Genomic DNA, 55711 nt, shown 5'->3' on the forward strand with positions numbered 1-55711 from the left:
GTGCGCGGCCAGCCAGGCCGCGGCCGCAGCGGCGTCTGCGTGGACGTCGCGCCAGGCGGCCGACAGCCCGGCCGCGTCCACGCTGCGCCCGTCCAGCAGCTGGTGCCAGACGAAGCCGCGCACGTCGCTGGCCGCGTCCGACGGCGCGGCCAGCACCGCCGGCCAGTCGCGCAGCAGCGGTCCGATCGCCGCGCGCTGGCCGGCCGCGCGCAGCAGCCGCAACAGCTGCTGGCCGGCCTGGGCATTGAGCTTGGGATGGGCGCCCAGCACGCGCTCGCCCTCGACCAGCGCCTCGATCGGCGCCTGGGCGTCGTCCAGCGGCTGCGGCGCGCCGCCGGGCGGCAGCAGCGTGCGCAGCGGCAGGCCGTGCACCCGCACGTCGGCGGCCACCGGGCTGCCGGCGTCCTCGCCGCGCAGCTCGTTGAACTGCCACTGGCGGGCCAGCAGCCACAGCGGATCGGCCAACGGCGCCTGCAGGCCGAGGCCGATGTCGTCGGCCACCGGCAAGGGCTCCAGCCGCGACCAGCTGGTGACCGACGGGCGGGCCTGCAGCGCCTCGGCGCCGAGGGCGGTGATGCGGGCGGCGGCGGCGGACAGTCGGGTGCTCATGGTCGGGACTCCGGTGTCATTCGGTGGCCACGAGCTTGCCCGCGGCCATCGTCATCGCGCTCAGCGGGCTGTGCTGGCCCCAGGCGCCACGCAGCTGCTGCAGGTTGCGGCCCAGCAGGCCGGCCAGGTCGACCGAGGGCACGTCGGCCGGCAGGTTCTGCGGCAGCATCAGCGCCGGCAACAGCGTGCCCAGGCCCTGCAGGTCCTGCGGCCGGACCGCGCGCAGCCGCGCCAGGGCCAGGCTCTCGTCGACCACGGCCAGCAGCTCGTCGAGCGTCCAGTGCTCGGCCTTCGGGTCGGCCGGCACGGCCAGCAGCAGGGTCTGCGGCGCGCGGGCGCCCGGGGCGTCGAAGTGGAAGGACAGGCCGGTGGTCTGCTGGGCCGCGGGCAGGGTCTCGCTCCATTCGTCGATGAACAGGCCGCTGAGCCGCGTCTGCTCGCCGACGCCGTCGAGCGCGGCCGGCGCATGGGCGACGACCGCCAGCACGCCGCGCAGGTCATCGCCATCGGCCGGCGGCAGCGCCCCCCAGCGCCGCACCGGCGCACGGCCGGGCGCGCCCATCTGGATCAGCTTGAAATCCGTGGCCAGGGGCTCGATGCCCTGGGCCTCGGCGGCGCACAGCGCGTCCGACAGCCGCGACAGCGGCTCGTGCACGCAGGCCAGCTGCGGCAGCCAGCCGGCGATGGCCCAGTCGTCGCCGTCCAGCAGCGTGGCGCGGCGGGCCAGCGCGGCATCGACCTCGGCCGCGGCATCACCCAGCACGAAGCGCGGCAGCAGCGGGAAGTCGCGGCCGAGGATGGCGCGCGTGCGGGCGACCAGGGCCCGCACCTGCACCGCCACCGGGGCGTCGGCGGCCGGCCACGGCGCCTCGGCCAGGCGGGCGCGGATCTCGGCGGCCAGCGTGCGGGCCCGCGCCGCGGCCGCCGGCAGCGTGTCGGCACCGGGGCCGCCCGCCGCGGCCTGGGGATCGGCCGCCGCACCGCCGTCGGTGGCATCGATGCGCGCACCGGCGGCCTGCGCATCCCCGCCGGCGCGCGTGGCCGTCGCGCTGCGCCAGCCCAGCGCCGCGGCCTGGTCGAGCGCGGTGCGCACGGCCGCGTACAGCGCCCGGGTGCCGGCCGCCCGCGGATCGAGTGCGGCCAGCAGGTCCTCGTCGGCCGGCAAGGCGGCCTGCGCGGCATCGAGCGCGGCCAGCGCCTGATCGGCCGCGGCATCGGCGAGGGCGACCCGGCCACGCAGCTCGCCCACGTCGGCGCCGGCCTGCTCGCCGTCGCGCTGGCGGGCGGCGGCCTCGACGTCGTCGCGCACCAGCACCAGGTCCTGGCGGTGCAGCGCCCGGGCCTGGGCCAGCAGCCGGTGCAGCAGCCAGCACTGGGATTCCAGCGACAGCAGACCCCGGCTGCCGGCCGGCGCATCGGCCGGCGGTTCGCCGTCGAGCACGATGGCCATCGCGTCGGCGGCCGCACCGAAGCGCTCGCGGGCCCGGGCCGACAGGCACACCGCCAGGCGCTCCTGCAGCGCGCTCTGGCCGCCCTGGGTCTGCGGCTCGGCGCCCAGCACCAGCGACAGCGGCGACAGGCCGAGCGCGCTCACCGGCAACTGCAGCCGCTCGTCGCGCGGCTGCCAGCGCCACTGGGGGCGGCCGTCATAGGGCTGGGCCAGCGGCACCCGCTCGATCAGCCGGGCGCTGAAGAGAAAGCGCTCCGGATCGCCGAGCTGACGCGCCAGCCAGGCATTGAGCCCGGGCTCGACCCGCGCGGCCAGATCGTCCAGGTCGGCCCAGGGCCCGGCATCGTCATCGCCCAGCACCACGGCCACGCGCTGGGTGTAGCCGCGGTCGGCGCGCGGCGTGCGCACGATGCGCGGCTCGGGCGGGCGCTGCTGCTGGTCCAGCGTGGCCAGGGCCGCCGCGCTGGCCTCGGGATCGCCGCCGACCAGCTGGTGCACGCTCTCGGCCAGCAGCAGGTCGGAGACGGCGTCGAACAGGTCGGCCAGGTCATCGAGCACGCCGCGGATCGTGCCGCGCTCGGCCGCGCCGAGCCCGGGCAGCGTCAGAGCGGTGGCGGCATCGGTGCGCACGGCCTGCAGCATCGCCAGCGCGTCGACCACGTCGCGGGCGGCGATGGCCTCGGCCGCGGCGGCCGCGGTGTCCGCCCCGTCGGCCGGACGCAGCGGCCAGCGCTGGCGGAACTCCAGCACCCACTGCGCCAGGCCGCGTTCGCGCAGGGCCTGTTCGAAGCGGTAGCCCAGCAGGGCGGCCAGGGACTGGCCGCCGGCCACGCCCTCCAGCAGGGCCTGGGCGGCCTGCACGCGGTGCGAGCGCAGGTCCAGCTCGAAGGCACCGCCGGCTTGCTCGCGGTTGGCCAGATGGCCGCTGCGCAGCACGGCCGCGGTGGTGGCCTGACGCAGCGAGGGCGCGTGCAGATGGCCCAGGCTGTCGGCGGCGCGGTCCGCCGGATCGGCGCCATCGGGCCGCAGGTCCTCCAGCACACCCCAGGCGCCCAGGTGCAGGCCCTGCGGCGTGCGCTCGCGCAGGGCGTCCAGCCGCCGCGTGGCCAGCGAGGTGATCCAGGCATCGAGCCGCCAGGCGGCCACGTCCAGCGTGGTGCGCAGCGCGTGGTCCAGCTCGCCGGCACGACAGCCCTGCAGATGGCGCAGGCTCTGCTGGAAGGTGGCGATGTTGGCCAGCGCCGCCGGCCAGGTCGTCCGGTCACGGCCGAGCTGAGCGGCCAGCGCATCGCCGACGCTGCGGTCCCCGGTGGTGCCGTGCAGCTGCAGGCCCAGCACCGCCCCGGCATGGGACAGGGTGATCTGGTCGCCGACGGACGTCACGGGATCGACGCCGATGTACTCGGCCACCCGGGAGGCCCGCACGGCCTCGGCCACCCCGGCCGGCAGCCGGGCCACCTGCGTCAGGTGGTCGGCCAGCAGGGACAGGCCGCTGTCGAGGAGCTCATGGTCGGCGGCGCACAGCAGCAGCGCCTCCAGCAGGCTGTGGCTGGTGCGGATGTGCTGCTGCAGCGCCGCGCGCAGACCCGTGCGGCCCTCGCCGAGCCGCTGCAGCAGCGCGCCGATGTAGTCCGGCACCAGCATGGCCTGCGGCGGCAGCTCGCGCCGGCCGTCGGCCGGATCGCGCTGCACCCAGGCCACCGCGTCCAGCGGATGCGAGACCGGCCGCACCACGCACTGCGCGATCAGCGGCATCGCCTGCGGCCAGTGGCGCAGCAGTGCGGCCACCACCAGGCCGCTGAGCAGGCTCTGCGAGCGGGCCAGCTCCTGCAGCTGCGCGTCGTTGGCGACCTGGGCCGGCCCGGCCACCGGCACATGGCGCTTGGCCACCGACCAGGGCTGCATGGCCAGCAGCGGGTGCAGATCCTCGGCCGAGGCGGCCTGCAGGCGCGGCACGCGCGGCACCGCCGCCTGCCAGAAGCCGCGCAGCGTCTCCAGCACATCGTGCAGACCCCGCTCCAGCGCCGAGCCGGCCTGCGGCACGTAGCCGCGTGCGCACACCGGCAGGATGCCGTAGGGCTGATCGCCGACCCGCAGCACCGACAGCGGCCCGCCCGGACGCAGATGGCGCACCGCATGCACCCGCAGCCGGGCCAGCGTGGCGTCGTCGATCAGGCGCGGCGTGCCCTCGCCCTCGCCGGCCGGATTCCAGAAGTCGCGCAGCGTGCCGCCGAGCGTCGCCCGCCACAGCGCGTTGATCATGTGGGCCGAGGTCGCGCCCTCGCGCAGCGTGCCGCCGGGCAGCACACGCGCATCCAGACCGGCCGCCGGGTCCGCGGCCTGCGGCAGGCCCAGCAGGTGGTGCAGGCGCGCACCGGCCCCGTCGAGCTCCGGCGCGACACCGGCCTCGCGACCGACGGCCAGACCGGGCTGGCCGTCCGCCGCGGCCGCCGCGGCGGTCGTGGCCGCCTGCAGCGCCGCATCGGCGGCCACCGGATCGAGTGCGGCCAGCACGTCGCTGGCATCGGCCGCATGGCCGGCGCGGGCGCTGCCGGTGTTGTTCGTCGGCGTGCCCTGCGGCATGAAGGCCAGGCCCTGGCCATGGGCCTGGTGGTGCAGCAGATCGGCCAGGCGCTCACCGGCCTGCTGCGCAGACAAGGTCCAGTCCACGCCCAGCACGACCAGGCGGTCGAAGCCATCGGCCAGCCGGGCGCCGGCCGCCAGATCCTGGGCGGTGACGGTGATGGCCATGCCGGCGGCCTCGGCTGCGGGATAGTCGACCAGCCAGGCCCGCTCGTCGGCGAAGGGGTCCCAGGCCGCCGCATCCGGCGCAGCGGCCGCCGCCGCGTCATGGGCCAGCGGATCGAAGGCCGGCGACAGCGGCAGCTCGTCGGCCACCGGCAGGCCCCACTTGCGCAACACCTCGCGCCCGCCCTGCCAGCCGACGACGACGAAGCGTTCGGGCAGCGCCGCGGCCACCTGCTGCGTGGCGCCGGGGGCCGAGCGGGGCACGGCCGCCGCATCGAAGGTCGGCGCCAGCGGCCGCGGACCGCCGAGCTGCGCCAGGTTGGTCGGCTGCACCCGGCGCACCAGCCAGGCCGCGCGCATCGGCCCGTGGCGGCGCGCCAGCGGTGCCCAGGCGGCGGCCGCGTCGTCCGGCGCGTCGAAGCGCTGCGTCCAGTAGGCCTGCACCGCCTGCCACTCGGCGTCGGTCAGGCCCGGGTCATGCTGGACGGCGTGCAGCGCATCGGGGTAGATGCGCAGCATCAGCCGCGTCATCTCGCGGTCGTAGCGCGTCTGCAGGTTGACCGGCAGCAGCGCCACCGGCTGCGCGGCCGACAGCGACTGCAGCAGCACCGCCGGATCGCGCAGGCCCCTGAGTTCGTCGCCCAGGTGACGCAGCTGCTTGAGCGTGTCGCGCTGTTCGGCCAGCAGGCCGCGGGCCTGCGCACGGGCCTGCTCGACCGCCTGCTGCGCGCGGTCCAGACCGACGGCCGCCGCGCCGCCGCGCCGCAGGGCATCGAGCCGGGCCTCGGCCTGCTGCAGCGCGTGCCGGGCCTGACGCTCACGCTCGCGCAGTGCGGCCAGCGTGTGCCGGCCCTGCCCGAAGGCGCTCAGATCGAGGTGGAGCTGGGGCATGGGGACTCCCGGAAACGGTGGACCGTGCGACGGCCGCACGGCGGAACGGTGCCCAGGCCTGGGCGGAACAGCGGTGGCCGCTGGCGTGCATCGACGCCCGCCGGCCTCCTGGCGCGGACGCGTCTCACGGCGCGGCCGGCGCCAGGTCGGGCCCTTCCCAGTAGGCGCGGAACGGCAGTTGCAGCAGCTTGTGCGCGATCTCGGCCGCGGTCGGCGTCGGGCTGAGCGCGGCCAGATCGGCGAAGGGCTGCTGCGCCGGATCGGTGACGGCCGCCAGCGCCGCCATGCCGACGAAGCCGCCCGGCGCCACCGGCAACTGGCTCCAGGACACGGCCTGCCAGGGGTTGAAACCGGCGCCACGCAGGGCCTGGAAATCGGCGTCCGGCGCCGCACCGGCGGCCAGCCGCGTCAGCTGCGCGCGCGCCCAGTCCAGGCTGACCCGGGTCCTGGGGCCGATCAACGGTGCGGCGCTCTGGCCCGGCAGCACCGGTGGCGCCACGTCGACGTCGAAGCCGAAGCGCGGCTCGCCCATCGGCTCCTCGATGACGAAGCACCAGTCGGCGATCTCGCCGCGGGGGATGTCGAAGCCGAAGAACTGCAGGTCCGGCGGCAAGGGGCCGCCGAAGACCGGGTGGCGCTGGTCGAGCACCGGATCGGGCGCGGCCTTGAGCCGGCTGCGCCGGCCCGGCAGCACCTCGCGCCGCCAGGCATAGACCAGGGCGTTCGGATAACGCCGCAGCAACTGGCCCCGCACCAGCAGCACCACCCGGTCCGGATCGCCGGTGTTCGGGTCCGAGGCCCGATGCCCGAGCGGCTCGCGCCGCCACAGGTGGAGGGGGTCGATGTCGGGCACGGCCGCGGCACGGCCGTCGGCGCCCAGGTGGCGGCGGCCCCAGAAGCGCTGGATCGGCGTGCCGCGCTGGTCGGTCGGAAAGCCGCGCCACAGCAGCTCGCGGTTCATCTCGCTGTTGGCACCGACCATGAAGGCGTCGATGTAGGCCTGGTTGACCTGCACCAGCATCACCAGGTCCTGCGGCAGCTGGCCGATGCCGGGCATGAAGGCCTCGGGATCCAGCCGGGCCAGCGCCTGGTACATCGGCTCGGCGATGCGCGGGTAGGCCATCACCCGGTCGGCCAGCGCCGGCACCACGTAGCGCAGCGCGGCCCAGCCCTGGCGCGTGGCCGGCAGGCGGGCACTGACACCGGCACTGACACCGGCACTGATGCCGGCACTCACCCCACCGGCCCCGGCCGCGCTCCGGCCGGCCGGCGGCAGCGCCTGGTCGGCGATGCGCAGCTGGGCGCGCAGGCGGGCGCCCAGCACCTGCTCGGGCCGGGTGCGGGCGCGCAGTGCGGCGGCCGCGCGCTGCAGCGGGAAATCCACCGGCTGCACCGTGAGCCGCGCCTCCCGCAGCGGATCGCGCAGCAGCTCGCGCAGGCCGCGGGTGGCGGTGGCGAAGTCACGCAGCACCGTGCGCTGGCGCAGGGCCGGCGGCACGGTGATGCTGGCCACGGCCGCATCGGGCGGCTGGGTGGCGTCGTCGCGCCAGACCAGCGTGGCGTCCAGCGTCAGCTGCGCCGGCGGGCGCCGGCCCTGCAGGTCGATCACGCCCGGCGGCAGGCTGGCCAGCAGGCCGACGTTGCCGAAGCCGCGGGCGGTGCCGGTGGCGACCTGGCCCAGCGTGGCGCCGGACAGCGCCCGCACCACGCCGGCCGGTGCGCGCTGCGGTGCCTGTCCCGGCTGCAGGCGCAGCAGCGGGCGGTCGATGCGCAAGGTGCCGCTGCGCGCATCGAGGCCCAGCGCGCTGACCTGCAGCAGCCCGCCCTGACGCGGCGCCTCGACCAGCAGGGCCTCGACGCCCAGCCGCCCCTGACGCTCGATCTGCACGGTCAGCTCGCCGAGCTCGGCGGCCGTCAGCCCCGGCGCCTCGGCGGCCAGCCGGCCCAGGCGCTCGACATGGCGGTCGGCGATCACGCCACCGCGCTGCGCGGCGCGGATCGGCGGCGGCGCGAGCGCCCGGCCGGTGAAACGCTCGCGCGTGGCCCGGCCGGCCGCCATCAGCGCCCGCACCTGGCCGACGGTGACGCCGCCGCGGCCATCGGCGCCCGTGGCGGCACCGCCGTCCACACCACCGCCCACATCGCCGCCCACATCGCCGCCCACATCGCCGTCCGCCCCCAGCTCGTCCGGCAGGCCCAGCGCACGCAGCTGCCGCGACGTCAGCCGCTGGGCGTCGGACAGCCGGGCCGGCAGGTCCAGGCCGTCGAACAGCGCGGTGTCCAGGATGCCGTCGGCCAGCGGCGGGCTCAGCGCGAAGGCGGCCGGGCGCTCGCCGGCCCGGGCCATGGTCTGCAGCCAATGGCCGGCCAGCGTGGCCAGCCCGCCGCGCTGGCCGCTGTGGCGGGCGGCCAGGCGCAGACCGCGGCGCAGCGGTGTCACCGCGCGCCGCAGGCCGGCATCGAGCAGGGCCGCCGGCAGGCTGCTGCGGTCGAGCACCCCGCCGAGCGAGGCGGTGCGCCCGTCGATGCGGCGAATCACGCGGCCAGCCTCGTCGATGGCCTCGATGCGCGGCAGGGCCGGCGCCATCAGCTGCAGCAGCCGCTCCGGGGGCTGCGGATCGAAGTGCTTGCGCTGCAGCGCCTGCTGGGCCTCGATCGCCAGACGGGTCAGGTTCAGCAGGCGCTCGGCCTGCTGAACCTCGCCGATCTGGGCCCAGCAGGCGTCGGCATAGTCCTCCTGGTTGCGGCGCACGACCTCGGCGCCGAGGCCTGCCGCGCCGCGGTGGGCCGGCGACAGGTTCAGCCCCGCCAGCCACCAGGCGGGCTGCTCGGCGCGCTGCACGGCATGGGTGCGCGCATGCCAGGCGCCGTACAGCGGCGGCTTGACCTCCAGCCGCGCCTCGGGCGGGCCGGCGTCGGGCGCGGCCGGATCGCGCACACGCTGCGCCGGCGTGTTGACGATGGCCTGCAGGCTGCGCGCATGGGGCTCGGCCGCCTGCGCCGCGGCCTGCCAGCCCAGCGGCACCAGGGCGCCGGCCATCGTCGCGGCCTGGGCCGGCTCGCCGCCATCGAGCCGCGGATCGACGGCCAGCGGCGCGGTGCCGGCCGCCGCCAGCTGCGCGGCGATCGCGGCATCGCCGCGCCAGGCCGCGGGCGTGCGCAGCCGGCGCGCCAGCGATTCGAAGTCGCCCTGGGGGCCGGTGGAGAAGGTCCAGTGGTGGTAGACCGGCAGCACCACGTCACCGGCCGGCTGCGGCGTCCAGGCCGGCGCCAGCGTCTGCATCGCCGGGCCCAGGCCATCGCCGGCGAGACCCAGCCCGCGCAGCCGGCCGGGCTCGAAGGCCGGCACCACGCAGGCCAGGTAATCGGTGTCGGGCCGCAACCGGCGCGGGCAGACCAGACGCGAGACATGGCTGCGCGGATCGCCCTGCAGATCCGCCTGCAGGCCCTCGCGATCGGCCGCACCGTGCGCGCTGAGCACCTGCGCGTGGGCCCAGCTCCAGGACTCGGTCAGCGGCGGCAGTTCGGTCGCGGCATCGGCGGCGGCGATGCGGATCTGCGGCAGCGGCGCACCCGCGCGCGGCCGCGGCAGACCGACCTTGGCCTGCTCCAGCACCAGCAGCACCAGCCAGGGCCGCAGGCGGTCGTCGGCGTCGGCCCGCGCCGGCGTCAGCAGCCACGGATAGTCGGGCGGATCGAACTCGATCATCGCCAGGTAGTTGGGCTCGAACTGGGTCGTGCCCGGGCGCGGATCGGTGCGCACGATCAGCTGGCTGTCGATCGCCAGCACATCGCCCGGGCCCTGCAGGCGCACGGCCACCGGCGCCAGGGGTTCGGCGGCGTGGGCCGGGTCCAGGCGCACGCCGACGGTGGCCGTGGCGTGGGCGGGCAGCGCGCCCATCGTGTCGGGCCCGGCCAGCGTGGCGGCGAGGCCGCGCCGTACCCAGGGCAGGAACTGGAACTGGATGGCCATGGTGTGGACTCCCGGAGACGACGGTGAGGCCTCAGAACGCGGTCTCGAACTGCTCGACGACCAGCCGGCCGTCGGCCGCGTCCAGCGCGTGGAACCAGGACGGGCCGGCCCGGCCGCCGAGCGCACCGGCCACCAGCGTGCCGCGGCCGGGATCGAGCGCGGCCAGCGGTGGCGGCTGCACCCGCAGCGGCGCCGCATCCTCGGGCCGCAGGCCCCGGGGCCGCCGCAGCGGCGAGCGGCCGGCGGCCCCGGCGTCCAGCACCCGGTCGAGCTGGGCGCGGCTGCGCAGCCCGGCCAGGGCCAGCAGGCTGCCGTCCTCGCGCGGGGTCGACAGATTGACCTCCTCGTAGAGGAAATCGCCGCCGACGGCCGCGCCGAAGCCGTACTGGCGCTGGCCGCATTCGACGCCGGAGGCGAAGCGGTCGAAGGACGGCCGCGACAGGCGCTCATCGGCCGTCTGGTGCAGGAACTGCGCGGCGGCGAAGCTGTCGTCGAGCACGCGGTCGGGCAGCCGCGCCGCCTCGCCGAACAGCACCCGCTCGATGGCGATCTGGCGCGGCCCGGCGATCGCGTCGGAGCCGATCTTGTCCAGCGCCTTGCCCAGCGGCAGGCGCTTCTGCGTGAACTGCAGCACCGCGTCCGGATGGGCGATCAGGCCGGCCGCCTCACCGGCCGGCGGCTTGGCGAAGGTGGCCCCGGCCAGGCCCGAGGCCGCGAGCTGGGCCGACCAGTTGGCCGGGTTCTCCAGCTCGGGCCGCAACGCGTCGATCAGGCGCACGGTGCGCACCGGCGTGGCCGGCTCGTCGCCCCAGGCCTCGTCGACGTGGAAGCTGAAATCCGGCAGCGGCCAGGGCGTGTGGATGCGGGCCCGGCCCACCAGATGCCAGCGCCCCGGGCCGGCCAGCAGGCCGTAGATGTCGACACTGGCGAAATCGAGGCCGAACACCTCGACACCGGCCCAGACGTGGATGTCGACCTCGAAGCGGAAGGTCGGCACCATCTCGACCAGCGCGTTGAAGCCCAGGCCGCCATCGAAGCTGGCGATGCCCACATCGCCCCAGACGTGCAGCTCGGCGCCGGCCTGCACGGTGGCCGAGGTGACGGCGAAATAGCCGTCGAAGCTGACGCCCACGATGCCGATCGAGAACGCGCAGCCCACGCGCTGGAAGGGGCTGGGCAGGCCCGGCGGCAGATCGGTGTAGCGCGGGTGGAAGCCACCGGCGCTGATCAGGAAGGTGGGCTGGTCGCCGAAGCGCGCCCGGAAGGCGAACTGCCCGTGCAGGCCGATGAACAGCACGCGCGAATCGCGCAGCACGCCGTCGAACCAGATCTGCAGCGGGCTGAACACCACGCCACCGGCGAAGTCGACCTGCAGCCGCAGGATGGCCAGACCGCTGTCGACCAGCGGCGGCAGCTGCACGATGACCTGGCCGACGAAGACCACCTGCGTCGGCTCGATCAGCAGGCCGACGCGGGCGGTGACCAGGCTGGGCGTGCCCCAGCCCAGCTCCAGCATCGGCCCGATGACGAAGCCGCCGGCCTTGAACGGGAAGATCACCCGCAGCTGGTTGAACAGCTGCGGCGCGTTGGCCACCGGGTCCTGCGGGAACAGGAAGCTGTCGAGCGCGCCGCTGGCCAGGCCCTGCGACAGCACGTCGCGGTCGACCGTGTGCTGCACGCCGACCAGCCCGCCCAGCCCCGTCAGCGTGAAGCCGAAGCCGAGCTGGATCGGCGGCAGATTCGCCGCGATGATCAGCAGCAGCGACCAGCCCTGCGGGTGGTGCGTGTTCAGCAGCGCGATGGCCTTGATGCCGATCTGCATCAGCTTCAGGTCCAGGACACCGCCGTACTCGCCGCGATCGGGATCGAACAGCAGGAAGCCGCCGCCCTTGAGCACGCCGGCATCGATGGCCAGGCCGGCGCCCGACGGCGGCTTGAGCGCCCAGCGCACGTCCGGATCCCCCGCCAGCAGGTGCTCCAGCTTCAGCAGCGTGCCCAGGCGCTCGACCGAGCCCTGGAAGGGCCCGAGCTTCAGCGCGAAGGAGCCCGAGAGCTCGACCTCCATCCGGTCGAGGCCGTCGAGGGTGCGCAACTCGACGGTCAGGAAGGGGATCTGCAGCGGCGAGCCGGGGATCGGCTCCAGCGGCACGGTGGCACGCAGGCCGGTGCCGTCCTTGATGCGCAGGCCGCCGGCGGTGTCGGCCCGCAGGCCGAAGCTCAGGCCGACGGTGATCTCGTCGCCCAGCACGGCGCCCAGCAGCGGGTCGTCGCCGAGGCGCAGCACCAGGCGGCTGTCGCGCAGGTCGAAGTCGAGGGCCGGCTGCAGGTCGTCGAGCACGATGGCGCCGCTGAGCTCGCCGATCTCGAAGCGGGTGCCGTCGGCCGGGCCCAGCACCAGCGGCTGCGCCGTGCTGCGGCGGCCGAAGCGCAGGCCGAGCTGGAGCGCGCCGTCGAACACGGGCTGCGGCAGGCTGGCCGGCAGCGGATCGAGCGCCGGCAGTGCCAGCGTGACCGTCACCTCGCTGCGGGCGCCCAGGCCGATGCGGAACTCGCCGTCGCCCAGCGCGCGTTCATCGCGCAGATCGCCGCGCAGCCGGGCATGGACCCGGGGCGGGACGGCCGCGCCGTCGTAGCCCAGCTGCAGCGTCAGGCTGCGGCTGCCGTCGTCGGCGCGCGCCAGCGTGAACTCGCGCGACAGCTGGCTGGCGGGCAGCGGGATCGGCGCGCGGCTGGCCCGTGGCCCCCGGGCCGCGGCCCGCCGCAGCGCCGCCCCGGGTGCGGCCGGCAGGCCGGCGCCGGCCGTCGCACGGCCATGGCCGCGGTCGATCACCGTGCCGACGATGATCAGCGCCAGCCCGAGCAGCGCCTGGCGCTCGACCACGGTGGCATCGGCCAGCGCCGCATCGGGCGCCTGGCCGCAGACGATGCGCACCAGCCGGGCGGCCGGCCGGGCGGTCGACGGGGCATCGGCATCGCCGGACAGGATCAGCAGCAGCTTGGCCAGCGCGTAGGCCGAAGGGGGCTGGCCGCTGTCGGCATGCAGCAGGCGGTCGATCTGCCGCACGACCTTGACCAGATCGCCGAGCTCGGCCTGGCCGGCCTGCAGATGGCCCAGCACCTCGCCCAGCGTGCGCAGGGCGGCCAGCGTCTCGCCGGTGATCAGCGTGGCCATGGCCAGCGACTGCGCGACCGGGTTGGACGCCCGCAGCGCGGCCGGATCGACGGTGGCCTCGGTCAGCTCCAGCCCGAGTCCGAGACGGGCCCTCAGCGCCAGCGCCAGCGCCTCCATCGACGGCACGCCCGGCAGGGCCGGTGCGGCGGGCAACTGCGCCTGGAGATGCGTCAGCGCCGCGTCGAACCAGCGGAACGCGCGCAGGAAGACCTGATCCGCATTGCCTGCCATGCCGTACTCCTGTCAGGTTGGGTACCGGGGCATCCGGCCAGCCTGTGGATGTCCGGAACAGGCGCACTGTAGACAGGCCCGCGCGTGCGCGTCATCCATCGGCGGAGCGACGCCGCGCGGCGGCTGCGGCATCCCGTCACACCCTTGGGCTACACTCGCGACCGCTTCAGGTGCCCTGGACGGACCGCGCAACGATGCGGGGCCCGACGGGGTGAAACGGGAAGCCGGTGTGAATCCGGCGCTGCCCCCGCAACGGTAAGCGAGTGAAACGACGCGCATCGGCGCGACGGCCCCTGCGCCGTCCGCTGCAGCCACTGGGCCCCGGCCCGGGAAGGCGGATGCGATGTCGGCGCAGGTCCAGCAGGGCCCGGCGCCCCTCGCCGAGCCCGGAGACCGGCCTGTGAGCGCAAGCGGCAAGCCGTTGCGGTGGGTGACGGGATGTGCATGTCCGTGTCCGTCGTCTCCGTGTCCTGATCCCCGCTGTCCGCGCGCCAGCGCACCGCCCGCGGCCCTGCCCTCCCGTGTCGACGCTCCGTCGGCACCGGGTGCCGGTCCCCCGCGGAGGATTCCCGACGACGCCACCGCCATGCGCTCCCGTCCCTGCGGCAGCAGCGGGCCATCGGTCCCCATGTCCAGTCAGCGCCCATGAGCGGCGCAAGGATGCCCGATGCACATCGAACCCGGTCTCGTCGTCGGCGGCAAAGCCGCCATCGGTCTCGTCACGGCCAGCGCCAGCCTGGCCTGGGCGCTGTGGCGCGCGCGCCAGGATGCGCAACGCCAGGGCAGCCTGTCGCTGCTGCTGCGCACCCTGGTGGCCGCCGCCGCCGTGTTCTGCTTCTTCGAGGTGCTGCCGCACCATCCGGTGGGCGTCTCCGAGGTGCACCTGATCCTGGGCAGCTCGCTGCTGCTGGTGCTGGGCGTGGCACCGGCCGCGCTCGGCCTGGCCGGCGGGCTGCTGGTGCAGGGCCTGTTCTTCGCGCCGGCCGATCTGCCGCAGTACGGCATGAACGTGACCACGCTGCTGGCACCGCTGGCGCTGACGCACGCGCTGGCCGAACGCCTGATCCCGCGCCAGACGGCCTATGTCGATCTGGGCTATGCCCAGACCCTGCGCCTGTCGCTGGCCTACCAGGGCGGCATCGTGGCCTGGGTGGCCTTCTGGGCCCTGGTCGGCCGCGGCGTGTCGGCCGACAACCTGGTGCAGATCGCCAGCTTCGGCAGCGCCTACATGAGCGTGGTGCTGCTGGAGCCGCTGGCCGATCTGGGCCTGCTGGCGCTGGCCAAGAGCGCACGCCGCCTGCGCGGCTCGTCGCTGGTCGAGCCGCGTCTCTACCACGCCGCCTGAGGCCACCATGCCGCTGCAGAAGATCCCCGCCACCATCGTCACCGGCTTTCTCGGTGCCGGCAAGACCACGCTGCTGCGCCACCTGCTGACCCATGCGGGCGGCCGGCGCATCGCCGTCATCGTCAACGAGTTCGGCGCGCTCGGCATCGATGGCGAGCTGCTGCGCGGCTGCGGCATCGGCTGTGACGAGCAGGGCACGCCCGACGGCCGGCTCTACGAGCTGGCCAACGGCTGCCTGTGCTGCACGGTGCAGGAGGAGTTCGCGCCGGTGATGGCGCTGCTGGCCGAGCGCCGCGAGCAGATCGATCACCTGGTGATCGAGACCTCGGGCCTGGCCCTGCCCAAGCCGCTGGTGCAGGCCTTCCAGTGGCCGACGCTGCGCACCGCCTTCACCGTCGACGCGGTGATCACGGTGGTCGATGCGCCGGCCGTGGCCGAGGGCCGCTTCGCCGACGATCCGGCGGCCGTCGACGCCCAGCGCCGGGCCGATGACAACCTCGATCATGAGTCGCCGCTGGCCGAGCTCTACGAGGACCAGCTGGCCACCGCCGACCTGATCGTGCTGAACAAGACCGACGCCCTGGACGCGGACGCGCTGCAGGCCGTGGCCGCGGCCGTGCGCGCCGAGGCCCCGGCCGGCGTCAAGCTGCTGCAGGCCAGCCACGGCCGCCTGGCGCCCGAGCTGCTGCTGGGCCTGGGCCGCGGCGTCGAGGACCTGATCGACCAGCGCCGCACCCACCACGACGACGAGGACGACCACGACCATGACGAGTTCGACTCGGTCGTGCTGACGCCCGAGGTCAGCGACCGCGAGGTGCTGCTGCGCGCGCTGCAGCAGCTGGTGGCCACGCACGACATCTACCGCGTCAAGGGCTTCGTCGCGCTGCCCGGCGCGGCGATGCGTCTGGTGGTGCAGGGGGCGGGCCCGCGCTTCGACAGCCAGTTCGACCGCCGCTGGCGGGCCGACGAGACGCCGGCCACGCAGCTGGTGGCCATCGGCGCCGATCTGGACGCGGCCGCGCTGAACCACGCGCTGCAGCAGCTGCTGGCCCAGGCCGCGGCCTGAGGCCGGCCCGCCCGGCCCCCGCGCCCCGCGCCCGCCGATGCACCTGCTGACCACCCGCAGCGCCGGCCTGCTCGACGACGAGGGCCAGGGCGTGGTGCGCCTGGACCAGACGCCGGGCGACATCGTGGTGCTGAGCGCGGCCGACACGCGGCTGGCCCTGCTGGCCGCCGCCGCGGCCGCCCGCCCGGCCGATGCGCCCAGCGTGCGCCTGGCCAGCCTGCGCGCGCTGCGCCAGCCGGCCTCGGTCGACTTCCATGTCGACGACGTGCTGCAGCATGCCCGCGCCGTGGTGATCGACCACCTGGGCAGCCTGGAGCAATGGGCCTACCTGCTGGAATGCGTGCAATCGCTGGCGCGCCGCCGCGGCCTGTGGCTGGCGATGTTCGCCGGCGACTTCGTCGAGGAGCCACAGCTGCTGCGGCGCAGCACCGCATCGGCCGAGGATTGCCGTTATCTGTGGCACTGCCTGCGCGACGGCGGGCCCCAGCAGGCCGCGCAGTTCTTCGCGCTGATCGAGCATGCCGCCTTCGGCCGCGGCCCGCGCCCGGCCGATCCGCTGCCGCTGCCGTCCGCCGTCGCCCATCAAGCGATGGACGCATCCGCCTGGCCGGCGCTGCCGCCCGACGCCCCGGTGGCCCTGCTGCTGTTCTACCGTGCCCATCTGCAGGCTGGCAACACGGCCGCCTTCGACCAGATGATGGCCACGCTGGCCGCGCACGGCCTGCGCCCGCTGGCCATCGCGGTCGACTCGCTGAAGAACCCCGCCTCGCTGGCACAGGTGCAGCGCACGGCCGCCGAGCAGCGCGTGGACATCGTGCTGAACGCCACCGCCTTCGCGCTGTCGCAGCCGGCCGCCACGACCACCGACGCCGACGCACCGCAGGCCGATGCCGCGCTGCGCCTGGCCGGCGACGCGATGGTGCTGCAACTGATCACCGCCGGCTGCACCGCCGCCCAGTGGCAGGATGACCCGCACGGCCTGAGCCCGCGCGATCTGGCGATGCAGATCGTGCTGCCCGAGGTCGACGGCCGGGTGGCCACGCGGGCGATCAGCTTCAAGGGCCTGGCCTGGCGCTGCGAGCGCACCCAGATCGACGTCGTGCGCTACCAGGCCGATGCGCGCGGCATGGCCTTCGTCGCCGAGCTGGCGCGGCGCTGGTGCCGGCTGCGCCGGCTGCCGGTGGCCGAGCGCCGCATCGCGCTGGTGCTGGCCAACTACCCGAATCAGGATGCCCGGCTGGCCAACGGCGTCGGGCTGGACACGCCGGCCTCGGTCTGCGCCATCCTGCAGGCGCTGCGCGCGGCCGGCCATGCGCTGGGTGATCTGCCGTCCGACAGCGCCGCGCTGATGGACGCCCTGACGCAGGGCGTGACCAACGAGCTCGACGCCAACGACGCCCGGCCCGCCGCGCAGAGCCTGGCGATGGCCGACTACCTGCGCGGCTTCGCCCGCCTGCCGGCCGCGTTGCAGCAGGCGGTGATCGCGCGCTGGGGCCCGCCCGAGCGCGATCCGATGCTGCGCGACGGCCGCTTCATGGTGCCGGGCCTGCGCCTGGGCCGCGTCTTCGTCGGCATCCAGCCGGCCCGCGCGCATGGCCAGGATCTGCTGGCCAGCTACCACGATGCCGAGCTGGCGCCGCCGCATGCCTATCTGGCCAGTTATCTGTGGCTGCGCGAGGTGTGGTCGGCCGATGCGCTGGTGCACGTGGGCAAGCACGGCAACCTGGAATGGCTGCCGGGCAAGAGCGTGGCGCTGGGCGAGCACTGCTGGCCCGATGCCATCCTGGGCCCGCTGCCCCACCTCTACCCCTTCATCGTCAACGATCCGGGCGAGGGCTGCCAGGCCAAGCGCCGCACCCAGGCCGTCATCATCGACCACCTGATGCCGCCGCTGACGCGCGCCGAGACCTACGGCCCGCTGCTGCAGCTCGAACGCACGATGGACGAGTACTACGAGGCACTGGCGCTCGATCCGCCGCGCGCGCAGCGCCTGCGCGGCCAGCTGCTCGACCAGGTGCTGCGCGACGGTCTGCACCGCGAGCTGGGCCTGGCCGCCCCGGCCGATGACGCCGCCCGCGCCGGCCTGCTGCAGCGGCTGGACGCCTACCTCTGCGAGATCAAGGAATCGCAGATCCGCGATGGCCTGCACGTGTTCGGCCAGTCGCCGCAGGGCGGGCTGCGCCGCGACACGCTGCGCGCGCTGCTGCGCTTCGACCGCGGTGCGCGCCCGGGCGACCGCAGCCTGCTGCGCGCGCTCGCCGACGACCTGGGCCTGGGCGCCACGCAGGGCGCGCCGCGGACGGCGGACACCCCCGCCTTCGATCCGCTGTCCCCCGACTGGGGCCGACCCTGGGACGGCCCGCGCCCGGCCCTGCTGCAGGCCGTCAGCGCCGAGCCCTGGCGCCATGCCGGCCACACCCGCGACCGGCTGGAGCAGCTGGCCGCGCAGCTGATCGCCGATGCGCTGGCCACACCCGACACCCCGGCCCCCGACGCCCCCGCACCCGACCCGCTGCTGCCGATGCTGCTGCCGCGCACCCACGCCGTGCTGGCCACGCTGCGCAGCGATCTGGCGCCGCGGCTGGACGCCTGCGGCGCGGCCGAGATGGCGGGCCTGCTGCAGGGCCTGAGCGGCCGCTTCGTCGCGCCCGGCCCCAGCGGCGCGCCCTCGCGCGGACGGCCCGACGTGCTGCCCACCGGCCGCAACTTCTACGCCGTCGACACCCGCGCCGTGCCCACGCCCACCGCCTGGGCCACCGGTCTGGCCGCCGCCGAGCGCCTGATCGAACGCCATCTGCAGGACCACGGCCGCATGCCCGACGCGGTCGGCCTGTCGGTCTGGGGCACCAGCACCATGCGCTCGGGCGGCGAGGACATCGCCCAGGCCCTGGCCCTGCTGGGCGTGCGCCCGCGCTGGGCCGACGGCAGCGGCCGCGTCGTCGATGTCGAGCTGCTGCCGATGGACGTGCAGGGCCGCGCGCGGGTCGACGTCACGCTGCGCGTCTCGGGCTTCTTCCGCGATGCCTTCCCGGGCCTGATCGACCTGTTCGACACCGCCGTGCGTGCGGTGGCCGCCGTCCCGGTCGAGGACGAGGACGACGACGTCAACCCGGTGCGCGTGCGCGTGCAGCGCGAGGCCGCGGACGCACGCGCCCGTGGCCTCGATGCCGCCGAGGCCGAGCGTCAGGCGGCCTGGCGCATCTTCGGCCCGCGGCCGGGCGGCTACGGCGCCGGCCTGCAGGCGGTGCTGGGCAGCCGCCAGTGGCGCGACCGCGCCGACCTGGCCGAGGCCTGGCTGCGCGACGGCGCCTGGGCCTACGGCCAGGACGCCCACGGCCGCAGCGCCCGCGCCAGCCTGGAGCGCCGCATGGCCACGCTCGACGCGGTGGCGCACAACCAGGACAACCGCGAGCACGACATCCTCGACTCCGACGCCTACCACCAGTTCCTGGGCGGCATGGCGGTGGCCGTCGAGCAGATGGCGGGCCGGCCCGCCGCGCTGTACCACGGTGACCTGAGCGTGCCCGGCGCCCCACGCGTGCGCCCGCTGCGCGAGGAGATCGCCCGCGTCGTGCGGGCCCGCGCCGTCAACCCGAAATGGCTCGAGGGCATGCGCCGCCACGGCCACAAGGGCGCGTTCGAGATCGCGGCCACGGTCGACTTCCTGTTCGCCTTCTCGGCCACCACCGGCCAGGTCGACGACCACCAGTACGCGCTGGTGGCCGAGGCCTGTCTGCACGACGACGTGACCCGCGACTTCATCACCCGCCACAACCCGCAGGCCCTGCGCGGCATCGCCGAGCGCCTGCTGGAGGCCATGCAGCGCGGCCTGTGGGCCGAGCCCGGCACACACCGCGAGCGCATCGCCGAACACCTGCTGCGGCTCGAAGACCAGCTCGAGGATCCGACATGAACGCCGCCTTCCCCTTCACCGCGCTGGTCGGCCAGCCGCTGCTGCAGCGCGCGCTGCTGCTGACGGCCATCGATCCGGCCATCGGCGGCGTGCTGGTCAGCGGGCCGCGCGGCACGGCCAAGTCGACTGCCGCACGGGCGCTGGCCGCGCTGCGGCCGGGCACGCCCTTCGTCAACCTGCCGCTGGCCGCCAGCCTGGAGCAGCTGGTCGGCACGCTCGACCTGGAAGACGCGCTGCGCGAGCAGCGCGTGCGCCTGCGCCCCGGCCTGCTGGCGCGCGCCGATGGCGGCGTGCTCTATGTGGACGAGGTCAACCTGCTGCCCGACAGCCTGATCGACGCGATGCTGGATGCCGCGGCCAGCGGCGTGCACACGGTCGAGCGCGACGGGCTGTCGCAGCGCCAGGCCTCGCGCTTCGTGCTGGTGGGCACGATGAACCCCGAGGAAGGCGAGCTGCGGCCGCAGCTGCTGGACCGCTTCGGCCTGATGGTGACGCTGGACAACCCGCGCGATGCGGCCACGCGCGAGGCCATCGTGCGCGCCCGGCTGGCCTTCGATGCCGACCCGGCCGCCTTCGTCCACGCCCATGCCGAGGCCGGCCAGCGGCTGGCGGACGCGCTGACGCGGGCCCGTGCGCGGCTGGCCGCGCTGGACTGGTCGACCGAGGTCATCGCCTGCGCGGCCCGGCGGGCCATGGCCGCCGCGGTGGACGGCGTGCGCGCGGATCTGGTGATGCTGCGTGCCGCCCGCGCGCTGGCCGCACTGGACGAGGCCCCGGCCGTGCGGCCGGCCCATGTCGACGCCGTGGCCGAGCTGGCCCTGGCCCACCGGCGCGCCGCCGATCCCGCCGCCGCGGCGGCCTCCGGCCCGCAACAAACCTCGGCCCAGGCCCCGGTCCCGACCCCGCCGCGCCCCTGGGATGCCGGCCCGCCCGACACGACGCCCCAGCCCCCGTCACGCACCGCCCCGCCCGGTGGCGCATCCGCGGCCGACCGCGCGGGCGCAGCCCACACGCACGGCGCGGCCCCGGACGCCCACGGCGCCAGCCCGGCCACCGGGCCGGAGGGCCTTGGCGGTGAAGGTGACGGTGACGGTGAAGGTGACGGTGCCAGCGGCCAGGACGGCGACCGCGACTGGGGCGCCCTGCCCGCCCGGCCGGCCGGCCTCACGCGCAGCGCGCGCCCGGAGCCGCCGCCCCCAAAAGCCTGAGCCACTGCCGCACGGCCGCCCCTGGGGGCACGGCCCTGCAGCAGTGGCTGGCCGCCCACGATGCGCCGTCCACGGCGCCCGCCGACACCGCGGCCCATGGCCCGGCGATCGACTGGATCCGCACCCTGCACGCCAAGGGCCGCGGCCCGCTGCGCGCCGCCCATCTGCGCCACCGCGCACCGGCCGCACGGCCGGCGCGGCTGCACCTGCTGCTGATCGACCATTCCGGCTCGATGCAGCGCCAGGGCCGGCTGGCGCTGGCCAAGGGCTGTGCCGAGCGCCTGCTGGCCCAGGCCGTGCGCCAGGGCGACGAGGCCGGCGTGCTGGCCTTCGGTGGCCGCGCGGCGGTCTGGCTGCAGGCACCGGGCCGCGCCCGGCGCGCGATGGCCGTGCGCCTGCGCACGCTCGGCAGCGGTGGCGGCACGCCGCTGGCCCAGGCCCTGCAGGTGGCCGAGACCACGCTGCAGCGCCGTCGGCGCCAGGGCGCACCCGTCGAGGCCTGGCTGTGGCTGCTGACCGACGGCCGCGCGCTGCACACCCCGCCGCGGCCGCGCGGCATCGACCAGCTGGTGCTGGTCGACCATGACGACCCGCTGGCGCCGGCCGGCCGCGGCCCGCAGTGGGCCCGGCTGTGGCAGGCCAGCTGGCTGCGCGCGCGGGCCCTGGCCTGAGACCGCAGCCCTACCGCGCCCCCTGCGCATCCGAACGCCGGACCCTGATGTCACCGACCACCGAGCTGCTGATCTGCACCACCTGCCGCGAGCCTGACGCCCCGCGTGAGGGGCCGACGGCCGGCCAGGCCCTGTTCGACCGCCTGCAGGCCGGCCTCGCCGCGGACGCGCCCGTGCGCCTGCGCGGCATCGCCTGCCTGGCCGCCTGCGACCGCTCCTGCACGATGGCACTGCAGGCCGCGGGCAAGACCACCTACGTCTTCGGCGCGCTGACGCCCGATGCGGCCTGCGCCGAGGCCGTGCTGACGGTGGCGCTCGAACATGCGCAGCGCGCCGACGGCACGCTGGTCTGGGCCGCCCGGCCGCAGCGCCTGCGCCGCGGCGTGGTCGCCCGCCTGCCGGGCCTGCCGGCCGCACCCGTGACGGCCGCGGCAGCCGACGGGCACGCTGCGTCCGCTGCACCCGCTGCACCCGGTACGCCCGGCGCCACCGTCTGAGCATCGGCCCCCACCCACGTCCCGGCCTGCGATGAACCCACCTCCGCCGTCCCCCGGCCTCAGCCTCTGGCTGGCCCCGCACCGGCCGCTGTTCCTGGCGGCCGGGCTGTGGGCGCTGCTGGCGATGCTGGCCTGGCAGCAGTGGGGCGCCCACCTGGGCCCGGCCTGGGCGGCGGCGCTGCCGCCGCGCCTGGGCACACCCGGGCTGTGGCATGCGCACGAGATGGTGTTCGGCTTCGGTGGCGCGTCGGTGGCCGCCTATTTCCTGACCGCCGTCACCAGCTGGACCGACCGGCCGCCGCTGCAGGGCCGGGCGCTGGCCGCGTTGCTGGCCGTCTGGCTGGCCGCCCGCGCGGTGATGCTGCAGGCCCATGCGCTGCCGCCGGCGCTGGTGCTGGCGCCCGGCGCGATCTACTTCGCCGCCGTCGCCGGCCGGCTGCTGCGCGACATCGCCCAGGCCCGCGCCTGGGCCAAGCTGGGCTTTCCGGCCCTGGTGCTGGCGATGGGCGCCGTCGACGCGGCCCTGGTCTGGACCGCGCTGTCCGGGCAGACGGGCCTGGCCGACCGCCTGGCCCTGGCCGGCGTGCTGCTGTTCGCGCTCAAGGTGGCCTATGTCGCCGGGGCCATGATCCCGGCCTTCACCGCCAATGCGCTGCGCCAGCGCGGGGCCGATACCGATACCGCGCCGCCGGTCGACCGCCCCGGCCTGCGGCGCGCCGGTCTGGCACTGCAGATCGCGGCCCTGGCCTGCGTCGCGCTGGCCGACCGGCCCGGGCTCGACGGCCCGCTGCTGCTGGCCGCCGCCGCCGTGCAGGCGCTGCGCCTGTGCGGCTGGCGCAGTCTGGCCATCCGCGGCCAGGGCCTGCTGGTGATGATGCACCTGACCTTCGGCCTGCTGGTCCTCGGCCTGGCCGCCGTCGGCCTCGGCCGCCTGTGGCCGGCCAGCTGGCCGCTGCGCGATGCGCTGCACCTGCTGAGCATCGGCGCGATGGGCGGCATGGTGCTGTCGGTGGCCTCGCGGGCCGCCGCGCGGCGCGTCGGCGGTGCGCTGCAGGCCGGGCGCGCGCTGCCGACGGCCCACGCGCTGGTCTGCGCCGCGGCCGTGCTGCGCGCCGGCGCCAGCCAGGCCGCGCTCCCGCTGGCCGACCCCTACAGCCTGGCCGCCGCGCTGTGGTGCGGGGCCTGGCTGCTCTTCCTGATCGTCTTCGTGCCGACCACCGTCGGCCCGGTGCTGCGCCCCGTCTTCAGCGGCAGCAAGGCCTGATCCCCCCGGAACCCGATCCCCCCGCGAGCCCCCGTGCCCCACGTCTACGAAACCGATGGCGCCGCCATCTACCGCCAGTCCTTCGCCACTATCCGTGCCGAGGCCGATCTCGCCCGCTTCGATGCCGACGAGGAGCCGGTGGTCGTGCGCATGATCCACGCCTGCGGCCTGGTCGGCCTGGAGCGACAGGTGCGCATGACGCCCGGCATGGCCGCCCGCGCCCGCGCCGCGCTGGCCGCCGGCGCGCCCATCCTGTGCGATGCGCGCATGGTCAGCGAGGGCATCACCCGCGCCCGCCTGCCGGCGCACAACGAGATCGTCTGCACCCTGCACGACCCCGACGTGCCGGCCCTGGCCGCGCGCCTGGGCACCACCCGCTCGGCCGCCGCGCTCGAACTCTGGCGCCCCTGGCTGGCGGGTGCGGTGGTGGCCATCGGCAATGCGCCGACGGCGCTGTTCCACCTGCTGAACCGGCTGGAGGACCCGGCCTGGCCGCGGCCGGCGGCCATCATCGGCTGCCCGGTGGGCTTCATCGGTGCGGCCGAATCCAAGGCCGCGCTGATGGCCGCGCCGCCCTGCCCCGCCCTGGTGGTCGACGGCCGCCTCGGCGGCTCGGCCATCACGGTGGCCGCCCTCAACGCCCTGTGCAGCCGCAGCGAGTGAGACCATGGCCAAGGTGATCTGTGCGGGCCTCGGCCCCGGCGACCCCGACCTGATGAGCGTGCGCACCGCCCGTGTGCTGGCCGATGCCCGCTGCGTCGCCTACTTCCGCAAGGCCGGGCGGCCGGGCCAGGCCCGGCGCATCGTCGAGGGCCTGCTGCACCCGCAGGTGCAGGAGCTGGCGATGGAGTACCCGGTGACCACCGAGCTGCCGGTCGACAGCCCCGACTACAACCATCAACTCGCCCGTTTCTACGACGACTGGGCCGAGCGCCTGGCCGCGCAGCCCGGCGAGGTGGTGGTGCTGTGCGAGGGCGACCCGTTCTTCTACGGCTCCTTCATGCACCTGTACCTGCGCCTGCGCGGCCGCGTGGCGCTGGAGGTGATCCCCGGCATCCCCGGCATGGCCGGCTGCTGGCATGCCACCGACGAGCCCATCACCTGGGGCGACGACGTGATGTCGGTGCTGCCCGGCACGCTCGGCGAGGACGAGCTGACGGACCACATGCGGCGCGCCGACGCGCTGGTGGTGATGAAGATCGGCCGCAACCTGCCCAAGGTGCGGCGCGCGCTCGAACGCGCCGGCCGGCTGGACGCGGCCTGGCTGGTCGAGCGCGGCACCATGCCCGGCGAGCGCGTGCTGCGCCTGGCCGAGGCCGCGCCCGATGACTGCCCCTACTTCGCCATCGTGCTGGTGCACGGCCATGGCCGGCGGCCGGAGATCGGGCGATGAGCGGCGCCGGCCAGATCGTGGTCGCCGGCCTGGGCCCGGGCGACGAGGCGATGCTGACGCCCGAAGTGCGGGCCGCCCTCGACACCGCCACCGACCTCATCGGCTACATCCCCTATGTGCGCCGCGTGCCGCCGCGCCCGGGCCTGCGCCTGCACGCCAGCGACAACCGGGTCGAGCTCGACCGCGCCCGCCACGCGCTGGCGCTGGCGGCCGCGGGCGCGCGGGTGGTCATCGTCTCGTCCGGCGATCCGGGCGTGTTCGCGATGGCCTCGGCGCTGTTCGAGGCACTGGAGGCCGCGCCCGAACACCAAGGGCTGGACATCCGCGTGCTGCCCGGCATCACCGCCATGCTGGCGGCCGCCGCCCGCGCCGGGGCGCCACTGGGCCACGATTTCTGCGCGATCAACCTGTCGGACAACCTCAAGCCCTGGTCGCTGATCGAGACCCGGTTGCGCGCCGCCGTGGCCGGCGACTTCGCGATGGCCTTCTACAACCCGCGCTCGGCCAGCCGGCCCGAAGGCTTCGGCCGCGTGCTGGACCTGCTGCGCACGCTGTGCGAGCCCACGCGCCTGCTGGTCTTCGCCCGCGCCGTCAGCACGCCGGACGAGCATCTTCAGGTGCTGACGCTGGCCGAGGCCAGGCCCGAGATGGCCGACATGCGCACCGTGGTGCTGGTGGGCAACGCGGCCACGCGCCGCGTCGGCCGCTGGGTCTACACGCCGCGCAGCGCCTGATTCCGCACGTCAGCGCATTCCGCCATGCCCCTGCTGCAGCCAGGCCATCACCTCGGCCACCGTCTCCACCCGCGGGCGCGGCGGCACGGCCGGGCGGTCGATCAGGATGACGGGCAGACCGAGGAGGCGCGCCGCGTCCAGCTTGGCCCGCGCGCCCTCGCCGCCGGCATTCTTGGACACGAGGACATCGATCGCATGGGCACGCAGCAGGGCCAGATCGCCGTCGAGCGTGAACGGGCCGCGGGCGATGACGGCCGTGGCATCGGGCAATGGCAGCGGCGCCGTCGGCGCATCGACCAGCCGCAGCAGCCAGTGGTGGCCCGGCACGGCCGCGAAGGCCGCCAGATGCTGGCGGCCGATGGCCAGGAAGACACGGCGGGGCGCGGCCGGCAGCGCCACCGCGGCCGCCGCCAGATCGGGCACGTGGCGCCAGTCGTCGCCGGGGCCCGCGGCCCAGGGCGCGCGTTCGAGCGCCAGCAGCGGCACGCCGGCCGCCGCACAGGCCGCCACCGCATGGCCGCTCATCTGCGCGGCGAAGGGGTGCGTGGCATCGACCACATGGCTGATGCGCTCGGCCCGCAGCCAGTCCACCAGGCCGGCCACACCGCCGAAGCCGCCACAGCGCAGCGGCAGCGGCTGGGCCAGCGGCTGCGCCGTGCGCCCGGCATACGAGTACACGCCGGCCACCCCGGCCGCGGCCAGCGCCACCGCCAGCCGGCCGGCCTCGGTCGTGCCCCCCAACAACAGCACCCGCGTCATGTCTGAACCCTGGCTTTCCATCATCGGCATCGGCGAGGACGGCCTGTCCGGCCTCAGCACGGCCGCCCGTGCGGCCCTCGATCAGGCGCACATTGTCATCGGTGGCCCGCGCCATCTGGCCCTGGCGGACGTCGGCGCGCGTGGCCAACCCTGGCCGCAGCCCTTCGACATCGCGCCGGTGCTGGCGCGGCGAGGCCAGCGCGTGGCCGTGCTGGCCTCGGGCGATCCGTTCTGGCACGGCGCCGGCGGCAGCCTGACGGCCCACCTGAGGGCCGGCGAATGGCAGGCCTACCCGGTGGCCGGCTGCGCCTCGCTGGCCGCGGCCCACCTGGGCTGGCGGCTGGAGGACACGGCCTGCCTGGGCCTGCATGCCGCCCCGTTCGAGCGTTTGCTGCCGGTGCTGCGGCCCGGCGCCCGCGCCCTGTGCCTGCTGGCCAGCGGCGCGCAGGCGTCCGCCCTGGCGGCCTGGCTGCAGGCGCACGGCTGGGGCGACAGCCGCATCTGGCTGATGGAGGCGCTGGGCGGCGCGCGCCAGCGGGTGCGCGAGACCACCGCCGCCCTCGGCGCCACGACCGATGCACTCGCCGGTGCCGCATCGCCGGCCCTGCTGGCGATCGAGGCGGCCGGCGGCCCGGTCCTGCCCACGGTGCCCGGCCTGCCCGACGCGCTCTATGCCCACGACGGCCAGATCACCAAGGCCCCGGTGCGGGCGATGACGCTGGCCGCCCTCGCGCCACGGCCCGACGCGCTGTTGTGGGACGTGGGCGCCGGCTCGGGCTCGATCTCGGTCGAGTTCTGCCGCGCCGGGGGCCGCGCCATCGCCATCGAGACCCGCGCCGACCGCCAGCCGCACATCACGGCCAATGCCCATCGTTTCGGCGTGCAGGAGCGGCTGCGCCTGGTGGCCGGCCACGCCCCGCAGGCGCTGCAGGATCTGCCCACGCCGGACGTCGTCTTCGTCGGCGGCGGCCTGGACGAGGCCGTGTTCGAGGCCGTCTGGGCCCGCCTGAAGCCCGGCGGCCGGCTGGTGGCCAACAGCGTGACCTTGCAGACCGAGGCGCTGCTGACGCAGCTCTACGCCCGCCACGGCGGCGAGCTGCTGCGCCTGGAGCTGGCCCGCGCCGCGCCGCTGGGCCGCCTGCACGGCTGGCGGCCGGCGCGCCCGCTGGTGCAGTGGAGCGTGCAGCGATGAGGGTGGCCGGGCTGGGCTTTCGACAGGGGGCGGAGATGGCCTCGCTGGAGGCCGCGTTGAAGGCCGCGTTGGAGGCCGCATTGAAGGCTGCGTTGAAGGCCGAACTGGAGATCGCGCAGAAGGCCGCCCGTCAGACCGCGTCCGCGGGCGCGGGCGCCGCGCCGCTCAGGCTCGACGCCCTGGCCACCGCCGCCCGCAAGGCCGCCGACCCGGCCGCGCAGGCGCTGGCCCGCCGGCTCGGCCTGCCGCTGCTGGCCTTGTCCGACGAGGTACTGGCCGCCCAGACCACCCTGACCGAATCCCCCCGCGTGCGCGCGCACACCGGCACCGGCAGTCTGGCCGAGGCCGCGGCGCTCGCCGCCGCCGGGCCGCAGGGCCGCCTGCTCGGCCCGCGCGCCGTCTCGCCCGATGGCTGCGCAACCGCCGCCATCGCGGCGGGCCCGGTGACCATGGCCACCACCACAGCCACCACGGCCACCACCGCAACCACCACAACGGCACCCCCCGTCACCGCCGACCCGGGCTGCACAGCCGGTGCGCCCGCCGGATCGCTGACGCCGCCGCCGACGCTGGCACCCGCCATCCCTTCCCTGCCCGAGAACCCCTGAGATGACCGTCCACTTCATCGGCGCCGGCCCGGGCGCCGCCGACCTGCTGACCCTGCGCGGCCGCGACCGCATCGCCGCCTGTCCGGTCTGCCTGTACGCCGGCTCACTGGTGCCCGACGGCGTGCTGGCCCACTGCCCGCCGGGCGCACGCATCGTCAACACTGCGCCGCTGAGCCTGGACCAGATCATCGACGAGATCGCCCAGGCCCATGCCCGCGGCCAGGACGTGGCCCGCCTGCACTCCGGTGACCTGTCGGTGTGGTCGGCGATGGGCGAGCAGCTGCGCCGGCTGCAGGCCCTCGGCATCCCGTACGAGATCACGCCCGGCGTGCCGTCCTTCGCCGCGGCGGCGGCCGCGCTCGGCCATGAGCTGACGCTGCCGGGCGTCGCCCAGTCGCTGGTGCTCACCCGCACCTCCGGCCGCGCCAGCCCCATGCCCGAGGGCGAGACCCTGGCCGCCTTCGGCCGCACCGGCGCCACGCTGGCCATCCATCTGTCGGTGCATGTGCTGGCGCGGGTGGTGCAGGAGCTGCGCCCGCACTATGGCGACGACTGCCCGGTGGCCATCGTCTGGCGCGCCAGCTGGCCCGACCAGCGCATCGTGCGCGGCACGCTGGCCACGATCGAGGCCGACTGCGGCGACGACGCCCTCGGCCGCACCGCGCTGATCCTGGTCGGCCGCACGCTGGCGCCGGCCGATTTCGACGAGAGCTGCCTGTACGCGGCCGACTACGACCGCCGCTACCGCCCGCTCGGCACCGCGCCGCGCTTCCCCGACACCTGAGGGGCCGCCCCGCCTCTCGCCCCGGACTGACGGCCGCGCCGCCGCTCAGCGCGCCGCGCGCCGCAGCAGGTAGATGTCCATCACCCAGCCCTGACGCGCCCGCAGCGCGGCCCGGACGTCCAGGATGCGCGGCCCGACCTCGGCCAGCGGGCCATGGACCGTCTGCTGGCTGGGCAGGCCCAGGCAGGCACCCCACCAGATCTCGATGCCCTCGGGCGCCAGCGCCTGCCAGGCGCCGCCGGCGTCCAGCATCACCACCACCGTGTCGACGCCGGGCGGCCAGCCGTGGTCGCGCAGCCGGCGGCCGGTGGTGACGGTGAAGGGCTCGCCGATCCCGTTGAGCGGGATGGCGTGGGCGGCGGTCAGCGCCTGCAGGGCGGTGATGCCGGGGATCACCGTGACCTGCGGCGCCGGCCGCAGACGGTCGGCGATGCGCAGCGTGCTGTCGTAGAGCGACGGATCGCCCCAGACCAGCAGCGCCACGCGGCGCGCCGCCGGATGGGCGGCCAGCGCCTGCAGCCAGGCCGCGGCGATCGCGTCATGCCAGTCATCGACGCGCTGGCGGTAGTCGGGCGTGGCCGGATCGCGCTCGGGCAGATCGAACTCGGCCACCGGCAGCGGCGTGGCGCGGGGCAGTTCGGCACAGATCGCGCGGCGCAGCTCGGCCAGCGCGGCCTTGTCCTCGCCCTTGCGCGGCAACAGCACCAGATCGACGGTGGCCAGCGCCCGCACGGCCTGCAAGGTGAGGTGTTGCGGATCACCGGTGCCGATGCCGACCAGCACCAGCTCGGACAGGGACGATGCGGCGGCAGGAGACACGGTGCGCGAGAGCCGCTGAAGACGGCCGGGACGAGGGGCCCTGATTATCGAGTGCAGCGTGCGGATGCCGGGCCGGCGCGGCGCGGCGCGGCCCGGCACGCTCGGATCAGTCCGGCCCGGCACGCCGAAGTCCATGCACGGCCATCCTGCGGTGCCCCGGCCGCGGCGCGCGCGGGCACGCGGCCACCGGCCACCGCCGCCATCCCTTCCGCCCCTTGACCTGGTTCAACGACCACCGGCCCCACACTGCGACGACAATCCGCGGCAGCCCGCCGCCCATGCCATGACGTTCCGCCCACCCGCTCACCCGCGCCTGCGCTTGCAGTGGATGGGCCGGCTCGTCGTCGCGCTGCTGCTGTGGGTGGCGCTGCTGCCGCCGGTGATGCCGGCGCGGCCGCTGTCCGAGGCCGAGGCGCTGATCGCCAGCGCGCTGTGCAGCAGCGGAGGTGACGGCGCCCATGCGCCGGATCCGGCGGCGCCCGCGGGGCCCGCACACTCGGCCAGCCACTGCGCCGGCTGCCCGGCGGGCCTGCCGCCGTTCACGCCGCTGGCGGTGCTGGTCTGGGCGCTGCCGGCGCCCGGCCCGATGCCGGTTCCGGTGGCGCTGCGGGTCACCGTCGGGCCGACGGCCACCGCCTGGGTGCGGCTGCCCGCCCGCGCGCCACCGATCCTGGCCTGAGCGACCGGCCTGCCGCGCCTCGTGTGCGGCCGGCCGGTGTCCGTTCTCCCCCTGTCGCGCCCGCGGGATCGACCCGTGCGCCGTCCTGCCGACGGCGCCGATGCGCCTGCACGTGCCCGTGCCCGTGCCCGTGCCCGTGCCCGTGCCCGTACGGTGCGCGCGGGCCACCCGCCCGCTGCGGGTACCGGATGTGCGCCCACCGCGCGCGCCAGGGGGATCCGCGGCCGACCGTCCTTGTCCGCCGGCCGCCGTCCGCCGTCCGCCGTCCACTCCGTCAGGATCCGTTTCCATGGCCTTGTTCCGTCTGGCACGCCACGCGCGCGCCCTGTGCGCTGGCGCTGCCCGCCGCACCTTCGTCCGCGCCACCCTCCGTGCCACCCTCCGTGCCACCGCCAGCGCGCTGATCGGCACCGCCGCCCTCCTGCCCACCGCCTGGGCCAAGCCCATCACCGTCACCGATGTGCTGGGCCGCCAGGTCCAGGTCGAGAGCCCGGCGCGGCGCGTCGTGCTCGGCTTCCATTTCGAGGAGTTCACCGCCATCGCCGGCGCACCGGCCTGGTCGCGCGTGGTCGGCATCAGCCGCACCGGCTGGGCCGGCTGGCGCGCCGGCAACTGGGCCCGCTACACCGAGGTCATCCCGGGCCTGAAGGACCTGCCGGATGTCGGCTTCACCGACGACAGCAGCTTCAGCGCCGAGAAGGTGATCGCGCTGCGCCCCGACGTGCTGATCCTGCCCGAGTGGGGCTGGAACGCGCTGGGCCCGGCCGCCGCCCAGCTGCAGGCCGCCGGCGTGCCGGTGGTGGTGGTCGACTACAACGCCCAGACGCTGGAGCGCCACCTGGCCAGCACCCGCCTGATCGGCAGCGTGATGGGCGCCACCGCCCGCGCCGAGACGCTGGCCCGGCTCTACCAGGCCAAGGTCGACGACGTGATGGCCCGCATCGCCCGCGCGCCGAAGACGGCCGCGCCCAAGGTCTATGTCGAGCTGGGCCGCGACGGCGCCGGCACCATCGGCAACAGCTACCAGGGCACGATGTGGGGCCGCATGGTCACCACGGTCGGCGGCCAGAACCTGGCCGACCGGCACCTGAAGTCGCCCTGGGGCCCTCTGAACCCCGAGGTGGTGCTGGCCGAGAACCCGGACCATGTGCTGATCGCCGGCTCGTCCTGGGCCAACCGGCCGCAGGCGGTGCGCCTGGGCTATGCCTCGGATGACGCGACCGCGCGCGCCACGCTGCGGCCCTATGCCGAGCGGGCCGGCTGGCCGGGGCTGACGGCGGTGCGCCGCCAGCAGGTCTTCACCATCGACCACGGCCTGTGCCGCACGCTGACCGACTACACGGCGCTGCAGTTCATCGCCAAGCAGCTCTATCCGGCGCAGTTCGCCGATGTCGATCCAGCCGCCGAACTGCGCCGTTACCACGAACAGTTCCTGCCGGTGGCCTACGGCGGCACCTGGTTCCTGAGCCTCAAGCCATGAACGGCAGCGCCACCGGCACGCTGGCATGCCCCCGGCCACCTGGGGCCGGGGACACCCACGCTCACCTGAACGCGGGCATGCACGCGGGCACGAACACGTCCCTGGGCGCCGACCTGCACGGCCACCCGAGCACCGACGCCGCCTGGCAGGCGCTGGCCGCGCCGCGCCTGCGCCGCCTGCTGGCCGCCGCCCTGCTGCTGCTGGCCTGCGTGCTGGCCGATCTGGCCACCGGGCCGGCGCTGCTGGCCCCGCTGGACGTGCTGCGCGCGCTCGCCGGTGACCCGGTGCTGCACGGCACGCGCGTCATCGTGTGGGAGATCCGGCTGCCGGTGGCGCTGATGGCGGTGGCCGTGGGCGCCGCGCTCGGCCTGTCGGGCGTGGTGATGCAGACCGTGCTGCACAACCCGCTGGCCAGCCCCTACACGCTGGGCATCTCGGCCGGCGCAGGCTTCGGCGCGGCACTGGCCATCGTCGCCGGCGGCCTGCTGCCGCTGCCACCGGCCGTGGCCGTGCCGCTGGCGGCCTTCGCCTTCGCCGGGCTGGGCTGCTGGGCGGTGCTGCGCATCGGCCGCGCACAGGGCGGCGATGCCCAGGGCTTCGTGCTGGCGGGCATCGCGCTGCTGTTCCTGTTCCAGGCCCTGCTGTCGCTGCTGCAGTACCTGGCCTCGCCGGAGGCGCTGCAGCAGATCGTGTTCTGGCTGTTCGGCAGCCTGTACAAGGCCACGCGGGCGCAGGTCGGCGTGCTGGCGGGGGTGCTGGCGCTGTGCACGCCCTGGCTGCTGGCCCAGGCCTGGCGGCTGACGGCGCTGCAGCTGTCCGACGAGCGCGCGGCCAGCCTGGGCGTCGATGTCAGCGGCCTGCGCTGGCGCTGCCTGGCCGTGGTCTCGCTGCTGACCGGCACGGCCGTGGCCTTCGTCGGCACCATCGGCTTCATCGGCCTGATCGCGCCGCACATCGCCCGCGCGCTGTGGGGCGAGGACCACCGCCACCTGCTGCCCGGCGCCGCCCTGTGCGGGGCGTTGCTGCTGTCGGGCGCCTCGGTGCTGGGCAAGCTGATCTCGCCCGGTGCGCTGATCCCGATCGGCATCGTCACCGCCTGCCTGGGCGTGCCCTTCTTCCTCGTGCTGGTCATGCGCAAGCGCTCGGAGGTCGCATGGTGAGCCCGGCCGACACACAGGCCGCGGCCGCCGCGCCCGCCGCCGACCCGCTGACGCCCGCCATCGGCCTGCACCTGCAGGACCTGAGCGTGCAGCGCGACGGCCGCACGCTGCTGCAGCCCCTGACGCTGGATCTGCCCGCCGGCCGCATGACCGCCGTGCTCGGGCCCAACGGCTCGGGCAAGTCGACCTTGCTCAAGGCACTGGCCGGGCTGCTGCCGCATGGCGGCCAGCGCCGCTGGCCGGACGGCACACCGCCGCGCATCGCCTTCCTGCCGCAGGACCACCACAGCCCCAGCGCGCTGACCGTGCTGGAGGCGCTGCTGCTGGGCCGGCTCGATCGCCTGGGCCTGCGCGTGGGCCCGCAGGACCGCGCCGCCGTCGACCGCGTGATCGGACCGTTGGGCCTGGCCCCGCTGCTGCAGCGGCCGCTGGGCCAGCTCAGCGGCGGCCAGCGCCAGCGCGTGTTCATCGCCCAGGCCCTGGTGCGCGAGGCCCGCGTGCTGCTGCTCGACGAGCCGCTGAGCGCACTCGACCTGCAGCACCAGGCCCAGGTGATGGCCCTGCTGCGCACGCTGACCGAGGCCCACGGCCTGACCACCGTCATCGTCCTGCATGACCTGAACGTGGCCCGCGCCCGCTGCGACCAGGCGCTGCTGCTGCGCGACGGCCGCCTGCACGGCCACGGACCGGCCGCCACGCTGCTGCGCCCGCCGGTGCTGGAAGACGTGTTCCAGGTGCGCTGGGTCGAGGCCCGCAGCGCCTGCGGGCGCGAGGGCCTGCTGGACGGCGGCTGAGCGCCTTCCGTCAGGCGCAGGCCTGGAGCGCCTCACCCAGCGCGTTGACCAGGCTGTCGACCTCGGCCCGCGTGGAAATGAAGGGCGGTGCCAGCTGGATGGTGTCGCCACCGTAGCGCACGTAGAAGCCCTTCTGCCAGCAGATGCGGGCGACCTCGTAGGGGCGGCGCGCCGGCTCGCCCGGATGGGCGGCGAGCGTCAGGCCGGCGGCCAGGCCGCAGTTGCGGATGTCGGCCACGTTGGGCAGGCCCTTCAGGCTGTGCACCGCATTCTCGAAGTGAGGGGCCAGCTCGCGCACGCGGTCGACCATGTGCTCGCGCACCAGCACGTCGAGCGCCGCCACGCCGGCCGCACACGCCACCGGATGGGCCGAGTAGGTGTAGCCGTGGGCGAACTCCAGCATGTACTCCGGACCGCCGGCCGCCATGAAGGTGTCGTAGATCGCCGGGCTGACGACCACCGCGCCCAGCGGCTGCGTGCCGTTGGTGATCTGCTTGGCGCAGTTCAGGATGTCGGGCACGACGCCGAAGCCCTCGGCCGCCGTCATCGCGCCGGTGCGGCCGAAGCCGGTGATCACCTCGTCGAAGATCAGCAGGATGTCGTGCTGGGTGCAGATCTCGCGCAGGCGCTGCAGATAGCCCTGCGGCGGCACGATGACGCCGGCCGAGCCCGACATCGGCTCGACGATCACGGCCGCGATGTTGGACGCGTCATGCAGCGCGATCAGGTCCAGCAGGCGGTCGGCCAGCTCCTTGCCGGTCTCGGGCATGCCGCGGCTGAAGGCGTTGGCCGGCAGCCAGGTGTGGGGCAGGTGGTCGGCGTCGATGCCCTGGCCGAAGACCTTGCGGTTGCCGACCATGCCGCCGACCGAGATGCCGCCGAAGTTCACGCCGTGGTAGCCCTTCTCGCGGCCGATCAGGCGGGTCTTGCCGGCCTGGCCCTTGGCGCGCCAGTAGGCACGGGCCATCTTCAGCGCGGTGTCGGCCGATTCCGAGCCCGAGCCGGTGAAGAACACGTGCTCCAGCCCGTCGGGCATCAGCGCGACCAGGCGGTTGGCCAGCTCGAAGGCCATCGGATGGCCGTGCTGGAAGGCCGGCGCGTAGTCCAGGCGGGCGATCTGGCGCGAGACAGCCGCGGTGATCTCCTGGCGGCCGTGGCCCAGGCCCGAGCACCACAGGCCCGACAGGCCGTCGAACACCTTGCGGCCATCGCCATCGGTGTAGTAGGCGCCCTCGGCCGCGACGATCATGCGCGGGTCCTGCAGGAAGCGCCGGTTGCCGGTGAACGGCATCCAGTGGGCCGACAGCCATTCGGCGTCGGTGCGCACCGCGGCCACGGCCGTCGGATCGAAGGGGGTGTCGAAGGGGTTCATGGGGTCAGATTGTGGTCAGCGCTTGCTTGTGGAAAATGACGATCTGCCACCATTCACTTGCCAGATCATGCAAGCAAAGCCGCCCCGTGCGCCGGTCCTCGCCCAGCTGTCCGATCTGGACCTGCGGCTGCTGCGCGTCTTCATCACCGTGGCCGACTGCGGCGGCATGGCCGCGGCCGAGCTGGAGCTGGCCATCGGCATCTCCAGCGTCAGCCGCCACGTCAAGGATCTGGAGACCCGCCTGGGCCTGGTGCTGTGCCGGCGCGGCCGCGGCGGCTTCGCGCTGACGCCCGAAGGCCGCCAGGTCTACGAGGAGGCGCGGCGCCTGTTCGCCGCCGTCGACGGCTTCCGCGGCGGCATCGCCCAGCTGCACGGCCGCCTGGCCGGCCCGCTGGCCTTCGCCCTGTTCGAGAAGACGGCCAGCAACCCCGATTCACGCATCCCGCAGGCGCTGGCCCGCTTCAGCGCGCTGGCGCCCGACGTCGAGCTGCAGCTGCACATCGCCGGCATCCACGAGATCGAACGCGGCGTGCTCGACGGCAGCTACGCGCTGGGCGTCATCCCCGAGCACCGCCTGTCACAGAGCCTGGCCTACGACGACCTGTTCGGCGAGCGCATGCAGCTGTACTGCGGCCCCGGCCACCCGCTGTGGGACGACCCCCGCCCGACCCTCGACTGGACCGACGTGCGCAGCCTGCCCTTCGTCGGCCTGGGCTACCACTCACCCAACCTGGCCTTCGCCCACCAGGCCCGCCTGAGCCGCAGCGCCAGCGGCGACGACCAGGAAGCCGTCGCCCTGCTGCTGCTGAGCGGCCGCTACGTCGGCTTCCTGCCCGACCACTATGCCGCTGACTTCGTGCGGCAGGGACGGCTGCGCGCGCTGGCCCCGGGCCGGCTGGTCTACGACTGTCGATTCGTGGCGATCCGGCGGCCGAATCCGGAGGCGGGGCGGAGTGCGGCGTTGTTGAGGGAGTGCTTGTTGCAGGCGCACGGGCTGGACCACAGAGATCGGGACCGGCTGTCGACCTGAACGACACGACGTTCTCCATGCAGGCGGTGCCGGGCGAGCACCGCGGCTGACAGGAAAATGCAGAAATCGATGTCCACTTTGGACAGGGCATGATCCAAGCCCAGTTGCCGGAACGCATGCACATGGCAGCAGCCAGCCTGCCTCATCCAGCGAAAGATCCAACATGAGCCTGACCCACCACAACTTCTCTCAGGTCTGGGACCAGTTGCGCGCCAAGAAGCCGCAACTCAAGCAGTTTCTGGAGTCGATCCATGTACGCAACCTGCGCGGTATTTCAGATCTGCGGATCAACCTGGGTTATCCCGTCACGGTGATCGCAGGAACCAACGGCGCGGGAAAGTCCACCGTGCTGTTTGCCTGCGCGTGCGCTTATGACGTACCAGGGGCTCGCGATTACAGTCCAGCGGTGCTGTTCCCCAACCTGAAGGCACGAGACGATCAGGCTGTCTCGGACCAGTTGGGCACGCCCAGCTTCGAGTACGCCTTCGTGGACGGTGGCAACCGCACCAGCATGACCTGGCGGCGGCTCAAGTCATGGAGCAAGAGCTTCATGGGTCGCAAGGGTGGCGCACAACCCCAGCGTGAGCTCTACCTGCGCACCCTGGCCAATCTGACCAGCCCGTCCGAGGTCCGCAGCATTCTGCAGATTGGCAACCAGGCCTTCAGCAAGGCCGACCTCGACGCCGACCTGATCGCCTTCGCCCATCGGGTCATGCCCTTCAAGTACCGGGGGCTGAAGCTGCTCACCCTCAAAGGCAAGGACCTGTTGTTTGCCGATCGGGACGACACCCGGACCTCCTACTCAGAATTCCACATGTCGGCCGGCGAACGTGCCCTGCTGCGCATCTCCAAGGACATCTCACGCCTGCGCGGAGCATTGATCCTGATTGACGAGGTCGAGGCCGGCCTGCACCCCTACACCCAGCAGCAACTCATGCTGGAGCTGCAGCGTCTGGCCCTGCGCAATGATCTGCAGATCATCGTCACCTCGCACAGCCCGGTCGTGCTCGAAAGCGTGCCACCTGAAGGTCGCGTGTTCCTGGAGCGCACCGCCGACGATGTGGTGGTGCAACCGGCGTACCGCGACATATTCCAACGCGCGTTCTACGGCCGGCCCCAGGAGCGGCTTTCCGTGTTGTGCGAGGACGTGGTGGCAGAGGCACTGATCCTGGGGGTGCTCGACCACATCAACCCCTTGATGCAGTTGACGCCTGATGACATCACCGTGGGGCGTGACACGGGCAAGGACCAGTTTGCCCAGCATGTGGATGCCCTGGGCAAGTTCAAGCTGCTCGATGAATTCGTTTTCGTGCTGGATGGCGATGCCCGTGATGCGGAAGCCGCGATGGCCGCCGCAGCCAGCAGATACAACCGGGTCATCAAGCCCTTGTACCTGCCCGGCGACCAGCCACCGGAGGACTGGGTCTACCGTACGCTGGAGCGCAAGGCGGATCACTTCGCTGCTGAACTCGGCGCCCCTGGCTTGGCCACCTTGTTGCAACAGCTTCGCCAGCAATTCGACGGTGCAGCCGACCGGCCCACCAACATCATCAAGGCGCGTTTCGCGATGTTGGCCGACAGCCTGAACCGCACGCCAGCGGACATCGCCCGCCGCGTGGGCCGGCTGATGTGCCAGGAGCATGGCGACATGAAGGTCTTCGCCGATGAGCTGATGCAGGCCGTGGCTGACTGGCGCAGCAGAACCGGCGGGTGATGACACGTACCCGCCGCAGTTCGGCTCTGCGGATCGCCGACAGTCCATCGGCGCCCCATTCTTGACCCGATCCCTCCGTGTCGCCGAGCGCTGACGTGACCACGAGGGGCCGACCTCACCCGCCCTCGCCCACCACGATCCTGCGCCCCGTCCCTTCCTGTTCGACTGCCAGCGCGTCGATCCGCCAGCGCCCCGCATCCCGGCCACGCTGCGCGAACACGCGCCGCGCAAACGCCCAGATCATCGCCCCGGCATCGGGGCCGTGCGGGTCGCCGAAGGGCAGTTGCCCGCTCCCGCCGCTCCAGGCGTGGCCCAGGCCGGCGTGCGTATTCACCTCCCCTCCCTGCCCCCCCAGCACAACCCCAGCAAGCTGCCCAGCCTGACGATCAAGCGGTTGTCAGCGGCTGATGCGACGATGGAACTGGCCACATGGCAGACCAACCCCAGGTGAGCGAAGCATCGCAGGCCGCCGACGAGGCGCTGCCGATGTCGGCCACCGTGGAACGCCCATCTGCCCAGCGAGCGTCGACAAGTGTGCTGGGCGCACCTGTTGCGCGACTTCAGGCGCATCGCCGAGCGCAGCGGCGCGGCCGGTGAGGTGGGTCGGCGACTGCTGGGCTTGGGCTACGTGATGTTCCGACGGCGCCATCGTCTGTCCGAAGCCGATGTCCCGTCGTGCCGCACCGACCTGGCAGGCGTGCGCGTGAGGGTGCGCCAAGCGCTGGAGCGCGGCGCAGCGCTGCTCGTCTGCCCGCGCACCGCCGCCACCTGCGCGAACCTGCTGAAGATCGAGCCCGCGCTGTGGACCTTCACGACCCACGCCGAAGTGCCGCCCACCAACAACAGTGCCGAGCAGGCGCTGCGCCCGGTGGTGCTCAAGCGCAAGATCAGCGGCCCGACCCGCAGCCGCCGCGGCGCGAACTTCATCGCCCGAGGCTTCAGCGTGGCCGAGACCTGCCGGCGCCAGGGCCGCGACCTGCTGGACTACCTGCAGCGCTCGGTGTGCGCCTGGATCGACAAGACTGAGGCACCGGCCTTGCTCCGGCCTGCGATCGCTTCAGGCTGAGACCGTAGTGGACGCTAGGGCGTTGCCGCACCGGGGGGGGTGAATACGTACACTCCGGGCGGTCTCAGGGCGTTGCGACGGGTTTCGGGAAGTGCCCCATGGGCTGGACCACAAGGACCTCGACCGGCTCTCCCACTAAAAGAACCGACGAGCGCAAGGCCGGCTGGCTGGATCGTCTCCACAACTTACCGGATGGCGAGGCGTTGCATTTCAGACTTGAGAGCGCCTGAGCATGCTCATCGGAACCTGATCGCCAGTTCGACTATTGACGGGATAAATTAACCAAGCCAATTTATCCAATCAGCCACTTCCTCGGCCATCACTTCCGGCTTTGAATGGGTGACGACTCGAATGCGCTGCTGTGCGAGGCGCCACTCGAGCACATCGAGTCGACTCTCTACTTCCGCCGCAATAGTTCGTGTCAAGCCATCGTCGGCCGTGGGTCTCATAAAAAATAATGCGCTACGAGCACGATCACGACTTGTTGCGGCGACGTAGGTGTCGAGCGTGTTTGCACCCATTAGAAATTCAAGTTGAATTCGCTCAACCGATGAATACCATCCGCTCGCAACAACACCCGCAGCGCCTGGAGCGACGAGATTTACGCCCACTTGATGTATTTGATCGCCATAGTAATCTTCGCAAATGAACGAGTTGGCCGCAAAACCCATTCGGGTCTTGACTTGATCCAGAACTTCGGTGATGACTTCGCTGGCCTGTTTCGATGAAAATCGGTTGCGCTTTCCTCTGGGCGCATTTTCCTCGAGCGGGATAGTCCCATCTGCGAGCATTCGCTCAAGAGCCTCGCTCGGGAGAGCTTCGCGAAGTGAACCTGCTGGATCAACACGAAACATTTCGGGCAGTCGATCAGATGTCAGCTGTTCATGCGTTGCCCTCAGAGCCGCAAGATTTTTGCGCAATTCCGCAAGCATCCGGTCAAACATCGCTCTGCTGCCATGACCGTATATACACTCAAGCTTTTGTCCTCCGGCAATAACTCTGAAATCAGCTAGCCCGCGTTCGTCAATTGCGGCGGCGCCGACCAAGTACTCCTGCTCGCTAAAAGCGTCCGGGCGAAGCCACAGGCGAACCCAGCGTCCTTGCCAAGACGGTGAAGCAGCCGGCTTCTTTAGAAGTTCTTCAATGTTCATCGCAGTTGCTCCAAACGCTCATCAATGAATTCTTGACTGGCCCTTTCAAATAAAAACGTATGCAAATTATTTGCGGCAGGAGTTCCGAAATTCTTCGAGACAAGTTCTTCCGACGAACCTCGGACAGCAGCCAAAGCCGCGGAGTGCTCTGCGCTGATTTTCGCCAGTGCGGCGATGAGCACTTTCGCTTCCGCGACTCTCATTTTCTTCTTGCTGATCGCTTCGCGAATTTTCTGCGTCAGGTGCGTTGCGATAAATCCTGACCTATCCAAGTGGGCGGGCGCACTATGGACCCAATCCTGATTAAAAGCCAGTTTTTCGTGATCGATGGCAGCAATTCGTCCTCGGGCTGACCAATACGGTGCGTTATCCGAGATGCGGTCGCAGTTCCCCATCCATGCATCAAATGCTGCAAGACGTTGCCCGGCGGGCTTGGACGTAACAGCATGCTCCCAGTTAATTCTCCATACCTGATTTGGCGGCTTTAAATCGAGGCGGCTGGCACACCAGAAAACAATTGGCCCGTCGGCACCCCATTGATTTCTCGCAAAAACTAATTCCGGCTCTGTCGCGTTTGCCAAGTCTGAGGGTGATGCTGCCAGCAGAATTGCGGCTGGCGGGACTCCTATGTCTAACTCCATTCCGAGTGTCCAAGCTAGCGCTTCATTCACCCATCCCTTGTTTTTTAAGGGGAAGGCCTTCACTACTGCGAGCTGCGTGTGGCCGGGGAATCGGATTTCCGCCGTATGTGTTGTCTGGTTTTCTCCCTTTCGACCAATGCTGCCGTTGTAGCGCGCATAGTGCGACGTGTAACGCTCAATGATAGGTAGCTTGAGAAGCTTTTCGGTGGGGCTTGCTGTATCCGGTTCACTCGCGGCGGTAGGGCTTGGGGTGGTGCCATTCATCTTGTTCTCCCTTGGCATACTTGACTCAATCTTAATGCCGTATCGAGCAGACCGACGCTGTCATGGCGGCTTGTCGCTAGGGGGCACTTCTTGAAACCCCGCGCCCGACGCTCCCACCTCGCGCCGACCTGCGGCAACATCACCCCTCATGATCAGCCCGCGCATCAAGCCCTCCGCGTTCTTCCCCGAGGAGGCGCCCGACGATCTGTTCCTGGTGCGCCAGCGCAAGGCCAAGCTCGAAGGTTATGTGCAGAGCCTGGCGGCGATGGACGAGCTGATCGACTTCGGGGCGATGGCTGCGGCCGTGGATCGGGCCTGCCCCCGGCCCGACCGCAGCAAGGGCGGCCGCCCGCCGTACGCCACCGAGGTACTGGTGCGCATGGTCTTCCTGCAGGGCCTGTACAACCTGTCGGATGAGCAGTGCGAGCACCAGGTGCTCGACCGGCTGAGCTTCCAGCGCTTCTGTCGGCTCGATGGCGCACTGCACATTCCGGATGCGCGCACGCTGTGGTCGTTCCGACAGCGCTTGGCCCACGGCGGCCTGGGGGCCAAGGCGATCTTCGAGACGCTGAGCCAGCAGTTGCAGCGTCATGGCTACATCCCGCGCGGCGGGCAGATCGTCGATGCGAGCATCGTGCAGGCGCCGATCACGCAGGCCACCACCCAGGAGCGCAAGACGCTGAACAAGGGCGAGGATCCCGAAGGCTGGAGCAAGAAGCGGCTGGCGCACACCGATCAGGATGCGCGTTGGACGCAGAAGCACGGCAAGTCGTACTACGGCTACAAGCTGCACGGCAACGTGGACGCACGCTACAAGCTGATCCGACGCATCGCGATCACGGCAGCCAATGCCGACGATGGCCACCAGCTGCCGAAGGTGCTGCAGACGGCCAACACGCGGGGCCGCTTGTGGGCCGATCGCGCCTACGACAGCGAAGCCAATCGCCAGGCGCTGCGCCAGCACGGCCTGTGCGATGGCATCGCGCGCCGGGCCCGGCCGGGCCAGACGGCCAAGGTGAGGCTCAAGCAGCGCAACAAGACGATCAGCCGGACACGGGCGCGGGTCGAGCACGTCTTCGCGGCGCTGCGCCAGCAGGGCGGCAAGTGCGTACGGGCGATGAGCCTGGCGCGCATCACGCTGGCGTGCGTGGCGTACAACGCGCGGCGGCTGGCGTGGCTGGTCAAGAGCGGAAGTCCGCCTGCGAGGGCGGTGTGAGGGGCACCGGGGCTTGTTCGCGGGCTGCGGACGGGGCGGTGAGGCGCTGCGGGCGGCTGCGGCGTGCGTGCGCGGCCCTGTCATGGTCGGCTCTGGGCGGTCTCAGGGCGTCGGGACGGGTTTCGGGAAGTGCCCCAAAGCGCAGCATTTGGGCAGTCCGACTGACCGAAGGATCAGCCATTTCTGCTCCTGATGGCGAGCATGGCGCGAAGTTCTTCAATGCTGTATGGCTCGATACGTAAATGAGCAACTGCATGGCAATTTGGGCAAAGCGGTCGAAGATCGAGAATGGGGTCTAGCTCGTACTCGGATTTGACAGAGGAAATCGGCGTAATGTGGTGCACATGGATAAAACCATCAGCAGCCGAGCCATAGATATCCGAAAGCCTGACCCCGCAGGCATGGCATACACAACCATAATGTGCAATGCACTTTATCCTGGCCTTTCTGTCACGCTCGTACCTATTAACCGTGATCGTCACGGCTGAGCCTTCGCGGTGTGCAGTCTGAATATTTTCTTGGGGCAGCTCTTCCGGTAAGCGAATGCGCCACGAAGAGAGAAGTTGATATGTCGGAAGAGATGCTATTCGATGAGGGACATTGGTTCGCTTAGCAACCTTGATGCCGAAGGCATGAAGATCGTTCTTAGAGGTGACGATGACGAACCCGTTCTCATCAAACAACACGCATGGAAAATCCGTGATTGCTGCGTAGAAATTACCCCAAGAACTATAGAGCGCTTGCCTGCACTCAATTCCAAATTCTTGCGCGAGATTGGCGCCCTTGCTCATATTAAATGACTAACGAAAATCGTTTATCAGCCCCGTCCCTGATCATCGGCGCGCACAAAAATTTCAAGTTCGGCAAGTATGCCAACCAGTACCTGGGTGCCTTCGCCTACCGGTTCAACTGGCGCTTCGATCTGCGCGCACTGCGGACGAGCCTGATCGGCCACGCCTCAACCAACTCGCCAACCCGCGAGCGGCAGATCGGGGTGAGGCTGAGATTCATGACTAATCAGGCGAACCGAAAGGTCAAAAATCCTACTTTAAAAGGCGCGCAGAAATTTTTGACAATGGATTTACAACCAGCCAAAGCACCAACAGCTTCCTCATCTCTTTTCTCGAAATCCAGTTGGCTATAGGTGGACTTGTTTTGTAGTAAAAATCTATAAAAATCAAACCAAAACGATGTCTTTTGAGAAAGCAATCTCTAAATATTCTGAGCGCAACAACTTTAGGGTGATCATAACTTCCTACGGCAGCGGTTGCTATAAAGCAGCCCGACTGCGATTTGGATGTTTTTGGAATTTCGATTCCGAGATTCTTTGCGGCACCTCCCAGCTTCGACTGGAGCCTCAATATGTACGATTTAATCTCGGTTTCACTATCCAGGTAATTACTATATTTCGATGAATGAGACAAGAATGAGTTAACCTCTTCAACAAGAACCATCAACCCGTCTTCCGAAGGAAGAATTTCATAACATTTCTCCAATAGTTTTATAAAACTCAACCGCTTTGGCGCGAGCCCTTTGGCGGTAAGACTTGCGTAGCCCACTTGTGCAACACGATGCAGGATTACTGACCCACCTTGAGGCATGGGAATTTTTTGTTGATCTAAAATTTTTTCCTTAAGGACTGCATCGAGCTTATTTATTGCTTTCCTGCAACTGCTATTTATTACTTTTACTGCTGCCGTAATAGCGCTTGATTCGGAGCCATTCTTCCCCCTATCCAAGCAAAAAACGACCTCTTCAATACCGACTTCGTCACTATTAACCATTAGCGCAGATGTGGCCGCCGCCTTCAGTATCCAGGCGCTACTTCGCGTTGAATCAATTTCAAGCAACAATGAACTATATTTATGAACATCTTTAAAACTCCCGGCCTCCATCGCGGATTGCAACAGGCTGTCGAGTTCATCTATCTTTGCGGCGCTCATGGACTCTGATGTAAAAAATGACGGTACTGTGGTTTTGACCACTCAGATATCAATATTGAAGCGTGAATTCAACGACATGCTTTCCACACTCTGATTCAGTCGCAGCCTCCACGTATTTTATGCCGTCCTCGGTTTTATTTATAAGGACGTATTCTTTCGATGGAGGACCATTGGCCGTCAGGTGCAAACAGAAATTCTTTGGATTACTCGGCACCGGCTCTGCCCCACTTTGGTCGAGCACAAAAATCAACTCCAATTCGGAGTCTAAAGAACTCAGATGCTTCAGAACTTCTTTGACCTTCATGTTGAGAACTCCTTCAGTTGATCATGTGGCGCTCGGGCAGCACCTACGACTAATTATGACTCGCTGGCACAAGGCACAAGGGAACCTCTTGAAACCGCCCACCTGACGCCGTGCCCAGCACCTCACCGGCTGCTGGCGAATGCAATCGCCCTGGTGGCCAATTTCGAGCGCGAAGTGCGGATCAGATCGCATTAGCACATCTCGATGCACATTGCGTAGTCTGTCCCTAGACCGTAGCGCGTAGTACGACTGTATATATTCGGACTCCTCCTCAAGGCTTTCCTCCCATGACTTTCCACGCCTGATAGACCTCGCGCAACTGCGTTTGCTGCCCCTGCGGAAGAGTGAAGTCACTGTAGTACTTATCGCCGTTGAATCGGACTACCACGCGTTTGGCTGTCATCCAGTGGTTGAGCATTTCATGGTCTTTGAGCGGCATGTCGATCCACTCCCACACTGACCCGGATGAGTTATCGCGCTCAAACTCCAGCTTGCCGAGTTCATAGACTTTGTCGTCGGCCTTCACGGTGACCGAACGAATGAAGAGCCAGTCATCGCCGTAGTACTGTAGCTTGAGTCTGAGTGGGTAGTTCGCGGCGCTGTCCTTGCTTGATCCGAAGTAGATGGAGACGTACTTAGCCAATATCGGCGCATTGCGATGACTTATCCAAGTAATGCCCTTAATCTCGTCGGTGCTCTTCTTCATGCTGCCGATGGCTCGCTCAAGGGCCAAGCGTTCCTCCTGCGCCTTTCGTTCTTCTTCTCGCTTGTGCTGTAACTCGACAGCAGCTATGCGAGAGTCAACTTGGGCAAGCAGCGCCGTGGCCTCGCCGCTCTCGGGCGACGACGGATGCCGTTTCAAGAGCTCGGTAAGGAGTTTCTTCGCTTCGGCGTCGTTCTTTGCACCATACGCAGACTTGGCTTGTGCGAGTAGCCGATTCGAGCCGAACTTGATGTCTTCCAAATCCGCACGGAGAGTCGCCACTTGTGTTTCAAGTTCTGCCGCTCGCTTGCGTGCTTGGTCGTACTCTTGCTGCGACGGGCCGCACCCGGAAAGGAGTATAAGGATAGCGGCTAACGGGAGAATATTTTTCATTGAAGATGTCTTTGTGTTATCTGATCAGCAGCGCACCGCGAGATATTATTCCACGGACTAACGAAATGCGTTTAACAGCCGCGTTGCCGCAGGCAGCCAAGAACGCAGGTATCACTCGCGGCGGATAAACCTCGTTGGACTGAACCGGTGCGCAGAACGTCTAAGGGGGAATGCAAGGTCATGGTGGTCGCACAGTTCGCGCGTTGGGGGCGATGATGCCGCAACGCGACAGGCGGGCCAGTCGTACTGGACGGTCCGGGCGCAGTTCAGGGGGCGGCATCCCCTGTTATGTGGATGTCGGGCCGGGCGTCGGGTGCGGAATGCCGGTCGATTCACCCGGCGGGCGCCGGGCGGGTCGGCGCCGCTGGGTGCGGGTCGCGTGGCATGCAGGCCGGCCGGTCGCTCGGGCAGTTGGCACAGCACGGCGCGCCAGGTAGCTTGCCGACCATCGCTGCAGCGCAGGATGTGGATCGCGGCCCTACGGCGCATGAATTGCGCTACGTCCTCGGCGATGGCCGGGATCGCGGCGGGCATGCCCGGCAGCGCACGGGCGCACGCCATTCGCCGTGTCTTGGCCCCTGGGGCGTGCCGCCGAGTGCAGGGGTGCGACAAGCCTTGCCAAGCGTTCCGGGCCGGGGTGGCTCGACCTGCCGCAAGGCTTCAGCCCCAGCCCCGCCTCCCCGCATCCCGGCCTCGCTGCGCGAACACGCGCCGCGCAAACGCCCAGATCATCGCCCCGGCATCGGGGCCGTGCGGGTCGCCGAAGGGCAGTTGCCCGCTCCCGCCGCTCCAGGCGTGGCCCAGGCCGACCACTTCGGCCAGCACCACCGCCAGGCGGCCGCCGGGGGCGGTGTAGTCGGTCAGGCGCATCGGGTGGCGCTGGCCGCGCTGCACCACGCGCGCGGGTCGCGGCCGGGCGCCGCAGGCCTCGGCCCATGACTGGGCGGCGGCGTGGCCGTTGTCGGGCGAGACCACCGTGTCGGCATCGCCGTGGATGACCAGCAGCGGGGGCGGCGGCGGGCCGTTGTGGGCACCGGGGGTGATGGCGGCCTCGCCCTGTGGGCTGGCCGGCGCCGTCGCCAGCAGCCGGCGTGCGCTGCGCCCGCGCATGGCGCCCAGCGCGCCGATGGACGTCTCGGCCATGCCCGGCGGCACGCCGGAATGCATCACCACGGCGGCGAAGCGCTGCGGGTGGGTGCTGGCCAGCAGCGCGGCCATGCTGGCGCCGGCCGACAGCCCGGCCACCAGCACGCGCTGGGCATCCACCGGGTACAGGCGGCAGACGTCGTCCAGCGCGCCCATCAGCAGGGCCATCTCGGCCTGCGCGCGGCCGTGGCGGGTGTCGAACCAGTTCCAGCAGCCCTGGGCATTGGCCAGACGGTCCTGCTCCACCAGCAGCAGGCAAAGGCGCTGCCGGTCGGCCAGGGCGTGCAGCCGGGTGCTGGCGGCAAAGCCGTCGGCGTCCTGCCCGCAGCCGTGCAGCAGCATCAGCAGGGGCACACGCTCATCGGGGCGCAGGCCGGCGGGCTTGTAGATGCGGTAACGCCGCATGCCGGTGCCGCGCGCCGCACCCATGGGACTAATCCCACCCTGCAGCGGGCGGCTGAAGGCCATGCCATCCACCCACTGCCCGGCCCCGCGCGCCGCCGGCGCCACCACCACCCGGCGCAGGCTCGACGGCTTGAGCAAGGCCGGCGCGGCACCGACAGCCGTCTTGACCGAGGTCTTCACCGCCCGGTCGACCACGGCCTTGGCGCTGTGTGCAGCGGCTTTGGCGGCACGCTTGGCTGACGCCGACGCGGCCTTGGGGGCCACGGGCTTCTTGGCCGCGGCCTTCTTGGCGGGTTGGGCCTTCTTGGCCCCTTGCGGCGCCTTGAGGGCCGGTGCCGGCGCGGCCGCCATCGCCGCCTTCAGCCCCCGCTGCCACAGACGGGCCCAGCTCAGCAGGGGGGAATGTCGTTTGGCCATCGGGCCGATTGTGAAGGGCGGCGCAGGGCGGATGGTGACAAGGGTTGGGGTGCGGCCTGAGCCGGGCGTTCACGGACAACCCGAGGGCCGCGGAGGCCATGCCCTTGAGGGGCCGGGCGGCCCGCCTGTGAGATGAACCCGGCACGCTGCCGTCCAGGCCTGGGCCCTGAAGGGCGCGGCACCGTCGCCTCAACGTGCCTCTTGGCGCCGCGCCTGCCCCCGCAGCCGGCTCAGGCTCACCGCCGTGATGCCCAGATAACTGGCCACCAGATGCTGCGGAATGCGCGACTCCAAGCCCGGATGCTCGACGCGGAAACGCGCCAGCCTTTCGGCGGCGCTCTGCGCGGCGAGTGACCATTCGCGGTCGGCCCGGCGCAGCAGCTCGGCCCGCAGCACGGCATCACCCCAGCGCTGCACGGCCGGGCTCTGCACCATGCAGCGCACCAGCAGTTCGGACGGGAAGGTGGCCACCCAGCTCGGTGCCAGCGCTTGGCAGTCGATGCGGGAACGGCCCTGCGCATCGACCCGCGCCACCGCCGGTGTCAGCGCCGCCGGCCCCTGGTGGAAGCACAGCGTCACCTCCCGTCCCTGATGGTCGCCGACGCTGCTGCGCAGCAGCCCCTGGACCAGCAGGCACTCCTGATCCGCCGGATCACCCACGCGCAGCCAAGGCTCGCCCGGCGCCAACGCGCGCACCCGCATCGCCGCCAGCACGGGCGCCATCGCGGACGCGTCATCCAGCGGCGCCACCGCGCTCAGGGCCCGCAAGCAAGTGGCGGCGTCCGGTGCCACGGCGGGCGGATCGGGGGCGGCGTCGGCGGCCACAGCCGGGGAAGCGATGGCGTCGGCAGATGCCTCACGCGGCGCCACAGGCACAGGCACAGGCACAGGCACAGGCACAGGCACAGGCACAGGGGGCTTCAGCCGGGGAACCTTCATCGACTTATCCAATGTGAATGCGGGCGCGGTGCGCCTTCGCCAGCATAGACGGATGAACACCCCCGCGCACCCCGGGCCGCGACGCCAGCCGCCCCACCCCCACCGGCACAAGCCCCTGCGCCGCGCCCTCGCCCGCCTGTGGCCCGTCACCCTGGCCGCCAGCCTGGCCGGTTGTGCCCTGCCCCCGGTGCCCGCCACCGTCGAGCATGACCCGCAACGGCCCACCCTGACCGCCAACGGCTACCGCTTCCATGCCCAGGTCTTCGGCCCTGCCGGCGCGCCGGTGCTGATCGTCCTGCACGGCGGCCCGGGCATGGACCACCGCTACCTGCTGGGCCTGCAGGCCCTGGCCGACCATTGGCGCGTCGTCTTCTACGACCAGCGCAGCAGCGGCCTGTCGCCCCGCGTGCCGGCCGACAGCATCACGGTGGAGAGCTTCATCGCCGACCTGGACGCCATCGTGGACCAGGTCAGCCCCGGCCGCCCCGTTCACCTGCTGGGCCACAGCTGGGGCGCCATGCTGGCCGCCGCCTACACCGGCACCCACCCGACGAAGGTCGACCGCCTGGTGCTGGCCGAGCCCGGCTTTCTCGACGGCAGCCAGCTCGACGGCATGGATCTGGGCGGCTGGCCGGGCTGGCCGGTGATCCGCGGCTTCGCCCGTGCCTGGATCGGCCAGTGGTTCATGGACACCCGCGGCGACCCTTATGCCCGCGACGATGCCTTCCTGCTCCACGTGCTGCCCCTGACCCAGGGCGCCGATGAGCTGTGCGACGGCCGCCTGCCCCCGCTGCAGGCCTGGCGCGCCGGCCACCCCGCCTTCGCCGCCACGCTGGGCCGCGCGATGAAGGACCGCGCCTGGGCCCGCAGCCTGGACTTCCGCCGCGGCACCGAGGCCTTCGACGGCGCCACCCTGCTGCTGAGCGGGGCCTGCAACCGCAGCGTCAGCGACGCCCGCCGCCGCGACGACCTGCGCAGCTTCCGCCACGGGCAGTGGGTGGTGCTGCCGCAGGCGGGGCACTTCCTGTTCAACGACCAGCCACAGGCGAGCGTGGCGCTGGTCCGGCGCTTTCTGGCCTCAGAACGGGCGACGGACAAGCTGGCCGAAGCGCGGCCTTGAAGACCGCGCCGGTACAGCCGTCGATGCTCAACGCCCCGCGCGACGCCGCGACAGCACGCCGATGGCCAACACACCAGCCAGCATCAGCGCGTAGCTGCGCGGCTCGGGCACGGCGGTGGTGAGGGCGAAGGCGGTGGTGTCGGGCACCACGCTGGCGTAGGCGCCGTTGGTGCTGTCGACGGTCCAGTTGGCCAGATCGGCGATCTGGGCCTGGTAGGCGGCGGCGCTCAGGCCGGTGCGCACGCCGGTGTACTCGGCGTAGTCGGGCGTGGCCGTGGGCACCAGGGTGTTCAGCGTGAGGGCCGAGGCCGTGCCGTTGGCCAGGCCGGTGTTGTCGAGGGAGCCGTTGACGCCGAAGCTGCCGTTGGTGATGGCGGCCAGGAAGGTGGTGGGCGTCAGCGCGTCGGTGCCGAGGTAGGCGTAGACGGTCTCGGCGCTGTTGGCCAGGCCCCAGTTGGCGCTGCCGCTGACGGTGGCGCGCGCCAGCGTGCCGGTGGAGGCCGTCAGCGAGGCCTTGTCATACGCGGCCAGGCGCACGACGGTGCCGGCGGCCAGGGTGGCGGTGGTGTCCGAGGTCCAGGTGGTGTAGCTCTCGCCGCCGTTGAAGGCGCTGCCGTCCCACTCGTTGTCGCTGAACCAGATCGTGGTGCCCGGGGCCAGGTCGACGAAGGTGACGAAGGCCAGGCCGTCCTCGTCGCCGTTGAAGGCGGTGAAGGCGATGTCGCCGGTGGTCAGGGCCTGGGCCGGGGCGGCCAGGGTGGCGACCGCGGCGGCGGCCAGGGTGAGCAGGGTCTTGTGCATGGTGGTGGGTGTGCGGGTGTGCGGGTGTGGATCGACACGCCGGCGCCGCGGCGCCGGTGAACCCCTGCACGGTAGACAGTGCGGATGAACAGGGCGTGACGGATCGCCCCGTCTCACACCGCCCGGGGCCACGCGGCCAGCAGCAGGGCCACCGCGCCACCGCTCAGCAAGGCCAGGGTCAGGGCGGTGCTGAGGATGCGCCACACCAGCCGCTCCTGCAGTCGGCTGACGGCCAGCGCGTGCACCGTGCGGGCCAGCACCAGGGCCGCCCCGTAGGCCTGCAGACCGACGGCGGGCGCACCGTGCCACTCCAGCAGCAGCATCACCAGCAGGCTGAGGGGCACGTACTCGATGAAGTTGCCCTGGACGCGCAGCGCCCGGGCCAGCCGGGCATCGCCACCATCGCCCAGCGGCTGGCCCAGGCGCAGGCGCAGCCAGACCACCCGCACCGACAGCACGAACAGCAGCAGGGCCAGGCAGGCCGTGGTCAGCGCGGTGCAGGGCAGCGCGGTCATCGCCGGGTCGCTCAGCTGGCGCGCCAGGGCGCGGGATCGACCAGCAGATCGGCATGGCCGCCCAGGTGCTCGATGCAGAAATCCACGAAGGCCCGCACCCGCACCGGCAGCTGCTTGCGGTTCGGGTAGTGGATGAACAGCTGCCAATCGTCGACCTGATGGTCGTGCAGCAGCACCTGCAGCTGCCCGGCCTGCAGTGCCGGCAGCGCCATGGGCTGGGGCAGCTGGGCGATGCCCAGACCATCGACACAGGCCTGCTGCAGGGTGCGGAAATCGTTGCAGGCCAGACGTGCGGGCAAGGGCACCAGCTGGACGTTGCGGGCACCGCCGTCGCGCTGCTGCAGCACCAGCGGCTGGGGGTGCTCGCGGCCGGAGATCCGCAGCATCAGGGCCGCGTGCTGACGCAGGGCGTCGATGCTGCGCGGCACCCCATGGGACTGCAGGTAGGCGGGCGAGGCGCACAGCAGCAGGCGCATCGGGCCCAGGGGCCGCGCGACGAAGGCGGCATCGCCGAGCCCGCCCACACGGATGCCCACGTCCATGCGTCGGGCGATCAGCGGGCTGGCCTCCTCGTTCAGCTCCAGATCGAGCTGGATCTGCGGATGCTGCTGGTAGAAGCGGGGCAGCAGCGGCACCAGGTACAGGAAGGCCACCGGCGACACCACGCTGACGCGCACCCGGCCACGGGCCGACCGCGCATCGCTGCTGACCTCCTGACAGGCCGCATCCAGCTGGGCGAGCGGCTCCCGGCACTGCTCCAGAAAGGCCTCGCCTTCCGGCGTGAGGGTCAGGGCCCGGGTGCTGCGGGCCAGCAGGCGCACCCCCAGACGCGCCTCCAGCCGGCTGACGTTCTGGCTGACGGCCACTGCCGAGATGCCCAGCTCACGCGCAGCGGCGGCAAAGCTGCCGAGGTCGGCGGTACGGGTGAAGTTCAGGATGCCGCGCAGCGTCTGCATCGCGGCATGGTAGGCCAGGGCCCGGTGATTGCAAAGTTCACCTTCGCAATGCCATCAGCATCGCCTGTGTTGTCCACGGTATCCCGGCCTCCTACAGTCCGCTCAGCTTGTCGCCACACGGTCATCCACCTGCAGCGCGCCTGGACCCGGGCACGCCTGCCGCTCAGAAAGCACGTCATGCACATCGAATCGACTCTCCTGATCCAGGCGCCGGCCGCCAGCGTCTTCGCCCTGTACGCCGACGTGGCGCGTTGGACGGACTGGGATCCTGACGTGAAGTCGGCGTCGCTCGATGGCCCGTTCGCCACCGGCAGCACGGGCGTGATCGTGCCCCACGGTGGCCCGAAGTCGAAGGTGGTGTTCGATCGGGTGGTGCCCGACCGCGGCTTCCACGTGCTGTGCAAGCTGCCGCTGTGCCGCATGCGCTTCGAGCACGAGCTGACGCCCGTCGGCAGCGGCACCCAGTCCACGCACCGGGTGGTGTTCGAAGGGCCGCTGGCCCCGCTGTTCGGGCGGCTGATCGGCTCGGGCATGCGCAAGACCCAGCCGCACGCGCTGCAGTCGCTCAAGCGGGTGGCCGAGGAGCGGGCCCGGCGTCCGGTGCCGCACACCGCCTGAGCCCGGCGGGCGGACGGGCGAGGACGGGCGTCACAGGCCTCATGGACTTCAGGCCGCCCTGGCCTGCGCCACGTCCTCCACGACCCGGTGCGCGCGGATCACGGCCAGCATCTCGCGCACCAGCGGCGGCTGCGGCCCGCGCATGAAGCAGCAGTACAGGTCCATCGCGAAGGGCAGCACCGAGCGCAAGGGCCGGTAGACGACGCCCGGGAAGCTGACCCGCGCCATCGACGCCGGCACGATGGCCACGCCATCGCCCAGCCCGGCCATCATCGTCGCCACGATCAGGTCACCGCACGGCGGTGCGAAGCGGGGCTCGAAGCCGTGGGCCCGACACAGCGCCACGGCCTCGGCCGCCGCGGACGGCGAGCTGCCGATCAGCAGCTGCTGGCCTTGCAGCTGGGTGACGTGGACGGACGCCTCCCGGGCCAGCACATGGTCGGCGCTCAGGGCCAGTTGCGTGGCTTCCGTGGCCGCGAGCTCGACCTCGATGTCGACCTGCTCGGGCCGCAGCCGCTCGAACAGCAGATGGACGCGCCCCTGCCGCAGCGCCGGGATCTGGTGCGGCGTCTGCGCGTGGTGCAGCACCAGCTCCACCTGCGGATGGCTGGCGCGGAAGGCGGACAGCAGGGCCGGGATCGCGCCGTACATCGCACTGCCGTAGACGCCGATGTCCAGGCGGCCGGACAGGCCGCGGGCGTGCAACGTCGCCCGGTCGGCGGCCTGCTTGACCAGGCGCACGATGTTCTGCGCGTCGGCCCGCAAGGCCTCGCCGGCGGCCGTGAGCGCCATGCCGTGCGCCGTGCGGATGAACAGCGCCGCGCCCAGCTCCCGCTCCAACTGCTGGATCTGGCGCGACAGCGGCGGCTGGCTGAGGTTGAGCTGCTCGGCCGCACGGCCCATGTGGCCGGTCTCGGCCACGGCCAGGAAATAGGTCAGGTTCCGCAGGTCCATCGGTCGGCTCTCGATACCGGATCAGCAAGATGCGCGACGAAAAAACGCATTGGACGCATGACATCACGCTCCGGATACTGGCGCATCGGTAGATGTACGACGTCTGGCAACGAACCAGCGCGACACCGACCGCCGAGCCGGGCCCGCCCAGCGCGCGGCCCGCACCGTAGCCGACCGGAGACATGTCCATGCCCTTGCCGCCCCGCACCGCGCCCGCCGCGTCGCGTTCTTCCTCCCTGCGCTGGGCCACCGGCGCGCTCACCCTCGGCGCCGTGGCCGCGCTGTCGGCCTGCCTCAGCCATGACGATCCGCTGCGCCAGCCGACGCTGGGCGTGCGCAGCAAGGGCGTCGTCACCGTCGACGGCTGGCGCTTCCGCGATGCCAACGGCAACGGCGCACTCGACGCCTACGAGGACTGGCGCCTGTCGCCCGCGGCCCGCGTGCAGGATCTGCTGGGCCGCATGACGCTGCGCCAGAAGGCCGGCCTGCTGCTGATCGAGACCCTGAACGCCGGTTGCGGCGGCGCCATCGCCGGGACCCCGGCCGCGGATTTCATCCAGACGCAGCAGATGAGCCGCTTCATCCTGCGCAACACCGCGAAGGCAGCGGCCGATGCCTGTGACGGCAGCGTCACGGCCGGTCGCAGCGGCTACAACGTCACACCGCAGCAGCTCGCCGCCTTCGCCAACGCGGTGCAGGCGCTGGCCGAGGCCCAGCCGCTGGGCATCCCGGCCCTGTTCAAGGACAACCCGCGCAACCACTACAACAACGATCCGCGCTTCGGCATCTCGGGCGGGGCCGGTGCGTTCACCGAGTTTCCGGCGGCGGCCGGGCTGGCCGCCGCGGCGCTCGGCACGGGCGACATGGCGCCGCTGCGCAGCCTGGCCGCGGTGACCGCGGCCGAATGGAAGGCCGTCGGCCTGCGCGGCATGTACGGCTACACGGCCGATCTGGCCACCGAGCCGCGCTGGTACCGGGTGGCCGAGACCTTCACCGAAGATCCTGGCCTGATGTCGGACATCATGGGCACCCTGGTGCGCGGGCTGCAGGGCGAACGACTCGGCGCGGACAGCGCGGTGGCGCTGACGATCAAGCACTTTCCCGGCGGCGGCCCGCAGGAGATGGGGCTGGATCCGCACTACTCCTTCGGCAAGCGCCAGGTCTATCCGGGCGGCCGCTTCGTCGATCACCTGCAGCCCTTCATCGCGGCCATCGATGCCGGCGTGAGCTCGGTGATGCCCTACTACGGCGTGCCGATCTCGCTGACCTACGAGGGCGTCACCTACGACCAGACCGGCTTCGCGTTCAACCGCCAGATCGTCACCGACCTGCTGCGCGGACGGCTCGGCTTCCAGGGCAACGTGAACTCCGACACCGGCGTGGTCAGCAGCCGCGCCTGGGGGCTGGAATCGGCCACCGTCGCCCAGCGCGTGGCCACGGCCCTGAACGCCGGCGTGGACGTGCTGTCGGGCTTCAGCTCGGTGCAGACCGTCGTCGATCTGGTCGACGCCGGCCTGGTCACCGAGGCCCGGATCACCGAGGCCGCCGGACGGCTGCTCACCGAGCAGTTCACGCTGGGCCTGTTCGAGAACCCGTATGTCGATGCCGCGCTGGCCGCCAGCGTCATCGGCCAGGACAGCCACCGCGCCCAGGGCCTGGCGGTGCAGCGCCAGAGCATCGTGCTGCTGAAGAACGGCAGCGATGCCGCCAGCCGCGTGCTGCCGCTGGCGGCCGGCGCACGGGTCTACACGATGGGCATGGGCCGCAGTGACGTCGAAGCCTACGGCTACACGGTGACCGACGGCACCAACACCAACGGCGCCGCACGCCCGAGCGCGGCCGGCCACGATGTCGCGATCCTGCGCGTGCAGGTCAGCAATCCGGCGGCGGTCACCGCAGCCTATCGCACACGGGGCGCGACCACCGGCGCGGACCCGGGCAAGCTCAACCCCACAACCGGCCAGGTCTGGGGCGCGGAGGACAGCTGCATCCTGTACCCGGCGGTCAATGCGAGCTGCGCCGACGACCTCGGCCTGATCTTCGGCGGCTCGATGCCGTGGGAGGCCAACCTGCTGGACTTCAGCGGCATGGCCGGCTCGCAGAGCTGGAAGATGAGCCCCTCGCTCGACGAGATCCGGGCCGTCATGTCGGAGATCGGTGCGCAGCGCACCGTGCTGGCCATCTATTTCCGGCAGCCTTACGTGATCGACGAGGCGAGCGGCATGCGCTCGGCCGGCGCACTGCTGGCCACCTTCGGCGTCAGCGACAACGCGCTGCTGGACGTGCTCAGCGGTCGGCACGCGCCACGCGGCAAGCTGCCCTTCGCCCTGCCGGCCTCGCGCCAGGCCGTGATCGACAACGCGCCTGATGCGGCAGGTTATCCGGCAGCCGACACCCTGTACCCCTACGCCCACGGACTGGGCTACTGACCGACGACCGGAGACATCCCGATGACACACCGTACCGCCGCACAGAAGGCCACCCCCCGCCTGCTGGCCACCGCCACCGCCTGCCTGGCCCTGCTGGCCGCCCCCGCCGCCCAGGCCCTCGACCTGCGCTCGGCCGACATCCACAACGCCGACGACTACCCCACCGTGGTCGCC

44 protein-coding genes and 1 riboswitch (1 of these 45 only partly in view) are annotated in these 55711 nt (G+C 71.9%); of the genes, 24 read left to right on the plus strand and 20 right to left on the minus strand.

Annotated elements, in window-relative coordinates:
- The 4 genes from AACH11_RS18670 to AACH11_RS18685 form a co-directional block, all read right to left on the minus strand.
- A protein-coding gene (locus AACH11_RS18670) for a hypothetical protein (protein ID WP_341375773.1) crosses the window boundary here: on the minus strand, window positions 1-609 show its beginning. It extends 1344 nt beyond the left edge of the window; 609 of the gene's 1953 nt are visible here — the first part of the coding sequence; it begins with the start codon at window positions 607-609; the stop codon falls past the left edge of the window.
- A gap of 16 nt (window positions 610-625) precedes the next feature.
- Window positions 626-5698: a hypothetical protein gene (locus AACH11_RS18675; protein WP_341375774.1), complete on the minus strand. Its 5073-nt coding sequence runs from the start codon at window positions 5696-5698 to the stop codon at window positions 626-628.
- 124 nt (window positions 5699-5822) lie between these two features.
- A complete protein-coding gene (locus AACH11_RS18680; protein WP_341375775.1) occupies window positions 5823-9671 on the minus strand; it encodes a hypothetical protein in 3849 nt (1282 codons plus the stop codon).
- A gap of 31 nt (window positions 9672-9702) precedes the next feature.
- Window positions 9703-13074 (minus strand): DUF6603 domain-containing protein, encoded by a 3372-nt coding sequence (locus AACH11_RS18685; protein ID WP_341375776.1) that lies wholly within the window; start codon window positions 13072-13074, stop codon window positions 9703-9705.
- 151 nt (window positions 13075-13225) lie between these two features.
- A riboswitch (cobalamin riboswitch) is annotated at window positions 13226-13490 on the plus strand.
- Between the two features lie 251 nt (window positions 13491-13741).
- Between AACH11_RS18685 and AACH11_RS18690 the strand changes: the two genes are divergently transcribed.
- The 10 genes from AACH11_RS18690 (at window position 13742) to cobJ (ending at window position 25165) form a co-directional block, all read left to right on the plus strand.
- Window positions 13742-14419 (plus strand): energy-coupling factor ABC transporter permease, encoded by a 678-nt coding sequence (locus tag AACH11_RS18690; RefSeq protein ID WP_341375777.1) that lies wholly within the window; start codon window positions 13742-13744, stop codon window positions 14417-14419.
- 7 nt (window positions 14420-14426) lie between these two features.
- Window positions 14427-15485: a cobalamin biosynthesis protein CobW gene (cobW, locus tag AACH11_RS18695; RefSeq protein WP_341375778.1), complete on the plus strand. Its 1059-nt coding sequence runs from the start codon at window positions 14427-14429 to the stop codon at window positions 15483-15485.
- A gap of 37 nt (window positions 15486-15522) precedes the next feature.
- Window positions 15523-19398: a cobaltochelatase subunit CobN gene (cobN, locus tag AACH11_RS18700; RefSeq protein WP_341375779.1), complete on the plus strand. Its 3876-nt coding sequence runs from the start codon at window positions 15523-15525 to the stop codon at window positions 19396-19398.
- Window positions 19395-20606, plus strand: a complete 1212-nt coding sequence (locus tag AACH11_RS18705; RefSeq protein ID WP_341375780.1) for a magnesium chelatase ATPase subunit I — start codon at window positions 19395-19397, stop codon at window positions 20604-20606. The genes cobN and AACH11_RS18705 overlap by 4 nt, the downstream gene beginning before the upstream one ends.
- Before the next feature lie 215 nt (window positions 20607-20821).
- Complete coding sequence (locus tag AACH11_RS18710) at window positions 20822-21277, plus strand: vWA domain-containing protein (protein WP_423228776.1); 456 nt, start codon at window positions 20822-20824, stop codon at window positions 21275-21277.
- Window positions 21278-21324: 47 nt separating this feature from the next.
- On the plus strand, window positions 21325-21774 hold the full coding sequence (locus tag AACH11_RS18715) for a DUF1636 family protein (protein ID WP_341375781.1): 450 nt from the start codon (window positions 21325-21327) through the stop codon (window positions 21772-21774).
- A gap of 31 nt (window positions 21775-21805) precedes the next feature.
- Window positions 21806-23038: an NnrS family protein gene (locus tag AACH11_RS18720; RefSeq protein ID WP_341375782.1), complete on the plus strand. Its 1233-nt coding sequence runs from the start codon at window positions 21806-21808 to the stop codon at window positions 23036-23038.
- Window positions 23039-23071: 33 nt separating this feature from the next.
- Entirely contained in the window at window positions 23072-23701 is a 630-nt protein-coding gene (locus AACH11_RS18725) for a precorrin-8X methylmutase (protein ID WP_341375783.1), read from the plus strand.
- Between the two features lie 4 nt (window positions 23702-23705).
- Window positions 23706-24431, plus strand: a complete 726-nt coding sequence (cobI, locus tag AACH11_RS18730; RefSeq protein WP_341375784.1) for a precorrin-2 C(20)-methyltransferase — start codon at window positions 23706-23708, stop codon at window positions 24429-24431.
- Window positions 24428-25165 carry a precorrin-3B C(17)-methyltransferase gene (gene cobJ, locus AACH11_RS18735; RefSeq protein ID WP_341375786.1) on the plus strand — a complete coding sequence of 246 codons (738 nt, stop codon included), beginning with the start codon at window positions 24428-24430 and terminating at the stop codon, window positions 25163-25165. The genes cobI and cobJ overlap by 4 nt, the downstream gene beginning before the upstream one ends.
- Window positions 25166-25174: 9 nt before the next feature.
- On the opposite strand, the gene AACH11_RS18740 is transcribed toward cobJ, so the two are convergent.
- Window positions 25175-25924, minus strand: coding sequence for a cobalt-precorrin-6A reductase (locus tag AACH11_RS18740; RefSeq protein WP_341375787.1), 750 nt, complete (start codon window positions 25922-25924; stop codon window positions 25175-25177).
- Between AACH11_RS18740 and cbiE the strand changes: the two genes are divergently transcribed.
- Genes cbiE through cobM form a run of 3 tightly spaced genes read left to right on the plus strand, consistent with a single transcriptional unit; the run spans window position 25923 to window position 28508 of the window.
- Complete coding sequence (gene cbiE, locus AACH11_RS18745) at window positions 25923-27116, plus strand: precorrin-6y C5,15-methyltransferase (decarboxylating) subunit CbiE (protein WP_341375788.1); 1194 nt, start codon at window positions 25923-25925, stop codon at window positions 27114-27116. The genes AACH11_RS18740 and cbiE overlap by 2 nt on opposite strands.
- A complete protein-coding gene (locus tag AACH11_RS18750) occupies window positions 27113-27724 on the plus strand; it encodes a cobalamin biosynthesis protein (protein ID WP_341375789.1) in 612 nt (203 codons plus the stop codon). The genes cbiE and AACH11_RS18750 overlap by 4 nt, the downstream gene beginning before the upstream one ends.
- 1 nt (window position 27725) lies before the next feature.
- Window positions 27726-28508, plus strand: a complete 783-nt coding sequence (cobM, locus tag AACH11_RS18755) for a precorrin-4 C(11)-methyltransferase (protein ID WP_341375790.1) — start codon at window positions 27726-27728, stop codon at window positions 28506-28508.
- A gap of 45 nt (window positions 28509-28553) precedes the next feature.
- On the opposite strand, the gene cobF is transcribed toward cobM, so the two are convergent.
- On the minus strand, window positions 28554-29303 hold the full coding sequence (gene cobF, locus AACH11_RS18760; protein WP_341375817.1) for a precorrin-6A synthase (deacetylating): 750 nt from the start codon (window positions 29301-29303) through the stop codon (window positions 28554-28556).
- Window positions 29304-29610: 307 nt separating this feature from the next.
- Between cobF and AACH11_RS18765 the strand changes: the two genes are divergently transcribed.
- From AACH11_RS18765 to AACH11_RS18780, 4 genes are all read left to right on the plus strand, one after another.
- Window positions 29611-30006, plus strand: coding sequence for a DUF2946 family protein (locus AACH11_RS18765; protein WP_341375791.1), 396 nt, complete (start codon window positions 29611-29613; stop codon window positions 30004-30006).
- Window positions 30007-30295: 289 nt separating this feature from the next.
- Window positions 30296-31486 (plus strand): ABC transporter substrate-binding protein, encoded by a 1191-nt coding sequence (locus tag AACH11_RS18770; protein WP_341375792.1) that lies wholly within the window; start codon window positions 30296-30298, stop codon window positions 31484-31486.
- 77 nt (window positions 31487-31563) lie between these two features.
- Window positions 31564-32646 carry a FecCD family ABC transporter permease gene (locus tag AACH11_RS18775; RefSeq protein WP_341375793.1) on the plus strand — a complete coding sequence of 361 codons (1083 nt, stop codon included), beginning with the start codon at window positions 31564-31566 and terminating at the stop codon, window positions 32644-32646.
- Window positions 32643-33440, plus strand: coding sequence for an ABC transporter ATP-binding protein (locus tag AACH11_RS18780; protein WP_341375794.1), 798 nt, complete (start codon window positions 32643-32645; stop codon window positions 33438-33440). The genes AACH11_RS18775 and AACH11_RS18780 overlap by 4 nt, the downstream gene beginning before the upstream one ends.
- A 10-nt stretch (window positions 33441-33450) precedes the next feature.
- Here the strand turns inward: AACH11_RS18780 and aptA are convergent, their stop codons facing one another.
- Entirely contained in the window at window positions 33451-34812 is a 1362-nt protein-coding gene (gene aptA, locus AACH11_RS18785) for an omega-aminotransferase AptA (RefSeq protein WP_341375795.1), read from the minus strand.
- A gap of 67 nt (window positions 34813-34879) precedes the next feature.
- Between aptA and AACH11_RS18790 the strand changes: the two genes are divergently transcribed.
- Both AACH11_RS18790 and AACH11_RS18795 read left to right on the plus strand, forming a co-directional pair.
- Window positions 34880-35842 carry a LysR family transcriptional regulator gene (locus tag AACH11_RS18790; RefSeq protein WP_341375796.1) on the plus strand — a complete coding sequence of 321 codons (963 nt, stop codon included), beginning with the start codon at window positions 34880-34882 and terminating at the stop codon, window positions 35840-35842.
- 163 nt (window positions 35843-36005) lie between these two features.
- Complete coding sequence (locus tag AACH11_RS18795; RefSeq protein ID WP_341375797.1) at window positions 36006-37556, plus strand: ATP-dependent nuclease; 1551 nt, start codon at window positions 36006-36008, stop codon at window positions 37554-37556.
- A gap of 115 nt (window positions 37557-37671) precedes the next feature.
- On the opposite strand, the gene AACH11_RS18800 is transcribed toward AACH11_RS18795, so the two are convergent.
- Window positions 37672-37890 carry a hypothetical protein gene (locus AACH11_RS18800; RefSeq protein WP_423228775.1) on the minus strand — a complete coding sequence of 73 codons (219 nt, stop codon included), beginning with the start codon at window positions 37888-37890 and terminating at the stop codon, window positions 37672-37674.
- Between the two features lie 198 nt (window positions 37891-38088).
- Here AACH11_RS18800 and AACH11_RS18805 point away from each other — a divergent pair, with 198 nt between their 5' ends.
- Window positions 38089-38622, plus strand: coding sequence for an IS66 family transposase (locus tag AACH11_RS18805; RefSeq protein ID WP_341375798.1), 534 nt, complete (start codon window positions 38089-38091; stop codon window positions 38620-38622).
- Between the two features lie 278 nt (window positions 38623-38900).
- Here the strand turns inward: AACH11_RS18805 and AACH11_RS18810 are convergent, their stop codons facing one another.
- Both AACH11_RS18810 and AACH11_RS18815 read right to left on the minus strand, forming a co-directional pair.
- Window positions 38901-39773 (minus strand): hypothetical protein, encoded by an 873-nt coding sequence (locus AACH11_RS18810; RefSeq protein WP_341375799.1) that lies wholly within the window; start codon window positions 39771-39773, stop codon window positions 38901-38903.
- The gene (locus AACH11_RS18815) at window positions 39770-40678 is read right to left on the minus strand and encodes a hypothetical protein (protein ID WP_341375800.1); all 909 of its coding nucleotides are present in this window, start codon (window positions 40676-40678) and stop codon (window positions 39770-39772) included. The genes AACH11_RS18810 and AACH11_RS18815 overlap by 4 nt, the downstream gene beginning before the upstream one ends.
- A gap of 148 nt (window positions 40679-40826) precedes the next feature.
- Here AACH11_RS18815 and AACH11_RS18820 point away from each other — a divergent pair, with 148 nt between their 5' ends.
- Window positions 40827-41894 (plus strand): IS5 family transposase, encoded by a 1068-nt coding sequence (locus tag AACH11_RS18820; protein WP_341375801.1) that lies wholly within the window; start codon window positions 40827-40829, stop codon window positions 41892-41894.
- Window positions 41895-42067: 173 nt separating this feature from the next.
- Here AACH11_RS18820 and AACH11_RS18825 read toward each other — a convergent pair whose 3' ends face one another.
- From AACH11_RS18825 to AACH11_RS18850, 6 genes are all read right to left on the minus strand, one after another.
- Entirely contained in the window at window positions 42068-42685 is a 618-nt protein-coding gene (locus tag AACH11_RS18825; protein ID WP_341375802.1) for an HNH endonuclease, read from the minus strand.
- Window positions 42686-42937: 252 nt separating this feature from the next.
- Window positions 42938-43837, minus strand: a complete 900-nt coding sequence (locus tag AACH11_RS18830; protein ID WP_341375803.1) for a CFI-box-CTERM domain-containing protein — start codon at window positions 43835-43837, stop codon at window positions 42938-42940.
- Between the two features lie 49 nt (window positions 43838-43886).
- Entirely contained in the window at window positions 43887-44141 is a 255-nt protein-coding gene (locus tag AACH11_RS18835) for a hypothetical protein (protein ID WP_341375804.1), read from the minus strand.
- A 271-nt stretch (window positions 44142-44412) separates the two neighbouring features.
- Window positions 44413-45237, minus strand: a complete 825-nt coding sequence (locus AACH11_RS18840) for an ATP synthase subunit B family protein (protein ID WP_341375805.1) — start codon at window positions 45235-45237, stop codon at window positions 44413-44415.
- 660 nt (window positions 45238-45897) lie between these two features.
- Window positions 45898-47205 (minus strand): extracellular catalytic domain type 1 short-chain-length polyhydroxyalkanoate depolymerase, encoded by a 1308-nt coding sequence (locus tag AACH11_RS18845; protein WP_341375806.1) that lies wholly within the window; start codon window positions 47203-47205, stop codon window positions 45898-45900.
- A gap of 189 nt (window positions 47206-47394) precedes the next feature.
- Window positions 47395-47997, minus strand: coding sequence for a Crp/Fnr family transcriptional regulator (locus AACH11_RS18850; protein ID WP_341375807.1), 603 nt, complete (start codon window positions 47995-47997; stop codon window positions 47395-47397).
- Between the two features lie 199 nt (window positions 47998-48196).
- Between AACH11_RS18850 and AACH11_RS18855 the strand changes: the two genes are divergently transcribed.
- Complete coding sequence (locus AACH11_RS18855; RefSeq protein WP_341375808.1) at window positions 48197-49264, plus strand: alpha/beta fold hydrolase; 1068 nt, start codon at window positions 48197-48199, stop codon at window positions 49262-49264.
- 27 nt (window positions 49265-49291) lie between these two features.
- On the opposite strand, the gene AACH11_RS18860 is transcribed toward AACH11_RS18855, so the two are convergent.
- The 3 genes from AACH11_RS18860 to AACH11_RS18870 form a co-directional block, all read right to left on the minus strand.
- Complete coding sequence (locus AACH11_RS18860) at window positions 49292-50065, minus strand: PEP-CTERM sorting domain-containing protein (RefSeq protein WP_341375809.1); 774 nt, start codon at window positions 50063-50065, stop codon at window positions 49292-49294.
- 113 nt (window positions 50066-50178) lie between these two features.
- Window positions 50179-50580 (minus strand): MAPEG family protein, encoded by a 402-nt coding sequence (locus AACH11_RS18865; RefSeq protein ID WP_341375810.1) that lies wholly within the window; start codon window positions 50578-50580, stop codon window positions 50179-50181.
- Window positions 50581-50591: 11 nt separating this feature from the next.
- On the minus strand, window positions 50592-51536 hold the full coding sequence (locus tag AACH11_RS18870; protein WP_341375811.1) for a LysR family transcriptional regulator: 945 nt from the start codon (window positions 51534-51536) through the stop codon (window positions 50592-50594).
- 177 nt (window positions 51537-51713) lie between these two features.
- Here AACH11_RS18870 and AACH11_RS18875 point away from each other — a divergent pair, with 177 nt between their 5' ends.
- On the plus strand, window positions 51714-52154 hold the full coding sequence (locus tag AACH11_RS18875; protein WP_341375812.1) for an SRPBCC family protein: 441 nt from the start codon (window positions 51714-51716) through the stop codon (window positions 52152-52154).
- 48 nt (window positions 52155-52202) lie between these two features.
- On the opposite strand, the gene AACH11_RS18880 is transcribed toward AACH11_RS18875, so the two are convergent.
- Window positions 52203-53108 carry a LysR substrate-binding domain-containing protein gene (locus AACH11_RS18880; RefSeq protein WP_341375813.1) on the minus strand — a complete coding sequence of 302 codons (906 nt, stop codon included), beginning with the start codon at window positions 53106-53108 and terminating at the stop codon, window positions 52203-52205.
- Between the two features lie 188 nt (window positions 53109-53296).
- Here AACH11_RS18880 and AACH11_RS18885 point away from each other — a divergent pair, with 188 nt between their 5' ends.
- Entirely contained in the window at window positions 53297-55537 is a 2241-nt protein-coding gene (locus tag AACH11_RS18885; protein ID WP_341375814.1) for a glycoside hydrolase family 3 protein, read from the plus strand.
- The last annotated feature ends 174 nt before the right edge of the window (window positions 55538-55711 follow it).

Origin of the sequence: Pseudaquabacterium rugosum, from assembly GCF_038066575.1 — a bacterium.
Classification (GTDB): domain Bacteria; phylum Pseudomonadota; class Gammaproteobacteria; order Burkholderiales; family Burkholderiaceae_C; genus Pseudaquabacterium; species Pseudaquabacterium rugosum.

Coding starts and splice junctions, on each gene's coding strand:
- AACH11_RS18720 (WP_341375782.1), top strand. CDS start 21,806: ATGAACCCACCTCCGCCGTCCCCCGGCCTCAGCCTCTGGCTGGCCCCG.
- AACH11_RS18685 (WP_341375776.1), bottom strand. CDS start 13,074: ATGGCAGGCAATGCGGATCAGGTCTTCCTGCGCGCGTTCCGCTGGTTC.
- cobM (WP_341375790.1), top strand. CDS start 27,726: ATGACCGTCCACTTCATCGGCGCCGGCCCGGGCGCCGCCGACCTGCTG.
- AACH11_RS18870 (WP_341375811.1), bottom strand. CDS start 51,536: ATGCAGACGCTGCGCGGCATCCTGAACTTCACCCGTACCGCCGACCTC.
- AACH11_RS18775 (WP_341375793.1), top strand. CDS start 31,564: ATGCACGCGGGCACGAACACGTCCCTGGGCGCCGACCTGCACGGCCAC.
- AACH11_RS18680 (WP_341375775.1), bottom strand. CDS start 9,671: ATGGCCATCCAGTTCCAGTTCCTGCCCTGGGTACGGCGCGGCCTCGCC.
- AACH11_RS18815 (WP_341375800.1), bottom strand. CDS start 40,678: ATGAATGGCACCACCCCAAGCCCTACCGCCGCGAGTGAACCGGATACA.
- AACH11_RS18795 (WP_341375797.1), top strand. CDS start 36,006: ATGAGCCTGACCCACCACAACTTCTCTCAGGTCTGGGACCAGTTGCGC.
- cobN (WP_341375779.1), top strand. CDS start 15,523: ATGCACCTGCTGACCACCCGCAGCGCCGGCCTGCTCGACGACGAGGGC.
- AACH11_RS18765 (WP_341375791.1), top strand. CDS start 29,611: ATGACGTTCCGCCCACCCGCTCACCCGCGCCTGCGCTTGCAGTGGATG.
- AACH11_RS18830 (WP_341375803.1), bottom strand. CDS start 43,837: ATGAGCGCCGCAAAGATAGATGAACTCGACAGCCTGTTGCAATCCGCG.
- cobJ (WP_341375786.1), top strand. CDS start 24,428: ATGAGCGGCGCCGGCCAGATCGTGGTCGCCGGCCTGGGCCCGGGCGAC.
- AACH11_RS18855 (WP_341375808.1), top strand. CDS start 48,197: ATGAACACCCCCGCGCACCCCGGGCCGCGACGCCAGCCGCCCCACCCC.
- AACH11_RS18675 (WP_341375774.1), bottom strand. CDS start 5,698: ATGCCCCAGCTCCACCTCGATCTGAGCGCCTTCGGGCAGGGCCGGCAC.
- cbiE (WP_341375788.1), top strand. CDS start 25,923: ATGTCTGAACCCTGGCTTTCCATCATCGGCATCGGCGAGGACGGCCTG.
- AACH11_RS18825 (WP_341375802.1), bottom strand. CDS start 42,685: ATGAGCAAGGGCGCCAATCTCGCGCAAGAATTTGGAATTGAGTGCAGG.
- AACH11_RS18690 (WP_341375777.1), top strand. CDS start 13,742: ATGCACATCGAACCCGGTCTCGTCGTCGGCGGCAAAGCCGCCATCGGT.
- AACH11_RS18750 (WP_341375789.1), top strand. CDS start 27,113: ATGAGGGTGGCCGGGCTGGGCTTTCGACAGGGGGCGGAGATGGCCTCG.
- AACH11_RS18840 (WP_341375805.1), bottom strand. CDS start 45,237: ATGAAAAATATTCTCCCGTTAGCCGCTATCCTTATACTCCTTTCCGGG.
- AACH11_RS18790 (WP_341375796.1), top strand. CDS start 34,880: ATGCAAGCAAAGCCGCCCCGTGCGCCGGTCCTCGCCCAGCTGTCCGAT.
- AACH11_RS18810 (WP_341375799.1), bottom strand. CDS start 39,773: ATGAACATTGAAGAACTTCTAAAGAAGCCGGCTGCTTCACCGTCTTGG.
- AACH11_RS18845 (WP_341375806.1), bottom strand. CDS start 47,205: ATGGCCAAACGACATTCCCCCCTGCTGAGCTGGGCCCGTCTGTGGCAG.
- AACH11_RS18860 (WP_341375809.1), bottom strand. CDS start 50,065: ATGCACAAGACCCTGCTCACCCTGGCCGCCGCCGCGGTCGCCACCCTG.
- AACH11_RS18875 (WP_341375812.1), top strand. CDS start 51,714: ATGCACATCGAATCGACTCTCCTGATCCAGGCGCCGGCCGCCAGCGTC.
- AACH11_RS18715 (WP_341375781.1), top strand. CDS start 21,325: ATGTCACCGACCACCGAGCTGCTGATCTGCACCACCTGCCGCGAGCCT.
- AACH11_RS18835 (WP_341375804.1), bottom strand. CDS start 44,141: ATGAAGGTCAAAGAAGTTCTGAAGCATCTGAGTTCTTTAGACTCCGAA.
- AACH11_RS18740 (WP_341375787.1), bottom strand. CDS start 25,924: ATGACGCGGGTGCTGTTGTTGGGGGGCACGACCGAGGCCGGCCGGCTG.
- cobI (WP_341375784.1), top strand. CDS start 23,706: ATGGCCAAGGTGATCTGTGCGGGCCTCGGCCCCGGCGACCCCGACCTG.
- cobW (WP_341375778.1), top strand. CDS start 14,427: ATGCCGCTGCAGAAGATCCCCGCCACCATCGTCACCGGCTTTCTCGGT.
- AACH11_RS18820 (WP_341375801.1), top strand. CDS start 40,827: ATGATCAGCCCGCGCATCAAGCCCTCCGCGTTCTTCCCCGAGGAGGCG.
- aptA (WP_341375795.1), bottom strand. CDS start 34,812: ATGAACCCCTTCGACACCCCCTTCGATCCGACGGCCGTGGCCGCGGTG.
- AACH11_RS18705 (WP_341375780.1), top strand. CDS start 19,395: ATGAACGCCGCCTTCCCCTTCACCGCGCTGGTCGGCCAGCCGCTGCTG.
- AACH11_RS18865 (WP_341375810.1), bottom strand. CDS start 50,580: ATGACCGCGCTGCCCTGCACCGCGCTGACCACGGCCTGCCTGGCCCTG.
- AACH11_RS18885 (WP_341375814.1), top strand. CDS start 53,297: ATGCCCTTGCCGCCCCGCACCGCGCCCGCCGCGTCGCGTTCTTCCTCC.
- AACH11_RS18770 (WP_341375792.1), top strand. CDS start 30,296: ATGGCCTTGTTCCGTCTGGCACGCCACGCGCGCGCCCTGTGCGCTGGC.
- AACH11_RS18880 (WP_341375813.1), bottom strand. CDS start 53,108: ATGGACCTGCGGAACCTGACCTATTTCCTGGCCGTGGCCGAGACCGGC.